The sequence below is a fragment of the Cypionkella sp. genome (assembly GCF_034376685.1).
Classification (GTDB): Bacteria; Pseudomonadota; Alphaproteobacteria; order Rhodobacterales; family Rhodobacteraceae; genus Cypionkella.
Window position 1 is genome coordinate 1 of the sequence record NZ_JAXMJJ010000105.1, and the last position, 42,260, is coordinate 42,260.

The 42,260-nt window shown below is 60.7% G+C and carries 38 protein-coding genes and 1 tRNA gene; 21 read left to right on the forward strand and 18 right to left on the reverse strand.

Annotated features, from left to right (window positions below; translation table 11 throughout):
* From U1A24_RS19650 to U1A24_RS19680, 7 genes are all read left to right on the forward strand, one after another.
* Positions 1 to 890: CoA transferase (locus U1A24_RS19650; RefSeq protein WP_322323679.1), on the forward strand; the 890-nt coding region annotated here is incomplete at its 5' end.
* 69 nt (positions 891 to 959) lie between these two features.
* Positions 960 to 1,337, forward strand: a complete 378-nt coding sequence (locus U1A24_RS19655) for a cupin domain-containing protein (protein WP_322323680.1) — start codon at positions 960 to 962, stop codon at positions 1,335 to 1,337.
* 12 nt (positions 1,338 to 1,349) lie between these two features.
* Positions 1,350 to 3,395, forward strand: a complete 2,046-nt coding sequence (locus tag U1A24_RS19660; RefSeq protein WP_322323681.1) for an ASKHA domain-containing protein — start codon at positions 1,350 to 1,352, stop codon at positions 3,393 to 3,395.
* Positions 3,396 to 3,427: 32 nt separating this feature from the next.
* Positions 3,428 to 3,967, forward strand: coding sequence for a sigma-70 family RNA polymerase sigma factor (locus U1A24_RS19665; protein WP_322323682.1), 540 nt, complete (start codon positions 3,428 to 3,430; stop codon positions 3,965 to 3,967).
* Positions 3,964 to 4,620 carry an anti-sigma factor domain-containing protein gene (locus U1A24_RS19670; protein WP_322323683.1) on the forward strand — a complete coding sequence of 219 codons (657 nt, stop codon included), beginning with the start codon at positions 3,964 to 3,966 and terminating at the stop codon, positions 4,618 to 4,620. Before U1A24_RS19665 ends, U1A24_RS19670 begins: the two co-directional genes overlap by 4 nt.
* A gap of 144 nt (positions 4,621 to 4,764) precedes the next feature.
* Positions 4,765 to 5,325: a fasciclin domain-containing protein gene (locus U1A24_RS19675; protein ID WP_322323684.1), complete on the forward strand. Its 561-nt coding sequence runs from the start codon at positions 4,765 to 4,767 to the stop codon at positions 5,323 to 5,325.
* 195 nt (positions 5,326 to 5,520) lie between these two features.
* Positions 5,521 to 7,164, forward strand: coding sequence for a vWA domain-containing protein (locus U1A24_RS19680; RefSeq protein WP_322323685.1), 1,644 nt, complete (start codon positions 5,521 to 5,523; stop codon positions 7,162 to 7,164).
* 18 nt (positions 7,165 to 7,182) lie between these two features.
* Here U1A24_RS19680 and U1A24_RS19685 read toward each other — a convergent pair.
* A tRNA-Gly gene (locus U1A24_RS19685) sits at positions 7,183 to 7,256 on the reverse strand.
* A gap of 128 nt (positions 7,257 to 7,384) precedes the next feature.
* Positions 7,385 to 7,834 carry a hypothetical protein gene (locus tag U1A24_RS19690; protein ID WP_322323686.1) on the reverse strand — a complete coding sequence of 150 codons (450 nt, stop codon included), beginning with the start codon at positions 7,832 to 7,834 and terminating at the stop codon, positions 7,385 to 7,387.
* A 208-nt stretch (positions 7,835 to 8,042) separates the two neighbouring features.
* Here U1A24_RS19690 and U1A24_RS19695 point away from each other — a divergent pair, with 208 nt between their 5' ends.
* Positions 8,043 to 8,393, forward strand: coding sequence for a RidA family protein (locus tag U1A24_RS19695; protein ID WP_322323687.1), 351 nt, complete (start codon positions 8,043 to 8,045; stop codon positions 8,391 to 8,393).
* A gap of 76 nt (positions 8,394 to 8,469) precedes the next feature.
* On the opposite strand, the gene pgi is transcribed toward U1A24_RS19695, so the two are convergent.
* From pgi to U1A24_RS19715, 4 genes are all read right to left on the reverse strand, one after another.
* Positions 8,470 to 10,071 carry a glucose-6-phosphate isomerase gene (gene pgi / locus U1A24_RS19700; RefSeq protein ID WP_322323688.1) on the reverse strand — a complete coding sequence of 534 codons (1,602 nt, stop codon included), beginning with the start codon at positions 10,069 to 10,071 and terminating at the stop codon, positions 8,470 to 8,472.
* Between the two features lie 3 nt (positions 10,072 to 10,074).
* The gene (gene pgl, locus U1A24_RS19705; RefSeq protein ID WP_322323689.1) at positions 10,075 to 10,746 is read right to left on the reverse strand and encodes a 6-phosphogluconolactonase; all 672 of its coding nucleotides are present in this window, start codon (positions 10,744 to 10,746) and stop codon (positions 10,075 to 10,077) included.
* On the reverse strand, positions 10,743 to 12,197 hold the full coding sequence (gene zwf / locus U1A24_RS19710; RefSeq protein ID WP_322323690.1) for a glucose-6-phosphate dehydrogenase: 1,455 nt from the start codon (positions 12,195 to 12,197) through the stop codon (positions 10,743 to 10,745). Before zwf ends, pgl begins: the two co-directional genes overlap by 4 nt.
* 197 nt (positions 12,198 to 12,394) lie before the next feature.
* The gene (locus U1A24_RS19715; protein WP_322323691.1) at positions 12,395 to 12,979 is read right to left on the reverse strand and encodes an HNH endonuclease; all 585 of its coding nucleotides are present in this window, start codon (positions 12,977 to 12,979) and stop codon (positions 12,395 to 12,397) included.
* Positions 12,980 to 13,251: 272 nt separating this feature from the next.
* Between U1A24_RS19715 and U1A24_RS19720 the strand changes: the two genes are divergently transcribed.
* Complete coding sequence (locus tag U1A24_RS19720) at positions 13,252 to 13,716, forward strand: lytic transglycosylase domain-containing protein (RefSeq protein WP_322323692.1); 465 nt, start codon at positions 13,252 to 13,254, stop codon at positions 13,714 to 13,716.
* A gap of 140 nt (positions 13,717 to 13,856) precedes the next feature.
* On the opposite strand, the gene U1A24_RS19725 is transcribed toward U1A24_RS19720, so the two are convergent.
* From U1A24_RS19725 to U1A24_RS19755, 7 genes are all read right to left on the reverse strand, one after another.
* Positions 13,857 to 15,389: a trimethylamine methyltransferase family protein gene (locus tag U1A24_RS19725; RefSeq protein ID WP_322323693.1), complete on the reverse strand. Its 1,533-nt coding sequence runs from the start codon at positions 15,387 to 15,389 to the stop codon at positions 13,857 to 13,859.
* 117 nt (positions 15,390 to 15,506) lie between these two features.
* A complete protein-coding gene (locus tag U1A24_RS19730; protein ID WP_322323694.1) occupies positions 15,507 to 17,129 on the reverse strand; it encodes an alpha-D-glucose phosphate-specific phosphoglucomutase in 1,623 nt (540 codons plus the stop codon).
* Complete coding sequence (gene glgX, locus U1A24_RS19735) at positions 17,126 to 19,210, reverse strand: glycogen debranching protein GlgX (protein WP_416173510.1); 2,085 nt, start codon at positions 19,208 to 19,210, stop codon at positions 17,126 to 17,128. Before glgX ends, U1A24_RS19730 begins: the two co-directional genes overlap by 4 nt.
* Before the next feature lie 2 nt (positions 19,211 to 19,212).
* Positions 19,213 to 20,643: a glycogen synthase GlgA gene (glgA, locus tag U1A24_RS19740; RefSeq protein ID WP_322323696.1), complete on the reverse strand. Its 1,431-nt coding sequence runs from the start codon at positions 20,641 to 20,643 to the stop codon at positions 19,213 to 19,215.
* 78 nt (positions 20,644 to 20,721) lie between these two features.
* A complete protein-coding gene (gene glgC / locus U1A24_RS19745) occupies positions 20,722 to 21,993 on the reverse strand; it encodes a glucose-1-phosphate adenylyltransferase (RefSeq protein ID WP_322323697.1) in 1,272 nt (423 codons plus the stop codon).
* A 48-nt stretch (positions 21,994 to 22,041) separates the two neighbouring features.
* Entirely contained in the window at positions 22,042 to 24,222 is a 2,181-nt protein-coding gene (glgB, locus tag U1A24_RS19750; protein WP_322323698.1) for a 1,4-alpha-glucan branching protein GlgB, read from the reverse strand.
* Positions 24,223 to 24,237: 15 nt separating this feature from the next.
* A complete protein-coding gene (locus U1A24_RS19755; RefSeq protein WP_322323699.1) occupies positions 24,238 to 26,640 on the reverse strand; it encodes a glycogen/starch/alpha-glucan phosphorylase in 2,403 nt (800 codons plus the stop codon).
* Positions 26,641 to 26,976: 336 nt separating this feature from the next.
* Between U1A24_RS19755 and U1A24_RS19760 the strand changes: the two genes are divergently transcribed.
* Positions 26,977 to 27,408 carry an Rrf2 family transcriptional regulator gene (locus U1A24_RS19760; RefSeq protein WP_322323700.1) on the forward strand — a complete coding sequence of 144 codons (432 nt, stop codon included), beginning with the start codon at positions 26,977 to 26,979 and terminating at the stop codon, positions 27,406 to 27,408.
* Here U1A24_RS19760 and cueR read toward each other — a convergent pair.
* A complete protein-coding gene (gene cueR / locus U1A24_RS19765) occupies positions 27,405 to 27,794 on the reverse strand; it encodes a Cu(I)-responsive transcriptional regulator (protein WP_322323701.1) in 390 nt (129 codons plus the stop codon). The two genes, U1A24_RS19760 and cueR, sit on opposite strands and share 4 nt — an antisense overlap.
* A complete protein-coding gene (locus tag U1A24_RS19770; protein WP_322323702.1) occupies positions 27,791 to 29,995 on the reverse strand; it encodes a heavy metal translocating P-type ATPase in 2,205 nt (734 codons plus the stop codon). Before U1A24_RS19770 ends, cueR begins: the two co-directional genes overlap by 4 nt.
* 131 nt (positions 29,996 to 30,126) lie before the next feature.
* Between U1A24_RS19770 and U1A24_RS19775 the strand changes: the two genes are divergently transcribed.
* The 3 genes from U1A24_RS19775 to U1A24_RS19785 all read left to right on the forward strand — a co-directional run bounded on the left by U1A24_RS19775 (position 30,127) and on the right by U1A24_RS19785 (position 31,017).
* A complete protein-coding gene (locus tag U1A24_RS19775; protein ID WP_322323703.1) occupies positions 30,127 to 30,333 on the forward strand; it encodes a heavy-metal-associated domain-containing protein in 207 nt (68 codons plus the stop codon).
* 156 nt (positions 30,334 to 30,489) lie between these two features.
* The gene (locus U1A24_RS19780; protein ID WP_322323704.1) at positions 30,490 to 30,615 is read left to right on the forward strand and encodes a hypothetical protein; all 126 of its coding nucleotides are present in this window, start codon (positions 30,490 to 30,492) and stop codon (positions 30,613 to 30,615) included.
* Between the two features lie 63 nt (positions 30,616 to 30,678).
* Positions 30,679 to 31,017, forward strand: coding sequence for a TfoX/Sxy family protein (locus U1A24_RS19785; RefSeq protein ID WP_322323705.1), 339 nt, complete (start codon positions 30,679 to 30,681; stop codon positions 31,015 to 31,017).
* A gap of 17 nt (positions 31,018 to 31,034) precedes the next feature.
* Here U1A24_RS19785 and ndk read toward each other — a convergent pair whose 3' ends face one another.
* Positions 31,035 to 31,457 carry a nucleoside-diphosphate kinase gene (ndk, locus tag U1A24_RS19790; RefSeq protein WP_322323706.1) on the reverse strand — a complete coding sequence of 141 codons (423 nt, stop codon included), beginning with the start codon at positions 31,455 to 31,457 and terminating at the stop codon, positions 31,035 to 31,037.
* A 168-nt stretch (positions 31,458 to 31,625) separates the two neighbouring features.
* On the opposite strand from ndk, the gene U1A24_RS19795 reads away from it, so the two are divergent.
* The 4 genes from U1A24_RS19795 (at position 31,626) to U1A24_RS19810 (ending at position 35,180) form a co-directional block, all read left to right on the forward strand.
* Positions 31,626 to 33,473 (forward strand): ABC-F family ATP-binding cassette domain-containing protein, encoded by a 1,848-nt coding sequence (locus tag U1A24_RS19795; protein ID WP_322323707.1) that lies wholly within the window; start codon positions 31,626 to 31,628, stop codon positions 33,471 to 33,473.
* A 4-nt stretch (positions 33,474 to 33,477) separates the two neighbouring features.
* Positions 33,478 to 33,888, forward strand: coding sequence for a DUF2267 domain-containing protein (locus U1A24_RS19800; RefSeq protein ID WP_322323708.1), 411 nt, complete (start codon positions 33,478 to 33,480; stop codon positions 33,886 to 33,888).
* 105 nt (positions 33,889 to 33,993) lie between these two features.
* Positions 33,994 to 34,611, forward strand: coding sequence for a MarC family protein (locus tag U1A24_RS19805; RefSeq protein ID WP_322323709.1), 618 nt, complete (start codon positions 33,994 to 33,996; stop codon positions 34,609 to 34,611).
* On the forward strand, positions 34,608 to 35,180 hold the full coding sequence (locus U1A24_RS19810; RefSeq protein ID WP_322323710.1) for a retropepsin-like aspartic protease family protein: 573 nt from the start codon (positions 34,608 to 34,610) through the stop codon (positions 35,178 to 35,180). The genes U1A24_RS19805 and U1A24_RS19810 overlap by 4 nt, the downstream gene beginning before the upstream one ends.
* 107 nt (positions 35,181 to 35,287) lie before the next feature.
* Here U1A24_RS19810 and U1A24_RS19815 read toward each other — a convergent pair whose 3' ends face one another.
* Positions 35,288 to 35,752 (reverse strand): DNA polymerase III subunit chi, encoded by a 465-nt coding sequence (locus U1A24_RS19815; RefSeq protein ID WP_322323711.1) that lies wholly within the window; start codon positions 35,750 to 35,752, stop codon positions 35,288 to 35,290.
* A gap of 61 nt (positions 35,753 to 35,813) precedes the next feature.
* Complete coding sequence (locus tag U1A24_RS19820) at positions 35,814 to 37,286, reverse strand: leucyl aminopeptidase (RefSeq protein WP_322323712.1); 1,473 nt, start codon at positions 37,284 to 37,286, stop codon at positions 35,814 to 35,816.
* 158 nt (positions 37,287 to 37,444) lie between these two features.
* Between U1A24_RS19820 and lptF the strand changes: the two genes are divergently transcribed.
* The 4 genes from lptF to U1A24_RS19840 form a co-directional block, all read left to right on the forward strand.
* Positions 37,445 to 38,563, forward strand: a complete 1,119-nt coding sequence (gene lptF / locus U1A24_RS19825) for an LPS export ABC transporter permease LptF (RefSeq protein ID WP_322323713.1) — start codon at positions 37,445 to 37,447, stop codon at positions 38,561 to 38,563.
* Positions 38,560 to 39,645 (forward strand): LPS export ABC transporter permease LptG, encoded by a 1,086-nt coding sequence (lptG, locus tag U1A24_RS19830; protein WP_322323716.1) that lies wholly within the window; start codon positions 38,560 to 38,562, stop codon positions 39,643 to 39,645. The genes lptF and lptG overlap by 4 nt, the downstream gene beginning before the upstream one ends.
* A complete protein-coding gene (locus tag U1A24_RS19835) occupies positions 39,645 to 41,777 on the forward strand; it encodes an LPS-assembly protein LptD (protein ID WP_322323714.1) in 2,133 nt (710 codons plus the stop codon). The genes lptG and U1A24_RS19835 overlap by 1 nt, the downstream gene beginning before the upstream one ends.
* A 52-nt stretch (positions 41,778 to 41,829) precedes the next feature.
* On the forward strand, positions 41,830 to 42,260 hold a 431-nt coding region (locus U1A24_RS19840), incomplete at its 3' end, for a SurA N-terminal domain-containing protein (RefSeq protein WP_322323715.1).

A 42,260-nucleotide genomic window follows, 5' to 3' on the forward strand; every position in this document is an offset into this window, starting at 1 on the left:
ATGTGGTGCTGGAAAACTACCGCCCCGGCGTGATGGCGCGTTTGGGCTATGGCTATGAAACCCTGCACAAAACCCACCCCCGGCTGATCTATGGCGCGGTGTCGGGCTTTGGCCACACCGGCCCCGATGCGGCCAAACCCGCCTATGATATGGTGGTGCAAGCGCGCGGCGGGGTGATGAGCATCACCGGCGAGGAAGGTGGCCCACCCGTGCGCGTCGGTGCTTCGATCGGCGATATCGTCGCGGGGATGTTTCTGGCGCAAGGCGTGTTGGCAGCGCTTTATGACCGTGAAAAAACCGGGCTGGGCGCGAAAGTCGACATCGCCATGCTGGATGCGCAACTGGCTATTCAGGAACATGCCGTGGCCATCACCACGGCCACCGGCACGCCTCCGGGCCGCACGGGCGCGCGGCATCCCACCATCACACCGTTTTCGACCTATCGCGCGGCGGATGGGTTCTTCGTGATCGCGGCGGGCAATGACGCGATGTTTGCAACGCTTTGCACCACGCTAAACCTGCCGCTTGCCGCCGATCCGCGCTTTGCGACCAATGCCGCGCGCTGCCAACACCACGCGCTGCTGAAACGGCTGATCGAGGCGGTGACCTTGGGTGCCCCAGTCGCGCATTGGATCGCCACGCTGGAGGCCGCTCATTTGCCCACCGGGCGCGTGCAGGACATGGCCCAAGTGCTGCAAGATCCGCAACTGCTGGCGCGTCACATGGTGCTGCCCGTCACCGCCAGCCCCGGCGGCCCCAGCTTTACCGCCGCAGGCAACCCGATCAAAATGTCGACCTTGGATGAGATCAGCGCTCGCGCCCCTGCCCCGCGGCTTGATGGTGACCGCGCCGCGATCCTTGCTTGGCTGAACGGCGCAGACCGCGCTTGATATGCCGCGAACAGGCAATGATGTGGCAAGGATGCGGCTTAGACTTGTCCCAAGCGCAATGAGGGTCGCATGACACATCCGGTTAGGATCGACCAAGCCAACCTGCCTGACGTGACGTGGGACGATCCCGCGCGCGGCTCTGTGCGTTGGAAAACCCTGATTTCCGGCGATGTTACCGCGACTGACACCTTGGTCTGCGGCATCGCTTTGATGGACAAGGGTGAGACCTTCGCTCTGCATTCCCATCCGCAGCCCGAACTTTATTTCGGCCTTGAAGGCGAGGTCGATGTGCAGATCAACGGCGTAGCCCACCGTCTGAAACCCGGCGTTGCTCTTTTCATTCCCGGCGATGCCGTGCATGGAGTGTTGGCCGCCGATGAACCGGTGCGCTGGTTTTACACCTTTGCCGCCGATGCCTTCGCCGATATCGCCTATAGCTTTGCCTGACCCGAGGACAACATGACCGAAGACACCCAAGACGCACTCGTCATCTTCACCCCCTCGGGCAAGCGGGGCCGCTTTGCGCATGGAACGCCAGTGCTGACAGCCGCGCGGCAGTTGGGCGTCGATCTGGACAGCGTGTGCGGTGGGCGCGGCATTTGCTCGAAATGCCAGATCACGCCGGGCTATGGCGAGTTTTCCAAGCATGGCGTCACCGTTGAGGCAGATGCCCTGACCGAATGGAATAGCGTTGAAGAACGCTATAAATCCAAACGCGGCATGATTGAGGGCCGCCGTCTCGGCTGTCAGGCCTGCGTGATGGGCGATGTGGTAATCGACGTGCCGCCGGAATCTCAGGTCCACAAGCAGGTGATCCGCAAATCCGCCAGCCAGCGCGATATCGTGATGGACCCTGCCACCCGCGCGCTTTACGTTGAGGTCGCCGAACCCGACATGCACGAACCGACAGGCGATTTCGAACGCCTTGTGACCGCCTTGCAGGAACAATGGGGCGTCGGCGAAGTTGCGGCTGAACTGCCGATCCTGCGCCGTCTGCAACCGGCTTTGCGCAAAGGCGACTGGAAAGTCACCGTGGCGCTGCACAAAGGCAACCACGACGCCCGCCACCGTATCCTTGATATCTGGCCGGGCTTTCATGAGGGCAAGCTTTACGGCCTTGCCATCGACCTTGGCTCGACCACCATCGCAGCACACCTCTGCGATCTGCATGACGGCAGCGTTTTGGCCTCCTCTGGCGTGATGAACCCGCAAATCCGCTTTGGCGAAGACCTGATGAGTCGGGTCAGCTACGCGATGATGAACCCCGGCGGCGATGTCGAAATGACCGCCGCCGTCCGCACCGCTTTGAACGGCTTGATCCAGTCGATCGCGACTTCGGCCAAGATCGTGCCGACCTCGATCTATGAGATCACCTTCGTCTGCAATCCAGTGATGCACCACCTATTGCTCGGCATTGATCCGGTCGAACTCGGCCAAGCTCCCTTCGCGCTGGCGACCTCGGGCTCTCTGGTGCTGGACGCCGCCGATCTGGACATCAAAGCGGTGAACTCTGCGGCGCGCGTCTACATCCTGCCCTGCATCGCTGGGCATGTCGGGGCTGATTGCGCCGCGGTGGCTTTGTCGGAAGAACCCAACAAATCAAAGGAAATGGTGCTGATCGTCGATGTCGGCACCAATGCCGAATTGCTTTTGGGCAATGAAACCCGCGTGCTCGCCTGTTCCTCGCCCACCGGCCCCGCCTTTGAAGGTGCGCAAATCTCCTCTGGTCAACGCGCAGCCCCCGGCGCCATCGAACGGGTCGAGATCGATCCCGTCACCAAAGAACCGCGCTTCCGCGTCATCGGATCAGATCTGTGGTCCACCGACCCCGGCTTCACCGCCGCAACCTCTGGCACCGGAATCACTGGCATCTGCGGCTCTGGCATCATCGAAGCGGTCGCCGAGATGCGTATGGCCGGCCTTGTCGATCAGGGCGGTCTTGTCGGGGGTGCCGAACAAACCGGCACCATCCGCTGTATCCCCGAAGGCCGCACCCATTCCTATGTGCTGCATGACGGCACCGCGACAGGTGGCCCGATGATCACCGTCACCCAAGGCGACATTCGCGCCATCCAACTGGCCAAAGCCGCCCTCTACGCCGGGGCCAAGCTGCTGATGGATGAGATGGGCATCGAGACCGTAGAAAAGGTCGTGCTCGCAGGCGCGTTCGGCGCGCATATCAGCCCGAAACACGCGATGGTTCTGGGCATGATCCCCGATGTGCCACTGGATAAGGTGATCTCTGCAGGCAACGCCGCAGGCACCGGGGCGCGGATCGCGCTCTGCAATGTCGGCGCACGCGATTATATCGAGACCACCGTGCATCAGATCCACAAGGTCGAAACCGCCATCGAGCCGCGCTTTCAGGAACATTTCGTTAACGCCAGCGCCATCCCGAACGCGGTCGATACCTTCCCGGAACTGTCGAAAATCGTCACCCTGCCACATGTCAGCTTTAATACCTCTGGCTCGGGCGGTGCAGGCGGTCGGCGCAGGCGCACTTGACCTATCCGCAGGCGTCCCTAGATTGGCAATCTATGGATGATCCAATCGCAAATTTGCTGTCCCGGATTGCTGCGCAAGATCGCGTAGCATTCCGGCAAATCTATTCAAGTGCCTCTGCGAAACTTATGGGCGTGCTCTTGCGTATCTTGGGAAACCGGGCAGAAGCGGAGGATGCGTTGCAAGAGGTGTTCACAAGGGTATGGCTGCGGGCCAATCGGTATGAAGCCGATAAAGGCCGTGGCATGACCTGGCTGATCGCTTTGGCGCGCAATCATGCGATTGACCGGCTGCGGTCGCGCCGTGAAACCCAATCCGGCGATGAAGACGCGATGAACGCGGTGATCGACACCACACCGCGCGCCGAAACCCGTCTGATTGCTGTGGGCGAAGCCAAGCGGATCAACCAATGCTTTGAAACGTTGGAGGCCGACAAGGCCGCCGCCCTGCGCGGCGCTTACCTCACGGGCACCTCGTATATTGACCTCGCCGCGCACTTCAATGTGCCCTTGAACACCATGCGCACCTGGCTGCGCCGCAGCCTGCTGAAGCTGAAGGAGTGCATGGAGCAATGACCAGCACTCCCGAATTTGATCTGCCCGAAGACGAAGCCCTCGCCGCCGAATATGTGCTGGGCGCTTTGGATCTGGCCGAACGCAGCGCAGCCGAGGCCCGCCTGAAGCGCGACCCGGCTTTCGCGGCCTTGGTCATTGATTGGCAAAACCGCCTGTCAGACCTGAACGACGATTACGCCGAGGCCGAAGCCCCCAACCTGCTGCCGCAGATCGAAGCCCGGCTGTTCCCTCAGACCGCCAAACCCGCGCGCCGTTGGTTTGCTTGGATCGGCGGCGCGCTGACGGCTGCGGTGATCGGCGCGGCCGCCTTCCTGATGCTGCCGCCACCAGCGCCGCCCACCAGCATGACCGCCGAACTCTCTGCCGAGGCCTCGCCGCTGCGCTACGAGGCCGCCATCGCAGGCGATCAACTCACCCTGACCCGCGTGGCAGGCACCGATGCCGAAGCGGGCAAGGATTATGAGCTGTGGATCATCGAAGGTGACAAGGCGCCGGTTTCCTTGGGCGTGCTGACCGAGGCTTCGGTCACGATCGCGGCCCCGCAAGCCGCAGCAGGCTATGTGCTGGCGATCACCTTGGAACCCAAGGGCGGCGGGCCGGATGGCAAACCCACTGGGCCGATCGTTGCCGCAGGGCCGCTGAAGGACATCTGACAGCCTGCCTTTGCTGACAAAACCGCGCGGCTGAAAAATAATCAAAAAATAAATTGGGGCGGCTGAAACTTCTCAGCCGCCCCTCTCGTTACTTTGGATGTGAGGCAAGACTGGCTTGCCTACCAACCAACAAGAGGTAACACGATGAACGCTTCCAATATGGTCAAAGCCGCAATGGCAACCGCGTTTCTGGCGCTCTCGTCCGGCATGGCGCTGGCCGAAAATCCGATGGTCGGCGGTGCCGAGATGTTCCCCGAGAAAAACATCGTTGAAAACGCCGTGAACTCGAAAGATCACACCACCCTCGTCGCCGCTGTAACGGCTGCTGGCTTGGCGGAAACCCTGTCGGGCGCTGGTCCGTTCACCGTGTTTGCGCCGACCAATGACGCTTTCGCCAAACTGCCCGCAGGCACCGTTGAAGACCTGCTGAAGCCGGAAAACAAAGACACGCTGGTCAAGATCCTGACCTGCCACGTTGTCGGCAAGGAAGTGATGTCGGATGCTTTGGGCGGCATGATCAAGGACGATGGCGGCAAGCACCCGGTCCCAACCTTGGGCGGTTGCGTGCTGCAAGCCACCTATGAAGGCGACATGATCAAGCTGACGGATGAGATGGGCAACGTTGCAACCATCACCCAGGCTGACGTGAAACAGTCGAACGGCGTGATCCATGTGATCGACGCGGTCATGCTGCCGAAGATGTAAGCCGCAGCTATGAAGCGGCAGTCAAGCTCCCAGCACGACCGCCCCTCTCATGCGACACGGGTCGGCCTGTCCCAAGTCCCCACATAGTCCGGCCAGTGGAAGGGTCTTGCAGCGCAATCTGCAAGGCCCTTTGCGTTTTGCACAAGCTTGGTTAGTCTGACCGCATTCCACGTCGTCATTTTCAAGGATTCTGTGATGCGTCTTTTGACTTTGCTGCGCAGCCTTGCGCTGATGCTTGTATGTCTTCCCACGCTCGCCCACGCCGATGGCCGCACCATCATCGTGCTGGATGGCTCTGGCTCGATGTGGGGTCAGATCGACGGCAAGCCAAAACTCGAAATCGCGCGCGAGGCATTGGCCGAAGTGCTGAAAACCATTCCCGCCGATACCGAACTGGGACTGATCGCCTATGGCCACCGCTCGAAAGGTGCCTGCGACGACATTGAAACGCTGGTCGCCCCAGCCACAGGCACCGCACCCGCCATCGCATCCGCCGCCGACAAGATGCAGTTCCTGGGCAAAACCCCGCTGACCGAAGCCGTGCGCCGCGCCGCGTCAGAACTGCGTTCAACCGAGGAAAAAGCCACCGTCGTGCTGATCACCGATGGCATTGAAACCTGTGAGGGTGATCCCTGCGCCTTGGCCCGCGAACTCGAAGCCTCGGGCGTTGATTTCACCGCCCATGTGGTGGGCTTTGGTCTGACCAAGGACGAGGGCCGCCAAGTCGCCTGCCTTGCCGAAGATACCGGCGGGCAATACATCACCGCCGACGATCTCGACAGCCTGACGCTGGCACTGCAAACCACGGTGATCTCGGCCCCCGAACCCACGCCAGAGCCCGAACCAGCGCCTCCCGCCAAACTGGACATCAACTTCGCCCCCACCCTGCTGCTCGCCCCCGGCATGGCCAAGCCCGAGGATAACACCGACATCGCCTGGGAACTTCACGCCAAGAACGCCGATGGCAGCACCGGCGCGCGGTTCACCACCGAATATAACACCGTTAAATCCTTCATCGAACCCGGCGATTATCGCCTGATCACCAAACTTGGCGAAGCCGTGGTGGAAACCGATCTGACCCTCACCGAAGACAATCTTGCCGCCCCGGAAATCGTGATGAACGCCGCCCGCGTGATCCTGCACCCCAAACCCAGCGCGGACGGCGCTGAAAGCAACGACGCCGCTGTCAAGATCACCTCGAATGCCGGGATCGACACCACCAATTACGGCCCCTCGCGCTTTTATCTGCCTGCGGGCGACTACACGATCACCGGCACGATGGGTCAGGCCAGCGTCACCGAAACCCTCAGCCTGAAGCCGGGCGATCTGATCGAGCGTGACCTGATCATCGGCTCGGGTCTGGCGGTGGTCGATGCCTATTACATCGAAGGCGTGCAATTGGAAAACACCCAGCATTCGGTGGAAATTCTCGCCGCAAAACAAGCGCTTGACGGCAGCCACGACCGCCTGACCACCAGCTATGGCCCCGCCGCCAAGTTCGAGCTTTCTCCCGGTGACTATATCGCCAAAGTCACCGAAGGCGGCGCTGTGGCCGAGGTGCCCTTCACCGTCAAGGCCGGCGAACGGGTCAATGTCAGCGTCATTCTTGAGGCTGGCGTGCTGGCTGTCGCAGCGGCGGGGGCCAACTCGATCGAGATCTTCAAAGCAAAAGCCGATCTGAACGGTTTCCGCACGCAGATGTCCTTTGACTATGCCGAAGAAACCACCATCGCCCTGCCCGAAGGCGACTACCTGATCGAAGCCATGCGCGGCGATGCCAAAACCGAGGCCACCGCCAAAGTCACCAAGGGCGAACGCACCGAAGTCAGCGTGCCATAGCGTTGATTATGGAGGGATTGGAGCGGGTGAAGGGAATCGAACCCTCGTATTCAGCTTGGGAAGCTGCTGCTCTGCCATTGAGCTACACCCGCGTTGCGCAGTGAGGTAAGCCAGCCGCACAGCCGCGTCAAGCGGATTGGCGCGGCTAGTGTCGGTTTCGGCATGTATTCAAAGCCAGTCAAAGCCCGCCTGCACGAAAATGCCGCAGACGAACACCCTGTCAGAACAACAGCTTATAGGTGTTGCCACGGGTATCAGTGGCGGAGCCTGTGCCGCTGGTGGTGCTCGATCCCATCACGAAGGTGCCTTGCACTTTGGTGCCATCCTTGCAGACCGCGTAAATCTCGCCGGTGTTGATGCCGCCGACCGATTCCGTGCTGTTGTCGTATTTGCCACCGGGGCCGCCGCGCAGGGTCAGCGATACACCGCGCGTGCGCGACACCACTTTGGGTGCCAATGCCGACCAGGTGCCAGTGCATTTGGTGCGGTCCGCCAGCCTGAAGGTCAGCGCACCGGAAGTTTCCTCGGTGGTCTCGGCCTTGGCATGGATCACCGCAGGCGGGGTCTGCGACGCCAGCGGCCCCGCGATAGGATAGAGCTGCATATCGCTGCTGGAGCCGCAGGCGGTAACGGTCAAAATCGCGATCAGACCAAGGGCGCGCAACGGCATCAGCTTTCCTTTCAACTGCGGGACGATCCAGCTTGCGACGCCATATGCCATCCCGCGCGGCCACGCAACGTGCCGCCGCGCGGGCTCACCTTGATTTGCGCAATATCCTTCACCGCCCGCAGGGTTGCGGCTGCGCGCCAAACTGCAACCCTTCCCCTTTGCCGCAGCCTAGGCTAGCAATTCGGCAGCTTTCAGGAAAGGAAACACCATGAGCGAGATCAAACGTATCGGCGTCGGCGCCCGCATGTCCGAGGCAGTGGCCTATAACGGCATCGTCTGGCTGGCGGGCCAGATCGGCACCCCCGGTGGCAGCGTCGAACAACAGACCAAGGATTGCTTGGCCGAAGTCGATCGCGTGCTGGCCGAAGCTGGCACTGACAAGACGCGGATTCTGTCGGTGCAGATCTGGCTGGCCGATATTTCGACCTTCGATCAGATGAACGCAGTTTGGGATGCTTGGGTGCCCGCAGGCAACACGCCCGCGCGCGCAACGGGTGAGGCTAAACTTGCAGGGCCGGAATATCTGGTCGAAATCATCGTCACGGCAGCACTGAACTAAACAAAAAGGGGGGCTTTCAGCCCCCCTCGCCTTATCAGGCTCACCCCCTGAGGATATTTGCGCACAGAGGATGAGGTTAGCCGCGCAGATACTCCACCAGCGCCTGCGTCGAGCCGTCTTTGCCACTGGCATCGCCGCCCTCAAGGATCGGCTGCAAGGCCAGTGCCAGTTCTTTGCCCAACTCCACGCCCCATTGGTCAAACGAGTTCAGCCCGAGGATCACGCCCTCGACAAACACCCGATGTTCATAAAGGGCGATGATCTGGCCCAGCACGAACGGCGTCAATTTCGGATAGACCAGCGTGGTTGATGGCCGGTTGCCGGGGAACACCCGATGCCGCGCCTGCCGCTCCAACTCATCCCCAACAGCGCCCTTTTTCTCCATGATGGCGCGGGCTTCATTCAACGACCGCCCCCGCATCAGGGCTTCGGATTGCGCCAGACAATTTGCCACCAGCAGCAAATGCTGATGCGCCAGATCCGGTTCGTGCCCGGCCTTAGCGATCATAAACTCACAAGGCACAACCCGCGTGCCCTGATGGATCAGCTGATAGAACGCGTGCTGGCCATTGGTGCCGGGTTCACCCCAGACCACCGGGCCGGAATGGATCGGCAGATCGCTGCCATCCATCGCCACCGACTTGCCGTTGCTTTCCATTTCCAGCTGCTGCAAATAGGCAGGCAAGCGGCTAAGCCGTTGATCATAGGGCAGAACCGCGCGTGTGGTATGGCCACAAATCTGGTTGTGCCAGATGCCGACCAAGGCCAGCTGCACCGGCATGTTTTGCGCGAACGGCTCGGCCACGAAATGCTCGTCCATCGCCCGCGCGCCGGCAAGAAAGTCTTCAAACGCCTCAGGCCCGATCGCCATCATCACCGCCAGACCAATCGGCCCCCAGACCGAATAGCGCCCGCCAACCCAATCCTCAAAGCCGAACACCCGCGCGCTATCAATGCCGAATGCAGCGGTTTTATCGGCGGCCGTCGAGACCGCCGCAAATTGCTTGGCAGGCGTGGTCACCTTGGTCGCCATCCACGCGCGGGCAGTTTCCGCGTTGGTCATCGTCTCAATCGTGGTGAAGGTCTTTGAGGCCACGATCACCAAAGTGGTTTCCGGGTTCAGCCCCTTCAACACATCCGCGATATGCGCACCATCGACGTTGCTGACATAATGGATACGCGGCCCGTCATGGTAAGGCGCCAGCGCCAGCGTCACCATCGCAGGCCCAAGATCCGAGCCACCGATGCCAATGTTCACGACATCGGTGATCTTGCCACCCTGCCCAGTGAACTTGCCGGTGCGCACTTCGCGGGTAAAAATCGCCATCCGGGCTTTGGTCTTGCGGATCTCGGGCATCACATCGACACCTTCGGTCATCACCTTGGCCTCGATGCCGCCGCGCAAGGCGGTGTGCAGCACGGCGCGGCCTTCGGTGTCGTTGATCTTCTCACCGCCAAACATCGCCGCGCGCTTGTCCGCCACACCGGAAACCTCGGCCAGCGTCAGCAGCATCGCCTTGGCCTGCTCATCAATGTTGGTTTTCGAGTAATCCAGCCGCATCTCACCCGCATCAACGCTGAACGCTTGCGCGCGTCCGGGCGCATCGAACAGCGACAAGATCGGCCGTCGCGCCACGCTCAGCGCATGGTCTCTCAATGCTTGCCATTTTTCCGACATGACCTACTCCGCCCAGTGAACCGTTGCATTATCAAGCACCACCCGCACCGGAGCCTCCAGCGCGGGCAAGCTTGCCGCAGCCTCAATCGCCGCGCGCTTTTCCGCGCCGGTGATCAGGATATGGATATTCTTCGCCTCTTGCAGCACCGGAGCCGTCAGCGTGACGCGCGGCTCGCCCGCAGCCTCAGCCCGCATCGCAAGCAGGATCGGCGCATCGGCCGCCAAAGCCTCGGCCAGCAGATCCGCGCCGGGAAACAGGCTGGCGGTGTGCATATCGCTGCCCATGCCCAGCAAAAGCACGGTCAGCGGCAGATGCGCCGCCACGCCATCCGCCAAAGCCCCAAGCACCTTCTCGGGCGCATCCGCCTCGGCATAAAGCGGGATAAGCGTCGCCACCGCCGCCTTGTCCACCAGCAGCCGCTCTTTCAGCAACCGGGTGTTGGAGCGCGGGCTGTCTTCGCCCACCCAACGCTCGTCATTCAGCATCACCGCGACATTGGCCCAATCGAGATTGACGCCCGACAGGATGTCAAAGATCGGCCCCGGCGTTGTCCCCCCCGGCACCGACAAGGAAGCCCGGCCATACATGCTCAGTTCTTCCGAAAGCTGGGCGGCAATCTTGCCTGCCAGTTCCAGCATCATGAATTCCCGGTCTGGGTATGCGACAAAATTCAAACCTTGATCTCCCGCCAGCGCCGTCCATCACGGTGCATCAGCATCAGTGCATCTTCCGGGCCACTGGATCCCGGATCATATCCTTGTGGCTTATCCCCGCGCGCTTCCCAACCCTCAATCAGCGGATCGGTCCAGGCCCAGGCCGCCTCTACCTCATCGCCGCGCATGAACAAGGTCTGGTTGCCCCGGATCACATCCATGATCAGCCGCTCATAGGCATCAGGCACGTCCTCGGCATCCGGCCCCAAGGCATCGGCAAAGGCCATATCGAGGGGTACCTGCATCAAACGCATACCCCCCGGACCCGGTTCCTTGATCATCACCTTCAGGTTCATCCCCTCATCGGGCTGCAACCGGATCACCAGCACGTTTTCCAGCCAGCCCTTGGCATCGTCAAAGATCGAATGCGGCGGCTGCTTGAAGGTGATCGCAATCTCGCTCGCCCGCGCCCGCAGCCGCTTGCCCGTGCGCAGATAAAACGGTGTGCCCTGCCAACGCCAGTTCGAGATACCCACCTTCAGCGCGATATAACTTTCGGTCTTGCTGGCCGGATTCTCGCTATGCTCCAGATAGCCGCCCTCGCCATTGCCCGCCAGATACTGCCCGCGCACGATATGTTCGGGCTTCACCGCATCCAGCGCCCGGATCACCTTCAGTTTTTCATCACGCACCGCATCGGGATCAAAGTGATAGGGCGGCTCCATCGCGATCAGGCACAACAGCTGCATCATATGGTTCTGCACCATATCGCGCATCGCGCCGGATTTGTCGTAATACGCCCCGCGGCCATCGACCGAGACGGTTTCCGCCACGGTGATCTGCACATGGTCGACGTATTCCGCCTTCCACAACGGCTCGAACAGAATATTGGCAAACCGCACCGCCATCAGATTCTGCACGGTCTCTTTGCCAAGATAATGGTCGATCCGGTAAATCTGCGTCTCGGCAAAATGCTTGGCCAAAACCGCGTTCAGCGCCTTGGCCGAGGCCAGATCCCGCCCGAACGGCTTTTCCACCACGATCCGGCTCCAGGCATCGGCGATCTCGTGCAGATGCAGACGTTCGGCAATATCGCCAAACAGCGACGGTGCAACCGAGAAGTAAAACGCCCGCACCACATTCTCGCGCATCAGGTCGCGCAGCTTGGCCCAGCCGCCCTCGCCCGTGGCATCAATCGAGACATAGGCAATCTTTTCAAGGAATTGCGCGACGATCTTCTTGTCCTGCCGATCTTTCGGCACAAACTCGGCAATCGCTTCCGCCACCATCGCGCGGAACGAGTCGTCATTCAGATCGGCGCGGGCCGCACCAATGATCCGGCTGTTTTCGGTCATCTGCCCGGCCATAAAGCGGCGATACAGCCCCGGAAGGATCTTGCGCTTGGCCAGATCGCCGGTGCCGCCAAAGATCACCAGATCAAAGGCATCTACCGGAATGACTCGCGAAACCATTGGCTTACCTCGCAGCTTGGGCCAGAACAGAAGCGCTGTTAGCGCTAACGACGCTCTTTTAACGCCGCAACTGCCACAAGTCTAGCACTGCTTGCACCCTGCCCGAAAGCCATTGCTGCACGGCAGCACCGGTATTCAATCCGCGTCGGCAACGATCCCCTGCACCCGCCCCGCGGCACCGCAACGCAGACAAGCGATCAGGCGTCCAGTTCCGCATCCCAATACAGATAATCCATCCAGCTGTCGTGCAGATGGTTTGGCGGAAAGCGGCGGCCATGCGCCTGCATCTCCTCCGCAGTCGGCATGCGCGGCACCTTGGCCAGATGCAGCCCCGCCTGCTTCAACGTCCGCGAACCTTTGCGCAGATTGCAGGGCGAGCACGCCGCCACCACATTCTCCCAACTTGTCACCCCGCCTTTGGAACGCGGCAACACATGGTCAAAGGTCAGGTCGCCCTTGGCCGCGCAATACTGGCAGCAAAACTCGTCGCGCAGAAAAAGATTAAAGCGCGTGAAGGCCACGCGCTTTTGGGGTCTTACAAAGTCTTTCAGCACCACCACCGAGGGTATGCGGAACTCTTGTCGCTGGCTTCGCACCACTTGGTCATATTCGGCCAAAATCTGCACGCGGTCCAAAACCGCCGCCTTGATCGCCTCTTGCCAGGGCCACAGTGACAGCGGGTAATAGCTGAGCGGGCGAAAATCCGCATTCAGCACCAGCGCCGGAAATTGCTTCAGGCTCGCAGGGTCGCGTACAAACTGGGTCCTAAAATCGCCGTCCATTCCGCAAGAGACTCCGTATTTCAACAGTCGTCAACAGGGTGCAGTCGCCTTAAGCCCAACCATATCTGGCGTTTTGCCAAGCGCAAGCCCAAGATATGCGGTAATCTGCCCGAGGCAGATCACAACAGAATGACACATGCGGCGATTGCTGTCTGCGATCAAGTTTTGAGCAATCCGCAAAGCCTGTGGCACATTTTGCCGCCGATCTTTGGCCTTGGCCCTTCCCAGACCGGGCGCGCGTCGTTATCACGCGAAAAACCCGGAGGAACCTGATGCCCCTGTCGCGCCGCGCCCTGCTATCCCTAAGCCTCAGCGCCCTTGCGCTTTCTGCCTGTGGCGGACGCAAACAGAAAGAAGATCCCCCCTCGCGCGCCTCGGGCGATACCCCGGAAATGCACGCGCTGATCCGAAAATGGGCACGCATTCACGACATCCCGGAAAGCCTGCTGCATCGTCAGATCCGCCGCGAAAGCAGCTACAATCCAAATGCCCGCAACGGCCCGTATTATGGCCTGCTGCAAATCCATCCGCAGACCGCCGCGACGATGGGTTATCGCGGCCGGCCCGAGGGCCTGCTCGATGCCGAAACCAACCTGCACTATGCCGGGAAATACCTGCGCGGCGCGTGGCTGGTGTCACGCCGCAACGAAGACCGCGCGATGATGTGGTATGCCAAGGGCTACTACTACGAGGCCAAGCGCATGGGCTTGCTGTATGAGACCGGACTGCGCAGCTGAGACGGAAAACGCAGCCGTTTTCCGTGCACGATTTCCGTCACGGAAATCGCCTTGCGCGGCTCAAAGGTTAAATTTCCCTTAAAGCGGCAAGGTCAAGAACCTGAAAATGCTTGACCTTTTTTGGTCCCGAGTTGGGACCATCAATACCAGGCATCCCCCATCGAGGCTTTCTTAGCCTCGACAAACTCCGTCAAGCCCTGAGAAATCCCCGCATCCAGAACCGGCGCCTCAAACTCCGCCAGCCGCTTTTTCCACAGCTTGTTGGCCCGATACGCCGCATCATGCGACCCCGCCGCCTCCCACTTTTCAAACGGCTCATTATCCGACAAATCGCTGTCCCAAAACGCGGTTTCATAGTGGGCCATCGTGTGCGAGCAGCCAAAGAAATGATTGCCCGGCCCGACCTCGGCAAACGCCTCGACCGCGAGCTGATCATCATCAATCTTCACACCGTCCAGATAAGAATGCAGGCTGCCGCACAGGTCCGCATCCAGCATGAATTTCTCATAAGACATGCTCAAGAGCCCATCCAGAAACCCGGCCGAATGCAGGATAAAATTCGCCCCGCAATGGATCGCCGCCAGCATCGACATCGTCCCCTCCATCATCGCCTGCGCGTCCGGCAGCTTTGAGGTGGTAAAGTTCCCCGAACACCGCAGCGGCAACCCCAACCGCCGCGCCAACTGCCCGATCACCATGCTCCCAATCGCCGGTTCCGGCGTGCCAAACGTCGGGCTACCCGAACGCAAACTCATCGACGACAGGAAGTTGCCGAAAATCACCGGCGCCCCCTTCCGCTCCAACTGAGTCAAAGCACACCCCGCCATAGTCTCGGCCAAACTCTGCGCGATCCCCCCGGCGCTGGTCACCGGACCCATCGCGCCGCCGAGGATGAACGGCACCACCACCGCCGCCTGATTGGCCCGCGCATAGGCGCGCAGGGCGGTGGTCATGGTGCCATCCCAGACCAAGGGGGAATTGACGTTCACATTGCCAAGAATGACGCAGTTATCATTCACAAATTCCCGGCCAAAGGCGATTCGGCTTAGCTCGATGCTGTCTTCGGCGCGTTCTTCTGACGTCACCGATCCCATATAGGGCCTGTCTGACAGCGTCAGATGCGCCAGCACCATATCGAGATGCCGCTTGTTCACCGGAATATCGGTCGGCTCGCAGATCGTGCCGCCGGAGTGGTGAAAGTTCGGCGAGGATTGCGCGAGTTTGATGAAGTTCTGGAAATCCTCCAGCGTGCCAAACCGTCGTCCGCGATCCAGATCCATCACAAAAGGTGAGCCATAGGCAGGCGCAAACACCACATTCTTGCCGCCGATCCGCACCGAATTGGCCGGGTTGCGGGCGTGTTGGGTGAACTCGCGGGGCGCGGATTTCAGGATCTCGCGCAGCATGCCCGGTTCGAATTTGACCAGCAGACCATCGACCTTGGCCCCTGCCCGCTTCCAATGATCCAGCGCCACCGGATCATCGCGAAATTCGATACCCGTTTCGGCCAAAATCCGGTCGGCGGCATGTTCCACCTTCTGCAGATTTTCCTCTGACAGCACATCATAGGTCGGGATATTGCGCACAATATAGGGCCGCCCCATACCACCGCCTTTTTTCGCCCGCTCGATTTGCCGCGCTTGCCGTCCCGAACGCACACCTTGCTCTGTCATCGCTCTCTCCCTCGACACCTGTGTCAAGGATGCGCCGAACCGGGCTGGGGTCGCAGTCAGCGCCGACAGTTGAAGGTCAGTTTCCGCCCTTTTGCAGCGGAAACCGACATTTCCGGCTCAGGTGATCACATCTGGCGTCACGCGCCCGATGTAACCTTCGATCCCCGCCAGAGCATGTGCAGCTCGGATCACCGGGGCGAGCGCGTCTTGCGGATCGAGATCAAGGCCATCCGGCCCCTCGGCGTAGCGTTCAAGATAGAGCCGCAAGGTAGCACCCTCGGTTCCGGTGCCTGACAGACGCAGCACGATCCGGCTGCCGTCCTCAAACAAAATCCGCACGCCTTGGGCTTTCGAGATCGAGCCATCAACCGGATCGGCATAGGCAAAATCATCGGCGGCTTGCACATACAGACCTTCCACAGCCTCGCCTGGAAGATTGGGCAGTTTGGCGCGCAGCCCCGCGATCATCGCGTCGGCCTTGTCGCTGGCGATCGCTTCAAAGTCGTGGCGGCTGTAGTAGTTGCGACCAAACTTCGCCCAATGCTCGGCCAAAATCGCCGCCACCGATTGCTGACGCACGGCGAGGATATTGAGCCACAGCAAGATTGCCCAAAGCCCGTCCTTCTCGCGCACATGGTCCGATCCGGTGCCGAAGGATTCCTCGCCACAGATCGTCGCCCGTCCCGCATCCAGAAGGTTGCCAAAGAACTTCCATCCGGTCGGGGTTTCATATGACGCAATCCCTAACGACACCGCAACCCGATCTACCGCAGCGGAGGTCGGCATCGAGCGCGCCACGCCTTTCAATCCCGCCTTGTAGCCGGGAGCGAGATGCGCGTTGGCGGCCAGCACCGCAAGGCTATCGGACGGCGAGACATAAATTCCCGCCCCCACCACCATGTTGCGGTCGCCGTCGCCATCGCTGGCGGCGCCGAAATCTGGTGCGTTGGCGCTGAACATTTCATCCATCAGGGCTTTGGCCCAAGTCGGGTTCGGATCTGGGTGCATCCCGCCAAAATCCGGCAAGGGCGTGGCGTTGATGCAAGTGCCGGGCGCAGCCCCGAGACGTTTTTCAAGAATTTCCACCGCATAGGGACCAGTTACGGCGCACATGCTGTCCATTCGCATCCTAAAACCGCCTTTGAACATCGCGGCAATGGCGGGAAAATCGAACAGGCTTTCCATCAGCAAGGCATAATCCGCCACCGGATCGACGACATCAACGATCATGTCCCCCAACTGGCTGCGACCGATCACCGACAGGTTCACGTCTTGCGACTCGACAATATGATATTCGGAGATTTCTGTCGTACGTTTGTACATTGCCTCGGTGACAGCTTCCGGCGCGGGTCCACCGTTGGGCATGTTGAACTTGACGCCGAAATCTTCAGTCGGCCCGCCGGGGTTGTGCGAGGCGCTCATGATGATGCCGCCATCGGTCCTGTTCAGCCGGATCAGATGGCTTGCCGCAGGCGTCGAGAGGATCGCGCCCTGCCCGATGATCACGCGGGCCGCACCATTCGCCGCCGCCATCCGCAAGATCACCTGCGCTGCGCGGTCGTTGAAATAACGCCCGTCGCCGCCCAGAACGAAGGTCTTCCCTTGCGCGCCGACCACATCAAAAATCGCCTGCACGAAATTCTCAAGATAATGCGGCCCCATGAACACAGGGGTTTTTTTGCGCAAACCAGAAGTGCCGGGCTTCTGCCCAGCGATGGGTTGGGTGGAAATCGTGGTCATGCGGTGCCTCCAGAGAGCAGCGGTTCAAAGACGAAAATGGATTGCGGCGGCATATCCAGCCGCGCGCTATGGGGTTCGGGCACAAGCTCTGGCCGGGTGCTGTCCAACACCAGCCGCCACTCTGGTGCGGTTTCCGGCAAGCGCAGCGCCACGGCCCCACCGCCGTTGAACACCACATAGAGCGCGTCCGGCGCATCAGGACCTTCAGCGGCCATGCGCAATTCCAGGCCAATGCAGCGGAAACTCGGGTCATGCCAATCGTTCGGGCTGGGGATTGCCGCATCTGCCCTGCGCCAGATTACATCGGGCAAACCATCGGCCAGCCGTTTTTGCGAATGCAGGAAGCGGTTTTGCCGCAGCACCGGATGGGCTTTGCGCAGCGCGGTGAGGCGCGCTACGAAATCAATCAGCACGGTATCGGCCGCGCCCCAGTCAATCCGCGTCAGGTCATTGTCCTGCGCATAGGCGTTGTTGTTGCCGGCCTGAGAATGCCCCAACTCATCGCCTGCCAGCAGCATCGGCGTGCCTTGCGACAGCATCAGCGTCGCCAGCAGGTTGCGCTTGCGCAGATCACGCGCGGCATGGATCGCAGGATCGGGACTGGGGCCTTCGACGCCCATGTTGTCGGCGTGGTTGTCGTCATGGCCATCGCGGTTATCCTCGCCATTGGCGAGGTTGCGCTTGATCGTGTAGCTGACCAGATCTTGCAGCGTGAAGCCGTCGTGCGAGGTGATGAAGTTGATGGAAGACGTGGCGGGGCGACGCGAGTGATCGAACTTATCCGCCGAGCCGAGCAAACGGCGCGAAAACTCCGGCGCCAGACCCGCATCATTGCGCCAGAAGCGGCGCACGCCGTCGCGGTATTTGTCGTTCCATTCCGAGAAGGGTGCCGGGTAAGCGCCCAGCTGATAGCCGCCGGGGCCGATATCCCACGGCTCTGCGATCAGCTTCACCCGCGCCAGCACCGGGTCTTGCCGGATCGCATCGAAGAAGCCGCCTTGGGGATCAAAGCCATGCGGTTCACGGCCCAGCACGGAAGCCAGATCAAAGCGGAAGCCGTCGATATGCACCTCTTGCACCCAGTAGCGCAAGGAATCCATCACCATCCGCAGCACGGCCGGGTTGGTCAGATCCAACGTATTGCCGGTGCCTGCATCATTGGCATAGTGCCGCCCGCCGTGAATCAGACGGTAATAGCTGGTGTTATCAAGGCCACGGAACGACAATGTCGGCCCCCAGGCATCGCCCTCGCCGGTGTGATTATAGACCACGTCCATGATCACCTCTAACCCTGCCGCGTGCATGGTTTTCACCATCGCTTGCATCTCGCGCAGGGGAGACGCCGCCCCGTAGCGCTGTTCGGGCGCGAAGAACCCCATGGTTTGATAGCCCCAGTGGTTGCGCAGGCCTTTAGCAACGAGAAAGCGGTCGTCGAAATAGGCCTGCACCGGCAGCAATTCCACCGTGGTCACACCCAAGCGTTTGAAATGCTCGATCATCACCGGATGGGCGAGGCCCGCATAGGTGCCGCGCATGGCTTGCGGGATGCCGGGGTGCCGCATGGTCAGCGCCTTGACATGCGCCTCATAGATCACCGTATCGGCCATTGGAACCAGCGGCGCACGATCATTGCCCCAGTGAAAACCGGGATCGACCACCACCGATTTCGGCACCGCAAAAGCACTGTCACGCGGGTCAAACGAGCCATCGCCGCGCGAGGCACCAATCTTGTAGCCCATCACCGCATCCGACCAGCGCAACCGCCCTGCAAGGCCACGCGCATAGGGGTCGATCAACAGCTTGTGCGGGTTAAAACGCTGGCCCACATCGGGCGCATAGGGGCCGTAAGCCCGCAGTCCGTAAAGCTGCCCCGCTGACAGGCCCGCCACATGCAGATGCCAGATATCACCCTCACGGTCCGCAAACGGCAAACGCGCCTGTTCACGCCTCCCGTCCGGCGAGTAGAGACAAAGCTCCAGCGCCGTGGCATGGGCGGAGAACACAGAAAAATTCACCCCATCATCGGTGAGCGTCGCCCCCATTGGCCAAGGCCGACCCGCCGAAGTGGCGTATCCCGACAGATTCACGCCAGCATGTCCTCATAAAGCGCGGCATAAGCGGCGGCGGAAGCCTCCCATCCCACCGGCTGCTTCATCGCGTTCTTTTGCATCTGCGTCCAGACAGGCTTGCTGGCGTAAAGCTGCAACAACCGCCGCAAAGCCTGCTCAAAGCCGGTCTCATCCACCGGATGGAACACGACCCCGGTCGCCACGCCTGCCGCCAATGCTGCCGGGCTGGCATGGATCACCGTATCGGCAAGACCACCCACCGAGGACACCAGCGGCACCGTGCCATAGGCCAAACCATACATCTGCGTCAGGCCACAAGGCTCGAACCGGCTGGGCACCAATACCGCATCGCCTGCGGCAAACAGGCGGTGGCTATAGGCCTCGTCATAACCGATCCGCACCGAAACCCGGCCAGGAAACCGCGCCTCCAAGCGGCGCATCGCGGCTTCGAGCAGGGCATCGCCCGAGCCCAAAATCGCCAGACCACCGCCACCGGCGATGAAATCGGGAATGCAGCCCTCAAGCAGATCAATGCCCTTCTGATCGGTCAAGCGGCTGACCAAAATCGCCAGCGGCCCCGGCACATCCAACCCCATCTCGGCACAAAACGCCGCGCGGTTGGCGGCTTTGCCCTTCAGGGACTTTGGCGTGTAGGGCATGGGTTCAACTTCGGGTGACCAAACCGCGGTATCCACGCCATTCAAAATCCCCGAGACCACCTCGGCACGCTGCGCGATCACACCTTCCATCCCCATGCCAAACTCGGGCCGCATCAACTCGGCCGCATAGTTGGGCGAGACGGTGGTGATGCGATCCGCGGTCACCAACCCGGCTTTCAAACTGGATAGCCCGCCATAATACTCCAACGCTCCGGGATAGAACTGATCATATGGCAGCCGCAAATCCGCCAGAGCCTGTGCCGGAGCCCAGCCCTGAAACGCGATGTTGTGGATCGTCAGCACCGAGGCCACGCCGCCCGTGCCGCCATAGTTCAGATAGGCGGGGGCAAACCCCGCCTGCCAGTCATGCGCGTGCAAAATATCGGGTTTCCAGCCATCAATGCCATCGCGCGCCATCCGGGCCGCCACCCACGACAAGGCCGCAAACCGCCGCGCGTTGTCAAACCAATCACCGCCGGGGCCAGAATAGGGCCCGCCCTCGCGGTCATAAAGATGCGGCGCATCCAGCAGCATCACCTGCAAGCCGTCGATCTCGCCCGCCATCACCCGCGCATCACCGCCGAACAGGTTTTGCTCGAACCAGACCTCATCCATGTCTTCCAGACGAGGCCGCAAGGCGCGGTAGGCCGGCATCAGCACCCGCATATCCCAGCCAACTTTTGCCAGAGCGCCGGGCAGCGCGCCGACCACATCGGCCAAGCCGCCGGTCTTGATCAGCGGCACACACTCTGACGCGACAGACAACACCCGCCCCCGAACCTGCATCTCTGATCCTTTCACATTGGCCTAAATACTCTGGGGGTCCGGGGGGCTAGCCCCGGGCCCGTCCGCATTGCTGCCCAGTCAGGACAGCGCCCGTGCCCTTGCGTCAAGCATATCCTGCGTAATCAGCACGATACCGCTGTCGGTGCGCCGGAACCATTTCGCATCCATCTCGGGATCTTGCCCGACAACCAGCCCATCCGGGATGATCACGCCCCGATCAATCACGCAGTTCTTCAACTCGGCATTGCGGTTCACTGTCACCTGCGGCAGGGCTACGACATAATCCAGAGTGCTGAACGAATGGGTGCGGCAGCCGGTGAACAGCAGCGAGTTGCGCACTTCCGAGCCCGAGACGATGCAATCGCCCGACACCAGTGATGATACCGCCATGCCACGCCGGGTTTCCTCGTCATGGATGAATTTTGCGGGCGGCAAAATCTCGGAATAGGTCCAGATCGGCCAGCTTTGATCGTAGATATCCAGCTTGGGGATGAAATCGGTCAGGTCGATATTGGCCTGCCAGAACGCATCAATCGTGCCAACATCGCGCCAATAGGGTTCGGTCTCCAACCCCGATTTCACACAGCTGTCGGCAAACTTATGCGCGATAGCCTTACCGTTTTTCACGATATCCGGGATCAGATCATTGCCGAAATCATGGCTGGAATTGTCATCCGCCATATCGCGGATCAACAAATCGCGCAGAAAAGCCCAGTCGAAGATGTAAATCCCCATCGAGGCCAAAGCATTGTCCGGGTCGCCCGGAATTGACGGCGGATCGGCGGGCTTTTCAAGGAAAGACGTGATCCGCATATCCGTGTCGACATGCATCACGCCAAAGGCCACAGCCTCCATCCGCGGCACGGTCAAACAGCCGATGGTGACATCGGCTTTGCTGTCAACATGCTGCTTCAGCATCACCTCGTAATCCATCTTGTAGATGTGATCACCCGCCAGCACGACAATGTATTTGACGCCATAAGAATCAACAATATCAATATTTTGCGCTACAGCGTCGGCGGTGCCTAGATACCATTTGTTCTCGGCCACACGCTGAGATGCAGGCAGAATATCCAAGTATTCATTGCGCTCTGCCCGGAAGAATCCCCAACCACGCTGCATGTGGCGGATCAGGCTGTGGGCCTTGTATTGCGTCGCAATCGCCATTTTGCGGATACCGGAGTTCAGCGCATTCGACAAAGCAAAGTCGATGATCCGGGTCTTGCCGCCAAAATACACCGCCGGTTTGGCGCGCCGATCAGTCAGCTCTTTCAGCCGACTGCCGCGCCCCCCGGCCAGAACAAAAGCCATAGCCTGCGACGACAGACGGGCGTTGGGTCTTGGTTGCATCGTAGTCCTCCCTTTACGCAGGCCTGCGCCCGCTTTTATCCTGTGTTGTCAGCCTTGCTTCAGCCAAACCGCCGATAACGGTGGCAGGTTGACCGAGGCCGAATGCAGGCGGCCATGATGCGGTATTGCCTCCGCCACAACGCCGCCCAGATTGCCGCGGTTACCTCCTCCGTAAACCGCAGCATCCGTGTTCAGTATTTCCGTCCATTGCCCGCCCGCAGGCAAACCAACCCGGTAGCTGCGATCCACCGGAGTCATATTGACCAGCGCCACCACCATCGGATCGCCGGGCTTGCCCTTGCGCAGCCATGCGTAAACCCCGGCCTCGGCATCGTTGCTTTCGATCCAGTCAAAGCCCTCGGGCCGCGTATCGTTGACATGCAGCGCAGGCACATCGCGGTAGACCCGGTTCAGATCGCGCACGAGGTTTTGCATGCCCTGATGCGCCGGGATCTCCAGCTGATGCCAATCCAAGCTTTGATTGTGGTTCCATTCCTTGCCTTGGGCAAACTCGCAGCCCATGAACAACAGCTTTTTGCCCGGATGCGCCCACATGAAGCCGTAATAGGCCCGCAGGTTTGCGAACTTCTGTTCACCATCGCCCGGCATTTTCTCCAACATACTGCCTTTGCCATGCACAACCTCGTCATGGCTGATCGGCAGGATATAGTTTTCCGACCAGGCATAATGCAGGCCGAAGGTCATCTGGTGGTGATGGAAGCGGCGATAGATCGGGTCTTTCTGCATGTAAGACAAGGTGTCATTCATCCAGCCCATGTTCCACTTGAAGCCAAAACCAAGGCCGCCGTGGTTCACCGGACGCGACACGCCCGCAAAAGCCGTGCTTTCCTCGGCCACCGTCATCACGCCCGCAACCTCACCATAGGCGGTGATGTTCATGCTTTGCAGCACGGCAATCGCTTCGTAATTCTCGCGCCCACCGTCTTTGTTCGGCACCCACTGCCCCGCCTCACGGCTGTAATCGCGGTAGAGCATTGAGGCCACAGCATCGACGCGCAGCCCATCCATATGGTATTCTTCCAACCAATACAGCGCATTAGAGACAAGGTAGTTGGAAACCTCCACCCGACCATAGTTATAGATCAGCGTATTCCAATCCTGATGGAAGCCTTCGCGCGGATCTTGGTGCTCATAAAGTGCAGTGCCGTCAAACCGCCCCAGCCCATGCGCGTCGGTCGGGAAATGCCCCGGCACCCAATCGAGCAACACGCCAATCCCGCGCTGGTGGGCGGCATCCATGAAAGCGCGGAACTCGTTCGGCGTGCCGTGCCGGATCGTCGGCGCGAACAAGCCCACCGGCTGATAGCCCCAAGAGCCATCAAACGGATATTCGGAAATCGGCATCAGTTCGATATGGGTGAAGCCCATGTCGGCAACATATGTGACCAATTGTTCGGCAAGCTCGGTATAAGACAGCATCCGGTCACCGGGAGCGCGTTTCCAAGACCCCAAATGCACCTCATAGACCGAGATCGGCGCATCAATCGTCTGCTTTGCACCCCGCGTCGCCATCCATTCGGCATCATCCCAGTGAGCATTCTCAATCTGTCGCACCACAGAGGCATTTTTCGGCGCATGTTCAGAGCCAAACCCCACCGGATCGGCCTTCAGCGGCAGCAAAACCCCGCCCGGTCCGCGAATTTCGTATTTGTAAGCCTCGCCCTCGGCAATTGCGGGCAGGAAAGTCTCCCAAACCCCGGTGCCGCCGCGCCTGCGCATCGGATGGCGGCGACCATCCCATTGATTGAAGTTGCCCACCACCGAAACCCGCTCGGCATTCGGGGCCCAGACCGCGAAATGCGTGCCCGAAACGCCCTCATGCGTGATCACATGCGCGCCCAGCACTTGCCACAACCGCTTGTGGCTGCCTTCACCCAGAAGATATTCGTCCAACTCACCCAGCACCGGGCCAAATGCGAATGGATCTTCACAATCCCATTCCGCCCCATGCCCCTGCCAACGCAAACGATAGTCAGATTTGCGCGCAAGCTCGGCTACAAACAGGCCAGCAGCACCCTTGACGGCAGTTGCAGCCACGGGCTTGCCGGATCTACCCGGCAATACGAACATGTGTTCGGCACCGGGATCAAACCCCAGCACCACCCATTTTCCACCGCGTTTATGCAGCCCCAAAACCGAGAAAGGGTCGCCATGACGCCCCTCGGCAATCGCTTGTGCAGCACCGGGGTCAATAAGCAGGTGAGTCATGACAACCTCTTGATACTAAAGGGCAGATGGGATCGTCCAGACGTCTTTCATATAGCTGCGAATGGTGCGGTCCGAGCTGAAGAACCCCGAGCGCGCCGTGTTCAATGCCGCCATTTTAATCCAAGCCTGACGATCCGCATAGGCCGCATCCACCAGATCCTGCGCCGCATCATACGAGTCGAAATCCGCCGCAACGAGGAAGTAATCGTGGTGCCAGACCCGGTGCACCAGACCATGATAGCGATCTTTCTGATCCGGGCTGAACTGGCCTTCGGCAATCGCCTGCAACACCATTTGCAGCGCCGGGCTGGCATCAATCGCCTTGCGCGACTGCTCCGGGTCTTCGCGGCGCTTCATCGCCTCATCGGTGGTCAGGCCAAACAGGAAGAAATTCTCGGCGCCAACCTCTTGCAAAATCTCAACATTCGCGCCGTCGAGAGTGCCAATCGTCGGTGCGCCGTTCATCATGAACTTCATGTTGCCGGTGCCAGACGCCTCTTTGCCCGCTGTCGAAATCTGCTCGGACAGGTCTGCCGCAGGCACCAGACGTTCCGCCATGCTGACGTTGTAATTGGCCGGATAGATCACCTTCAGCAGATCGCCAACTTCGCTATCCGCATTAATAACCTGCGCCACATCGTTGATAAGATGGATGATTTCCTTGGCCACAGCATAGCCCGGCGCCGATTTTCCGCCAAAGATTTTCACCCGAGGCACCCAAGCCGCCTTCGGATTTGCCTTGATGCGCTGATAATGCGCCACGGTTTGCAGGATGTTCAAAAGCTGCCGCTTATATTCGTGAATCCGCTTCACCTGCACATCAAACAGCGCATCAGGCGACACTTTCACCCCGCATTCCTGCGCGATCCACCCCTCCAGCGCCACCTTGTTGGCCCGTTTGGCGGCATCAAACTTGGCACGGAAGCCGCTGTCCTCGACCAAAGGCTCCAAGCCCTTCAACCGATCCAGATCATCCTCCCAACCTGCATCAATCGATGAGGTGATCAGCGTCGACAACGGACGATTCGACATTTTCAACCAACGGCGCGGCGTCACCCCATTGGTTTCATTGATAATCCGGCCCGGATGCAGCGCATTCAGTTCGGGGAACAGATTTTTCTTCACCAGATCCGAGTGCAGCGCTGACACACCATTGACCTTATGCGCCATCACGAACGCCAGTTCACCCATCCGCACTTCATGATGCTTCACCACGCCAATGTAATGCGGCGGATTGTAAGTGCGCCGGTGCCAGCTGTCGATGCGTTCAACAATCTGCATATGGCGCGGCAAAGTGGTGCCAAACGTGAAGGTTGCCCACCGCTCCAGCGCCTCGGGCAGCAGCGTGTGGTTTGTGTAGCCCAGACAATCGCGCGCGGTTTCCAGCGCCTCTTCGAACGCCATGCCGTTTTCGTCGACCAACAGTCGGATCAGTTCCGGCCCGGCAATCGCCGGATGGGTGTCGTTCATCTGGATCGCGACATGTTTCGGCAGGCTGCGCAGGTCAGAGTGGCTGGCCTTGAAGCGCCGCAGAATGTCTTGCAGCGCGGCAGAGGTCAGGAAAAACTCCTGCTTCAACCGCAGTTCCTTGCCCTGATAGGTGGTATCATCGGGGTAAAGCACCCGAGACAACGTGCGCGCCAAAGCCTCGGGTTCCGCTGCCGCCGCATAGTCGCCGCGGTTGAACCGCTCCAGATCGAACTGTTTGGTCGGTTTTGCTGACCACAGCCGCAGCGTGTTCGCCCATTTGCCCTGCCAGCCGATCACCGGCGTGTCATAGGCAGAGGCCAGAACCGTCTCACCCGGCACCCAGATATCCTTGCCGTCTTTCACTTCGACAGCGCCTTTGAACGGGATCACATAGGCGCTTTCTGGTCGTGCAAATTCCCAAGGGTTGGACTGTGACAGCCAGTCTTCGGGCATTTCAACCTGTTGACCACGCTCAAAACTTTGCCGGAACAGCCCGTGTTCATAGCGGATGCCATAGCCATAGGCTGGGCAGCCCACCGTCGCCATGCTTTCCATGAAACAGGCCGCCAACCGCCCCAAGCCGCCATTGCCCAAAGCGGCATCCGGTTCGCCCTCTACCAGCGCATGAAAGTCTTGCCCAAAGCCGCGCATCACCTCTTCCGAGATGTCACGCAGGCCAAGGTTCACGGTGGCATCTTCCAACAGCCGACCGATCAGAAACTCCATCGACAGATAGTACACCCGCTTGCGATCTTCCGCCCAAGTCCGGCGGGTCGAGGCAAACCACGGCTCCATGATCCGGTCGCGAATGGCGAAAGACAGCGCCATGCGCCAATCATAGCCGCTGGCATTGGCGGCATCCTTACCCAGCGTAAAGGTCAGGTGCCGCAGCACATCGGATTTCAGCAAAGCGGGCGAGAGTGTCGTATCCGTCAAAGTGCGTTCCACATCTTGTCATTACCATCGGTGCCAAGCCTATCTCTATCCCAAGTCGGGTCAAGCAAGCACCGATCCCCACCCGGCACACTCTGCATCACCGCAAACTCGGTTCAGGCACAAACCATTCAAACCGCTTTCTTGTTACCGCAAACAATTCAAGATTTCATCATATTTTTCTTTTCATATGCAGGGATTATTTGATCAAAGCGCTTTGATTGCAACCCGAAGGCGATGCCTGATCCTCTGCCGATGGCACAAGGCCAATAACCTGTATCTGATCTGAATCAAGGCAGCGCCTTAAAAACTGCGCAAAACTGCGTCACGTTTTACAAGATCGGAGAGTCTATGCGCCTGACTACACGCACCAATTTGGCAATGCGAACTTTGATGTTTTGCGCCGTGAATCACGGTCGGATCGTGCGAAAGCACGAGATTGCCGTCGCTTGTGGCGCATCCGAAAATCATCTCGCGCAAGTGATCCACCTGCTGGCACGGCAAGATCTGCTGAAAACCCGGCGCGGACGGGCGGGCGGCTTGATGCTGGGGTTTGACGCCGCTGATATCAAAGTCGGCACGGTATTTCGGATATTCGAGTCGGTTTTGCCCTTCACCGATTGCTCCGAGCAATCCAGCAGCTGCCCGCTGGTCAGCGCCTGTCGGTTGAAATGCGTGCTGACCGAGGCGCTTGAGGGTTTTTACAAGGCCCTTGATGCGGTCAGTCTGCAAGATCTGGTTGGCGGCAACACCAGTCTCGACCGCCTGCTGCGGATCGCTTAGTCCGGTTTGGCAAGCCCGCGTAGAATCGGACAATCCGGCCGATGATCGCCGCTGCAGGCCTGCACCAGATCGGCCAGCGTCGCCTCCATCGCGCGCAGCTCCACGATTTTGGCGCGGATTTGCGCCAGATGCGTCACCGCCAGCGCTTTGACATCACCACTCGCCCGCGCGCGATCTTCATACAGCGCCAGCAGCGCACGGCATTCGACAATCGAAAACCCCAAAGATCGCGCCCTCCCGACAAAAGCCAGCTTGTGCAGATCGCTGGTCGCAAAGGCGCGATAGCCATTCTCGCTGCGCTTGGGCTGGATCAGGCCAATCTCTTCATAATAGCGGATCGTCTTGGCAGGCAGTCCCGCTGCCTTGGCAACTTCGGCGATATTCATGCCCGTGCTCCCTTGAAGCGCCGCAACCGCAGCGCATTGAACAATACAAAGACCGAGGACAACGCCATCGCGCCTGCCGCCAGCATCGGCGACAGTTGCGGGCCGCCGAATGGCACCAGAACCCCGGCGGCCACCGGGACGAGGGCTGCGTTATAGCCAAAGGCCCAAAGCAGATTTTCCCTGATATTGCGCATGGTTGCGCGTGAAAGTTCGACTGCACGCGCCACGCCCAGGGGATCGCCCGTCATCAGCACCACATCGCCCGCCTCAATCGCCACATCGGTGCCGGTGCCCATCGCAAAGCCCACCTCTGCCGCAGCCAGCGCCGGAGCATCGTTGATGCCGTCCCCGACAAAGGCCACGTCTGCGCCAAGGCCTGCGATCACCGCAGCCTTGCCTTCAGGCAGCACGCCCGCATGGACTTCGGTGATGCCAAGCACCGCCGCCACCGCCCGCGCCGTGGCCTCGGCATCGCCGGTGATCATCGCCACCTGCACGCCCGCGGCCCGCAATGCTGCCACCGCCGCCGCCGATTGTGGCTTGATCGGATCGGCCACCGTGATCATCCCGATAGCCGTGCCGTCGCGCCCCACAAACAGCACGCCCTGTCCCTTGCTCTGCGCCTCAGACGCTTGCGCTGCCAGCCCCGCATCCAGATCCGGGAACATCCGCGCCGAGCCGACGCTGACCGCCACACCTTCCAGCACGGCCCGTGCACCCCGACCGGGCACGGCCTCAAAGCCCTGCACAACCGCCACATGCAGCCCCAGCCGCGCGGCCTCTGCCGCAACCGCCGCCGCCAGCGGATGTTCTGACGCCGCCTCAACCGCTGCCGCGATCTCCAGCACGTCCGCACCGCCGACCACCGATTGCACCACAGGCCGCCCCATCGTCAGCGTGCCGGTCTTGTCAAACGCCACACGCTGCACAGACTCAAGGCGTTGCAACGCCTCACCTTTGCGGAACAGAATCCCCAGCTCCGCCGCCCGCCCGGTGCCGACCAGAATAGACACCGGCACCGCCAGCCCCATCGCGCAGGGGCAAGCGATGATCAGCACCGACACGCCCGCCACCAGTGCCTCGGCCAGACCCGGCCCGAAGATCAGCCAAACCAGTACCGTCAGCGCCGCCACCGCCATCACGACGGGGACGAACCACAGCGTAATGCGGTCCACCAGCGCCTGCACCGGCAGCTTGCCACCCTGCGCTGCCTCGACCATCGCGATGATTCGCGCCAACACCGTTGCGGCACCGACTTCGGTGATCTGCATCACCAAAGCCCCGGTGCCGTTCACCGTGCCACCGGTCAGCCGCGCGCCAGCCAACTTTTCCTGCCCCAGGGGCTCGCCCGTTAACATCGACTCGTCCACGGTCGAATGCCCCGAGACCACCAGCCCATCCGCTGGAATCCGCTCTCCGGGTCGGATCTGCACCTGATCACCCGGCAGCAACGATGCCACCTCGACCTCCTGCACAGCACCATACACCATCTTACGAGCAGTTTTTGGTGCCAGCTTCACCAGACGCGCAATCGCGGCACCCGCTCGCCCCCGCGCCCGCGCCTCAAGGCTGCGCCCCAGCAAAATCAAGGTGACAATCACCGCCGCCGCCTCGAAATACACCGAGCGCGAGGCTTGCGGGATCAGCGCAGGCCAGAACGTCACCACGCTGGAGTAGACCCAAGCCGCCCCGCTGCCCACCGCGACAAGACTGTTCATATCAGGGCCACCACGCGTTAACGCAGGCAGGCCCTTGCTGAAAAACCGCCGCCCCGGTCCCAGCAGCACCAGCGTCACTAGCACGAATTCGGCCAGCCAAAGGCTTTGCGGCGCAATCAACCCGTGCAGCACCATATGAAATCCGGGGATGAAATGCCCGCCCATCTCTGCAACAAACACCGGCAAGGTCAGCGCCGCCGCAAGCGCCGTATCGCGCCAGAGCGCGCGCTGCTCGGCCACCGGATCATGCACCACCGCCTGCGCCAAGGGGGTCGCCGCATAGCCAGCCTTGCTGACAGCCGCCGCCAATACCGCCGGATCGACCGCCTGCGACACCGTCACTTCGGCCCGCCGTGTCGCAAGGTTCGCCACCGCATCCAGCACGCCTGACTGCGCCTTCAGCACCCGCTCCACCCGCCCGGTGCAGGCGGCACAGGTCATGCCCTCGACGCTGAGATCAATTTTCACCGCAAACTTGTCCATCGGAATTCTCCTTCGACACCCGATATGGGGGTTCCAGTGACGGGAAGGTCAAGCCCTACAAAAAATTAATCGCACCTCTTGACCTTCCCCCCACTGGAACCCCCATCTTCATCGCAGAAAAGGAGCTTCCCATGACCCTACTTTCCGTTCCCGACATGACATGCGGCCATTGCAAAGCCTCGGTGACTGAGGCGCTCACCGCCCTGCCCGGTACCCGCGCCATCACCGTCGATCTGATCACGCGCCAAGTTGAGGTCGCGGGCACGTCCAGTGCCGAATCTCTATTGGCCGCGCTGAATGAGATCGGCTTTCCGGCACACATAATCGCAACAAAGTGAAACCAAATGCCTGCTTCAGAAGGCAAATTCTATTGCGGGCGTCGCGGATGGAGTATAATTCGCCGCAATCCTTCCTTGATCCGGTCTCAACATGGCCGCAAGGGCGGAGCAGCTTAACAAAATGGCAGAACGCCAAACAACGACCGGAGCAGTCCAATGTCTACCTCCAAGCCCGCCCAGCAAGGCGGCGCGCAAACCCCGGCCCCGCAGCAGCAGGGCCAGCAGGGCGGATCCACCCAGCAACAAAGCGGCACCGTTTTCCGTGATTGGGCGTCGATCTGAAGAATTCGCTTTTACGACATTAAGGCCAGCCGCTAGGCTGGCCTTAATCATTTGCAGGTCGTCATGTCCAATCCGATTTCCTCCATCCCCAACCTTGGCCCCGCCTCGGAAGCTGCTTTCGCCAAAGCCGGGATTCATACCGCAGAAGAAGTTCGTGAACTCGGCGCGGATGAGGCTTACCGTCGCCTGCTCGATGCAGGCAGCCAGCCACATTTCATCGGCTATTATGTGCTGCACATGGGCTTGCAGGGCCGCCCGTGGAACGATTGTCAGGGCGACGAAAAGAAAGCCCTACGCGTCCGCTTCGATGCGATCAAGGCCGAACGGGTGGGCTCAAAAGCACAAGGCCGCTCCGAATTGGAAGCGGCCCTGCAATTCTTTGGGGTGATCGAGAAACGCTAAACGCCTCTCAAATACGCTCAGCCAACCAGTTCGAGGCCCGAGAAGAAGAACGAGATCTCGCGCGCGGCCGAAGCTTCCGAATCCGAACCATGCACCGAATTCTCGCCCATCGACAAAGCGAATTCCTTGCGGATGGTGCCAGCATCGGCGTTCGCCGGGTTGGTGGCGCCCATCACTTCACGGTTTTTTGCAATCGCGGATTCGCCTTCCAGCACCTGCACCACAACCGGCTCGGATGCCATGAACTCGCACAGCTCGCCGTAGAAACCGCGTGCTGCGTGTTCTGCGTAGAACGCACCAGCTTGGGCGGGCGACAGATGGATGCGCTTGGACGCGACAACGCGCAGGCCAGCATCTTCAAACTTGGCGACGATTTTGCCGGTCAGGTTGCGCTTGGTTGCATCGGGTTTGATGATCGACAGGGTGCGTTCGACGGCCATTTGGCTCTCCATAACAGGGGGCAAAATCGCCCCGAAATTCATAACGCGCCTGCTATCACGGGGATTGCTGCTTGAAAAGCCGTCAACAACGCCGCAAAGCGCGGCAAAAGCACGGCCTTTGCCCTTCCCCGGTTGACGCCGCCTGCCGCTTAAGGCAATCCCCGCCCCATGCTTAAAATCGAAGACATCACCTATTCCGTCGAAGGCCGCCCGTTGTTTGAGGGCGCTTCCGCTACCATTCCCACTGGGCACAAGGTTGGTCTGGTCGGGCGCAATGGCGCGGGCAAAACCACGCTGTTCCGGCTGATCAAAAAGGAACTGGCGCTGGAAAGCGGCGACATTTCCATGCCGTCGCGCGCTCGCATCGGTGGCGTGGCGCAAGAGGTGCCGTCATCGTCGACCAGCCTGATCGATACGGTTCTGGCCGCCGATACCGAACGCGCAGCCCTGCTGATCGAGGCCGAAACCGCCACCGACCCGCACCGCATCGCAGATATTCAGCACCGCTTGAATGACATCGACGCTTGGTCCGCCGAGGGGCGCGCCTCCAACATTCTCAAAGGCTTGGGCTTTGATACCGAGGCGCAACAGCGCCCCTGCTCAGACTTCTCCGGCGGTTGGCGGATGCGTGTGGCGCTTGCGGGCGTTCTGTTCGCACAGCCTGATTATCTTCTGCTCGACGAGCCGACCAACTACCTCGATCTTGAAGGCGCTTTGTGGCTGGAAAGCTACTTGCAGAAATACCCGCATACCGTGCTGATCATCAGCCACGACCGCGGACTTTTGAACCGCGCCGTCACTGGCATCCTGCATCTGGACAACAAAAAGCTGACCTATTGGTCTGGCCCCTACGACCAGTTCGCGCGGCAAGTCGCCGAGCGTCGCGCGGTCTTGCAGGCCGAAGCCCGCAAGCAAGCCGACAAGCGCGCACATCTGCAAGCTTTTGTGGATCGCTTCAAGGCTAAGGCGTCGAAAGCCGCACAAGCACAGTCCCGCGTGAAAATGCTGGAAAAGATGGAGACGATCACCGCACCTGAGGATGCGAAAAAGGTCGTGTTCACCTTCCCCGCACCGGAAGAACTCTCGCCCCCCATCATCAATTTGGAGGGCGTTGCCGTTGGCTATGGTGGCCCGCCGATCCTGAAAAAGCTGTCCCTGCGCATCGACCAGGACGACCGCATTGCACTTTTGGGCCGCAACGGCGAAGGAAAGTCTACGCTTTCCAAGCTGTTAGCCGGTAAGCTGATCGCCTGCGAAGGCAAAATGGTACAATCGTCCAAGCTGCGCATTGGCTATTTCGCGCAGCATCAGGTCGATGAGTTGCACATCGACGAGACGCCGCTGCAACACGTCATGCGCCTGCGCCCCGCTGAAGGCCAACCCCGCCTGCGCGCCCGTCTGGCAGGCTTCGGTCTGATGGCCGACCAAGCTGAAACCGCCGTCGGGCGGCTGTCTGGCGGCCAAAAAGCCCGGCTGTCCTTGCTGCTGGCCACCATCGACGCCCCGCACCTGCTGATCCTTGATGAGCCGACCAACCACCTCGACATGGAAAGCCGCGAGGCTTTGGTCGAAGCCCTCACCGAATACTCCGGTGCCGTGATTCTGGTCAGCCACGACATGCACCTGTTGGGTCTGGTGGCGGACAGGTTGTGGCTGGTGAAGGGTGGTGCGGTAACGCCCTATACTGAGGATTTGGAAGCGTATCGCCGTCAGCTTCTGGCAGGCGATGAAGAAGCCAAGCCCGTCAAAGCGGTCGAAAAACCGAAGAAGGTCAGCCAGGACGAAGTGAAAGCCCTGCGCTCGGAAGTCAAGAAATCCGAAGAACGCCTCGACAAGCTGAACGAGATGCGCGACCGTTTGGCCAAGAAACTCGCCGATCCCGCGCTTTACGATACCGCGCGCGCGGGCGAGTTGGACACCTGGAACAAGAAATACGCCGAAGTGATGGACGCGCTTGATCGTGCCGAAGCGATGTGGGTTTCTGCGCAGGAAAAGCTTGAGGCTGCAAAGGCTTAACCCCATGCCGATGCCTTGGACCTACCGTCAGGCGACCCGCGAATGGCAGGCGTTTCTGGTGGATGCACAAGAGGCCATCGGCACCCCAACCGATCACAGCACCTTTACGGCGGTGGAGGGCGTTTTGCGCGCCTTCCGCAATCGTCTTACGCCACAGCAAGCGATTGATTTCGCACAGGTTCTACCTGCTGTTCTGCGTGCGTTGTTTGTCTCTGACTGGCGGCTGGATGCCGCGTCGCTCCCTGCAGGCACCCGTGCCGACTGGACAGCCGAGGCACAGGGCCTGCGGCGTCAGCACAACCTTGCCCCTGACGGCTGCGTAGCAGGCACGGCGCTGGCTTTACGAAAGTCGGTGCAACAGGCTGATCTTGAACGTATTCTCGCCACCCTTCCCGCTTTCGCCACCGAGTTCTAGAGCGTTCCGGGCATCGACAGCACCACGCTCGGCCCACGGATTGTTTAGGGCTGCGGTCTTGCGAAATGGCTTGCCCTCCTCCCGCGCCTGCCCCTAACCTGCGGCATGGATAGCGCTTTTCTGATCACCGCCTTCGCCACCTTGTTCGTGGTGATCGACCCGCCGGGTTTGGTGCCGTTGTTCATCGCCCTGACCCAAGGCATGGATGCCGAACATCGCCGCCGCATGGCGCGGCGGGCCTGCATCATCGCCGCTATCTTGCTGACATTGTTCGGATTGATGGGTGAGGCCTTGTTGGGCTTTATCGGGATCTCGATGCCAGCCTTCCGCATCGCGGGCGGGATCCTGCTGTTCCTGACTGCGCTTGACATGCTGTTTGAACGTCGCACCCAACGGCGCGAGGGGCAGCAGGCGGACCCTGATCATGATCCTTCGGTGTTTCCGTTGGCGACCCCATTGATTGCCGGACCCGGAGCTATTGCGACGATGATCCTGCTTGTGGGGCAATCCGGGCCGGGATGGGGCGGCACGCTGGCGGTGCTGGGTCTGCTAATGGCGATGATGGTCGCGACTTATCTGTTCCTGCTGGCCTCGCCGCCGCTAGAGCGGCTGTTGGGGCGGACCGGGACGATTGTGATCACCCGGCTGCTGGGGATGCTGCTGGCAGCGTTGTCGGTGCAGTTTGTGATTGATGGTGTGAAGGGCACCGGGTTGATCGGATGAATGGCGACGATTTTGGACGGCTGGCCTATCTGGCGCTGCTGTTGGCGGCGGTGGGCGGCTGGGTGATGGTTGAGTATCGGCAGCGGCTTGGGCAGGCGTTGCGGGTGGCGCTGGCTTGGGGGTTGATCTTTGTCGGGCTGATGGCGGGGTATGGGCTGTGGAATGACCTGCAACGGGATATCCGGTCGGCACAGGTGGTTCAGGGCGGGCGGGTGGAGATTCCGCGCGCTCCTGACGGGCACTATTATCTGCGCTTGGCGGTGGATGGGCATGAGATGGAATTCATGGTCGACACCGGGGCGACGGGGATCGTGTTGTCGCCTGACGATGCCACGGCGGTGGGAATTGAGCTAAGCAGCCTTGATTATCTGGGTCAGGCTGTGACGGCGAATGGGGTGGTTCGGACGGCACGGGTTTCTTTGGACAGCGTGGTTTTGGGGCCGTTTGAGGATGAAGGCGTCACGGCTTTTGTGAATGAGGCGGCGATGCAGGGGTCGCTTTTGGGGATGGATTATCTGGGGCGGTTTTCGATCCAGATTTCCGGGGATCGGATGATCTTGACGCGGTAGAATTGGCTGTCCACGTGTGGACAGAGGGCCGATTTATAATAAATCAAGGGGTTATGATGTCGAGGTAGGGTTTCGTTAACCATACAACGGTGCGTGAATCACGCACCCTACCGCGCGGCTTTCTCGGTTTTCTTTTCCCAGCGACCACTTTCCTCGGACCAGTATTGCGCCGCCAAGCCTGCGGTGGTGAGGGTTGTCCAGAGCCTGCGGGCACCGCTGAGTGCTGCTTCATCCGCACCATCAAACAGCACCCAAACGCGTTGCAGATCTGCGGCCTCAGAGGGCGTGGTTTCGGCGCCGTCGATCAGCATCAAGCCTTGGGCTGCGTTGGCAATCGCGCCCTGCCCGAGCAGGATCGGTTGGTCGGCATCATGGGGGCCGCCTGCGAGGCCATGCGGCAGGAAGCTGTCATCGGGGTGGAACCACAGCGCGGTGTCGAGGGCTTGCAGGGCGGCGTCATCGGTGCCGCGCAGCATGACTTTCCAGCCTGCGGACAAGGCGCGCGGCAGGATTGTCGCCATGGTTTCTTGCGGGGTGGAGCGGGTCAGATGATAGAACATTGCAAGGCTCATGGCTGGATGAGCCTTGCAAAGAAAGCTGAGTATTTAGCAAAGAGCAACGCGGGGCGCGGGATCATTTTTCCTCGTATTTGTCGCGGATCAGGCGGTTCAGCGCCATCACGCCCCAGCCCGTCGCCCCTTTAGGCGCAAGCGTGCTGTCAGTTTTCAGCAGCGCTGTGCCTGCGATATCAAGGTGACACCACGGCGTTTCATCCTTGACGAAACGGCGCAGGAACTGGGCTGCGGTGATAGCACCACCATCGCGGCCGCAAGAGTTGACGATATCAGCCACGCGGGATTTCAACTTGTCATCATAGGCTTGGCCCATTGGCATCCGCCATGCGCCTTCGCCTTCCGCGCCTGCCGCTTTCAGGAAGGCGTTGCACAATGCGTCGTCGTTAGAGAACACGCCAGTATTCTCATGGCCCAAAGCGACGATGATCGCCCCTGTCAAGGTGGCGAGGTTGATCATGCCCGACGGCTTGAAGCGGTCCTGCGCATACCAAAGCACGTCGGCCAGCACGAGGCGGCCTTCGGCGTCGGTGTTGATCACCTCAATGGTGACGCCCTTCATGGATTTCACCACATCGCCCGGACGCTGGGCGCGGCCATCGGGCATGTTTTCGACAAGGCCGACAAGGCCGACGACATTGGCCTTCGCGCCCCGGAGCGCCAGCGTGCGCATCACGCCTGCAACCGTGCCTGCACCGCCCATATCCATCGTCATATCCTCCATCCCGCCCGCAGGCTTGATCGAGATACCGCCAGTGTCAAACACCACGCCCTTGCCGACAAGCGCGAAGGGTGGCTGGTCTTTCGGGCCGCCCTTCCATTGCATGACGACGACTTTCGACGGGCTTTCCGAGCCTTGGCCGACGCCCAGCAAAGCATTCATGCCGAGTTTGGCGAGCTGGTCTTCTTCAAGGATTTCAACTTCAAGACCCAGTTCCTGCATCGCGGCAAGGCGGGCGGCGAAATCATCGGTGGTCAGGATATTGGCAGGCTCATTGACCAGATCGCGGGTGAAGAACACGCCTTCGGCAACCGCCGCCATCGGGGCGGCTTTGGCGGCAACCGCCTCTGGTTCCGTCACGGCGATCACCACCGGGCCGGGGCTTGGCGGCTGGGTGGATTTATGCGGGCTGAAATCATAGCCACGCAGGGCGAGACCGAACGAGAGTTCAGCCGCTTGCGGATGCGCTTCGGCAATCAGCAACGCGCCGGACGGGGTCAGGCTGCGGGCCACGGCGGCGCCGGCCTTGCGGGCCTCGGTGACATTGGCGCGGCGCGGCAGGCGGATCAGTTGCAGCGCATCGGCGGCAAGGCCAGTGGGGAAAGCCATGTCGAGACTTTCACCGGGCTTGAGTTTGGTTGCAGCCTCGGACGCCATCGCGCGGGCCAAAGCGCCCTTGGTCAAGGCATTCAGCCTGCGTGCCGCCGGGCTGGTCGGGCGATCTGCATCAAACAGCAGGGCGATGCGGCCGGTTTGTTTTTGCAGGCTTTCAAGGCCGAGGGCCTGGAACTGGATGGCGATGGGATGAGACAAGGGGCTTCTCCGGGGCAATGTCGGGGGCTTTGTTGGCGGCATTTGGCGCGATTGAGCGCAAGCTAGCGAAGCAGCCCTCGGAAGGCCAGATACCAGTTTTCCCCGCCGGGGTTTTCCGCTAGCGTCACCGCGAATGGTTTCTTGGGTTTGGGGCTTTTGTGGCGAGATTCGACCGCTATCTGCTATCGCAACTGCTAGCGCTGTTCGGGTTTTTCTCGCTAGTGCTGGTGGCGGTATATTGGGTGAACCGCGCGGTGGGGCTGTTTGATCAGTTGATTGGCGATGGCCAATCGGCAGTGGTTTTCTTGCAGTTCTCCTTGCTGACGCTGCCGAATGTGATCCGGCTGGTGCTGCCGATTTCGGCGTTCATTGGCGCGGTTTATGTCGCCAACCGGCTGATGTCGGAATCAGAGCTGGTGGTGATGCAGGCGACGGGCTTTTCAGCATTTCGGCTGGCGCGCCCGGTGTGGTATTTCGGGCTGATCGTCACCGGGATGATGCTGGTGCTGATGCATGTGCTGGTGCCCGCAAGCCGCAGCGCGTTGGCAGAGCGCACAGAGGCGATTTCGCAAAACGTCTCGGCGCGGTTTCTGAAAGACGGCCAATTCATTCATCCAAGCGACGGCATCACGCTGTATATCCGCGAGATTGCGCCGACGGGGGAATTGCTGGATCTGTTTCTGGCGGATGACCGTGTGGGGGATCAGCGCGCACTTTACACCGCGAAGAAGGCGTTTTTCGCGCGGACAGAGAGCGGGCCGAAGCTGTTGATGGTCGATGGCATGGTGCAGCTGCTGGGGCCAGCGGGGCAGTTGTCGGTGACGCGGTTTGCCGATTTCACCTATGATATGGCGGGGTTGATGGCGGCTCCGGGGCTGCGGACGCGCAATGTGGCCGAACTGTCGACTGCCGAGTTGTTGGCCCCGACCGCGGCTGTGATGGCAGAGGTGGGGCAAACGGACGCGAGTATGCGGTTTGAAGGGCATGACCGGATTGCGCAGCCGTTTATGGCGCTGGCGGCTGGGCTGATCGGGTTTTCCTCGTTGCTGCTGGGGGCGTTCAGCCGGTTCGGACTGTGGCGGCAGGTTGGCGTGGCGGTGGCGTTGTTGCTGGTGGTGCAGACGATTTCGACGGTGTCCACCAGTGTGGGCGAAGAGGTGCAGGGCGGATGGATGCTGGCCTATGCCGCGCCTTTGGTGGGGATCGCGATCGGGGTGTTTGAGTTGTGGTTGACGCAGCGGCCGCGCCGAGTGCCGAAGCTGGCGGTGGCGACATGACGCTGACCCTGTATATCGCGCGGCGGTTCCTGAAGATGTTCGGGCTGGTGTTTAGCGTGTTTGCGGCGATTTTGCTGATGATCGACGTGATTGATCAGCTGCGCAGAGCGGGGGTTACACTGGGCGGCGCGTTCTATCTGTCGCTGCTGAACGTGCCGGAAAGCCTGTATCAGATCCTGCCGCTGATCATGATCCTGACGGCGATTGCGCTGTTTCTCGGGTTGGCGCGGTCATCCGAGCTGGTGGTGGTGCGGGCGGCGGGGCGGTCGGGGCTGCATTTTCTGCTGGCTCCGGTGGTGATGGCCCTGCTGATCGGGGCGGTGGCGGTGGCGGTGTTCAATCCGTTGGTGGCGGCGACCTCGAAGGCCTATGAGCGGTTGTCGGCGCAGCGGGGGCAGGCAGGTTCGGTGCTGTCGCTGTCCGAAGATGGCTTGTGGATGCGGCAGGGCAACGAGACCGGGCAATCGGTGATCAAGGCGGAACGCAGCGACCCCAGCGGCACGACGTTGCAGGTGGTGACGGTGATCAGCTTTGGCCCGGATGGCACGCCGACCGGGCGGATCGAAGCGATGTCGGCAGAGCTGTTGCCGGGGGAATGGTTGCTGCATGGTGCCAAACGCTGGTCTTTGGGCGATCAGAACCCCGAGTTGACGGCAGAGGCGATGAGTGAGGATATCCGGTTGCCGACCGACCTGACGCTGGACCGCCTACGCGACGGATTTGGCGCGCCTTCGGCAGTGGCGTTCTGGGCGCTGCCCTCGTATATCAAGGCCTTGGAGCGGGCCGGGTTCTCGGCGCGCAATTATCAGGTGTGGATGCAGATGGAGCTGGCCTTGCCGGTCTTGCTTGCGGCGATGGTGCTGATTGCGGCAGGTTTCACCATGCGGCATGCGCGGTTTGGCAAAACCGGGCAGATGGTGCTGCTGGCGCTGCTGGGCGGCTTTCTGATCTTCTTTCTGCGCAACTTTGCACAGGTTCTGGGGCAGAACGGCCAGATTCCGGTGATCTTGGCCGCTTGGAGCCCGCCGATTGCCGCAGCGTTTCTGGCGCTTGGTTTGCTTTTGCATCTGGAGGATGGCTGATGCTTCGCCTCCTGAGCCTTATCATGACGCTGCTGTTCGCCCTGCCCGCTTTGGCGCAGGACAAGGCCACCTTGGTTGCCGATGCGTTGCAGATCAAAGACAACTCGACCCTGATCGCGCGCGGCAATGTCGAGATTTTCTATCAGGGCCAGAAGCTGACCGCCCAAAGCGTCACCTATGATCAGACGGCCGATCGGCTGCTGATCGAAGGTCCGATTGTGCTGAGCGATGGCAAGGGCGCGGTGATTTTGGCCAGTCAGGCCGAAATGAGCGCCGATTTCACCCAAGGGGTTTTGACCTCGGCGCGGCTGGTGTTGCAGCAACAGTTGCAACTGGCGGCGGCGGAAATTCAGCGGGTAGACGGACGCTATACCGCGATGCAGCGGGTGGTGGCCTCAAGCTGCAAAGTCTGTGCCGGCGATCCGACGCCATTGTGGGAAATCCGCGCGCGGCGCGTCGTGCATGATCAGGCCGCACAACAGCTTTACTTTGATCACGCGCAGTTCCGTTTGGGCGGCGTGCCGGTGATGTATATTCCCCGTCTGCGCATACCTGACCCGACCTTGAAGCGCGCCTCGGGATTCCTGTTGCCTTCGCTGAAAAACAATTCCAACTTTGGCACCGGACTGATGCTGCCCTATTTCATCAAGATGGGTGACAGCCGCGACCTGACCGTGACGCCATTCTTCACCACTGGCGGCAGCCGCACGATCAATCTGCGCTATCGGCAGGCTTTCGCGACAGGCGGCATCGAGATTTCCGGCGGTGTATCGCGCGATGATCTGCTGCCGGGGGAGACGCGTGGCTATGTGCTGGGCACCGGCGCGTTTGCCCTGCCGCGCGGCTTCAAACTGGATCTGCGCGTCGAGGCGGTCAGCGATCCTGCCTATATTCTGGATTATGACTACCCGACTGTCGACCGCCTGGAAAGCCGCGCCGAAGTCAGCCGCACACGGCGCAATGAATACATCTCGGGGCGCTTGATTGCGTTTCATTCGATCCGCGATGGCGAAGACAATGCCACCCTGCCCTCACGCATGGCCGATCTGACCTATCACCGCCGCTTTACTTTGGGCCGCTGGGGCGGCGAAGGTGGCTTCGAGTTGCAGGCGCATGGCCATGAGCGCACCTCGAACGACGCATTGAATGACAACAACGACGATGACATTCGCGACGGCCGCGACATGCAGCGGGTGTCGCTGCGGGCCGATTGGCGCAAAAACTTCCATCTGCAAAACGGCATGGAAGCCGCGGTACTGGGCGAGGCTGCGGCCGATTTCTACCTGATCGGTCAGGATTCAATCTATGAGGGCAGCAAGACCCGGTTGCATGGCGCGGTGGGCGCCGAGTTGCGCTGGCCTTGGGTGAAATCGCAGGCCAACGGCGTGTCACAGGTGATCGAGCCGGTGATACAGCTGGTGATGGCGTCGCGCTCGGGCACCTCGATTCCGAACGAGGATTCGGCGCTGGTCGAATTTGACGAGGCCAACCTGTTCGACCTCAGCCGGTTTCCGGGATCAGATGCGGTTGAGAACGGCACGCGCGCCAATCTGGGCATCAGCTATCTGCGGCTGGATCCGAATGGCTGGACGCTGGGCGTCACCGTGGGTCGGGTGCTGCGGACGGATGATCAGGAGCAGTTCAGCATAGGCTCTGGCCTGAGTGGCGTCAGTTCGGATTGGATGGCATCCTGGCAGTTGGAGATGGCCGGGTTCAATTTGGCCAATCGGCTGCTGTTTGACGATCAGTTCAACATGACCAAGGCCGAGTTGCAGGCAGCCTATACCGGCGCGCGCTTTGCTGTGGCGACAGGATATGTGCATACCGTGGCTGATGAGGCGGAAAACCGGCTGACGCCAATTTCCGAGCTGACGCTGGCCACCAGCTATCAGTTTACCGATCACTGGACCGGGCGCGTCGCCAGCCGCTATGATTTTGAGGCCGAACGCGCGGCAAAGGCCGGGTTGGGGCTGACCTTCCGCAACGAATGTCTGCTGTTCGATCTTTCTCTCTCGCGTCGGTTCACGTCCTCGACTAGTGTGAAGCCGACCACGGATTTCGGCCTATCGGTGGAACTTTTGGGCTTCGGCGGCAGCTCTGCGCCGGGGCCTGCGCGTCAGTGTCGGCGCTAGGATAAGAAACGGACGACGGCAGGTGATCATGGTGCGACCCGCAAGCATAACGATGGTTCGGTCTTTAGGGACAGTTTTGGCGCTGATGGCGTTGGTTGGCTTTGGCGCACCTGTTGCCGCCGGGCCGTTCTCGCCACTCAAGATCGTCAATGATCAGGTGATCACGCAGTTCGAGTTCGAGCAGCGCCTGCTGTTCATGCAGCTGTTGCGTCAGCCCGGCGATCTGGAAAAAGCCGCGATGGATACGCTGGTCGATGACCGTCTACGGATGTCAGCGGCGAAGCAGTTTGGCGTCAAGATGACCCCGGATCAGTTGAAAGCCGGGATGGAAGAATTTGCAGCACGCGCGAACCTGACCGCCGACAAATTCGTTGAGATCATCGGGCAAGCCGGAGTGCAGCCCGAGACCTTCCGCGATTTTGTCGAATCCGGGCTGGTCTGGCGGGAAATCATTCGCGGCAAGTTTGCACCAACCGTGTCGAT

Coding starts and splice junctions, on each gene's coding strand:
- cueR (WP_322323701.1), bottom strand. CDS start 27,794: ATGAATATCGCCGAAGTTGCCAAGGCAGCGGGACTGCCTGCCAAGACG.
- U1A24_RS19815 (WP_322323711.1), bottom strand. CDS start 35,752: ATGAGCCTTGCAATGTTCTATCATCTGACCCGCTCCACCCCGCAAGAA.
- U1A24_RS19660 (WP_322323681.1), top strand. CDS start 1,350: ATGACCGAAGACACCCAAGACGCACTCGTCATCTTCACCCCCTCGGGC.
- glgA (WP_322323696.1), bottom strand. CDS start 20,643: ATGCAGGTTCGGGGGCGGGTGTTGTCTGTCGCGTCAGAGTGTGTGCCG.
- U1A24_RS19810 (WP_322323710.1), top strand. CDS start 34,608: ATGAATGGCGACGATTTTGGACGGCTGGCCTATCTGGCGCTGCTGTTG.
- lptG (WP_322323716.1), top strand. CDS start 38,560: ATGACGCTGACCCTGTATATCGCGCGGCGGTTCCTGAAGATGTTCGGG.
- U1A24_RS19800 (WP_322323708.1), top strand. CDS start 33,478: ATGCCGATGCCTTGGACCTACCGTCAGGCGACCCGCGAATGGCAGGCG.
- U1A24_RS19780 (WP_322323704.1), top strand. CDS start 30,490: ATGTCTACCTCCAAGCCCGCCCAGCAAGGCGGCGCGCAAACCCCGGCC.
- U1A24_RS19695 (WP_322323687.1), top strand. CDS start 8,043: ATGAGCGAGATCAAACGTATCGGCGTCGGCGCCCGCATGTCCGAGGCA.
- U1A24_RS19760 (WP_322323700.1), top strand. CDS start 26,977: ATGCGCCTGACTACACGCACCAATTTGGCAATGCGAACTTTGATGTTT.
- U1A24_RS19680 (WP_322323685.1), top strand. CDS start 5,521: ATGCGTCTTTTGACTTTGCTGCGCAGCCTTGCGCTGATGCTTGTATGT.
- pgi (WP_322323688.1), bottom strand. CDS start 10,071: ATGTCGGAAAAATGGCAAGCATTGAGAGACCATGCGCTGAGCGTGGCG.
- zwf (WP_322323690.1), bottom strand. CDS start 12,197: ATGGTTTCGCGAGTCATTCCGGTAGATGCCTTTGATCTGGTGATCTTT.
- U1A24_RS19665 (WP_322323682.1), top strand. CDS start 3,428: ATGGATGATCCAATCGCAAATTTGCTGTCCCGGATTGCTGCGCAAGAT.
- U1A24_RS19785 (WP_322323705.1), top strand. CDS start 30,679: ATGTCCAATCCGATTTCCTCCATCCCCAACCTTGGCCCCGCCTCGGAA.
- U1A24_RS19690 (WP_322323686.1), bottom strand. CDS start 7,834: ATGCCGTTGCGCGCCCTTGGTCTGATCGCGATTTTGACCGTTACCGCC.
- glgC (WP_322323697.1), bottom strand. CDS start 21,993: ATGCAACCAAGACCCAACGCCCGTCTGTCGTCGCAGGCTATGGCTTTT.
- U1A24_RS19720 (WP_322323692.1), top strand. CDS start 13,252: ATGCCCCTGTCGCGCCGCGCCCTGCTATCCCTAAGCCTCAGCGCCCTT.
- U1A24_RS19835 (WP_322323714.1), top strand. CDS start 39,645: ATGCTTCGCCTCCTGAGCCTTATCATGACGCTGCTGTTCGCCCTGCCC.
- U1A24_RS19675 (WP_322323684.1), top strand. CDS start 4,765: ATGAACGCTTCCAATATGGTCAAAGCCGCAATGGCAACCGCGTTTCTG.
- ndk (WP_322323706.1), bottom strand. CDS start 31,457: ATGGCCGTCGAACGCACCCTGTCGATCATCAAACCCGATGCAACCAAG.
- U1A24_RS19770 (WP_322323702.1), bottom strand. CDS start 29,995: ATGGACAAGTTTGCGGTGAAAATTGATCTCAGCGTCGAGGGCATGACC.
- U1A24_RS19730 (WP_322323694.1), bottom strand. CDS start 17,129: ATGACCACGATTTCCACCCAACCCATCGCTGGGCAGAAGCCCGGCACT.
- U1A24_RS19670 (WP_322323683.1), top strand. CDS start 3,964: ATGACCAGCACTCCCGAATTTGATCTGCCCGAAGACGAAGCCCTCGCC.
- glgB (WP_322323698.1), bottom strand. CDS start 24,222: ATGACTCACCTGCTTATTGACCCCGGTGCTGCACAAGCGATTGCCGAG.
- U1A24_RS19655 (WP_322323680.1), top strand. CDS start 960: ATGACACATCCGGTTAGGATCGACCAAGCCAACCTGCCTGACGTGACG.
- U1A24_RS19795 (WP_322323707.1), top strand. CDS start 31,626: ATGCTTAAAATCGAAGACATCACCTATTCCGTCGAAGGCCGCCCGTTG.
- U1A24_RS19775 (WP_322323703.1), top strand. CDS start 30,127: ATGACCCTACTTTCCGTTCCCGACATGACATGCGGCCATTGCAAAGCC.
- U1A24_RS19715 (WP_322323691.1), bottom strand. CDS start 12,979: ATGGACGGCGATTTTAGGACCCAGTTTGTACGCGACCCTGCGAGCCTG.
- U1A24_RS19725 (WP_322323693.1), bottom strand. CDS start 15,389: ATGACAGAGCAAGGTGTGCGTTCGGGACGGCAAGCGCGGCAAATCGAG.
- U1A24_RS19805 (WP_322323709.1), top strand. CDS start 33,994: ATGGATAGCGCTTTTCTGATCACCGCCTTCGCCACCTTGTTCGTGGTG.